Consider the following 57,671-nt stretch of genomic DNA (forward strand, 5'->3'; position numbering starts at 1 on the left):
TTGTCAAAGTGTTTAAGTACACAGGATAAAATATAAAATGAACATGAATTTTCCAGAAATATATTCAGCAACAGGCATGATGGAGCTGATTCAGAAAATCGGCTTCCTCCCCCTCCTCGACAGCGGCATTGAAGGATTCTCTGCCGAAGACATCGTGGCGGAGGATTGCGGTTACGTAAGACTTCCTGAAGGCGGTTGGGACTGGCCATTATGGAAATGGAAGGGCGAGATTGTGCAGGAAATGCCGTGTATGTACGGAAAGTTCTTCAACAAGAAAGCGGGATTCATCAGCCAGGAATGGTGGCCGGACTTCTGTAACTATAGAAGAAGCAAATACCCCCGTCCGGATGAATAATCGATAGAAGGAGCCATTCTCTGCACGCTTCAATCTACCGGCAGTCTCATCACAAGAGAACTTCGCGCAGCCTGCGGTTTCACGGGCAAGGGAATGAGAAGCAAGTTTGACGGTTATCTCACCCGACTGGAAATGGCAACTTACATCGTGACCGAGGATTTCATCTATCCTCGTGACAAGCACAATCACGAATATGGCTGGGGTTGGTCGCTGCTTAATACTCCCGAAGATCTCTATGGCAGGGAGGTTTGCCAATGCAACCGAACTCCCGAAGAGTCTTATCAGAGGATTTTCGAGCATCTGAAAGAAATCCTGCCTGATACCTCGGATAAACAGATCATTAAATTAATAGGATAAAAATAATCAAAATAATTAGGATAAAAATGAGAAAGGAATCAAGAGCAATGGATAGTGGGTGGGCATTGGAAGTAATGCACAAGGCTCCGTATATAACTGTCAGTTTTATTGACGAAGACGGCAATCCTTACGGTTTACCTCTTTCGCTCGCATCTGATGATGATGTGAACTGGTATTTTCATGGTGCCTTGGAAGGCAAGAAATTGGAGGCAATCAAGGCTCATCCCGAGGTCTGCCTTTCAGCCGTAACCCGTTGTGCGCCTACGGTTGGTCCGAAGGACGGCAGTTTCACCCTGCAGTTCAAATCAGCCATTGCATTCGGCAAGGCAGAAATCGTGTCAGATGAAGCAGAGAAGATTCATGGTCTCCGACTAATCTGTGAACGCTTTCTTCCTCAACACATGGATGCTTTCGACCAGAGCATCGCCCGTTCCCTATCACGCACGGCTGTTGTTCGCATCACGCTCACTGAGCCTCCAACCGGAAAGCGCAAACAATATGATAAGGAAGGCGTGGAAATGAAATATGGCAGAATGGAATAAAGAGGCAATTGCTCCTTCTATGTTGCATTATAAAACAAAGAATTTATGACTTCACTTCAAGAAAGACTGTTCGCCATGCAGGATAAGCAGTATGCTGCTTTCCAGGCTAAACTGACACCGGGAGTGCCTATGGAAAGTTTCATAGGCATTCGTGTGCCTGTGCTCCGCAAGTTCGCAAAAGAATTTACAAAGGAGTCAGAATGCAAAGATTTCCTTCATCAGCTTCCTCACGAATACTACGACGAGAACATGCTTCACGGACTCCTCATTTCCGAGGTGAAGGACTACGAGGAATGCATTCGTCTTACAGACAGATTCCTGCCTTTCGTGGACAACTGGGCAGTGTGCGACATCATGTCTCCGAAGGTGTTTGCCAAACACAAGAAGGAGCTGTTAACGAAAATCAAGACTTGGAGTAAATCATCACACGTTTATACTTGTCGCTTTGGAATAGAGGTGCTTATGTCTCATTATCTGGATAAAGACTTCAAGGCAGAATATCTTGAAATTCCTGCATCAGTAAGGAGCGAAGAGTATTACGTAAAAATGATGATAGCCTGGTTCTTCGCCACGGCTCTTGCCAAGCAATGGGACGCAACGATTCCCTACATCGAGCAACGCCGCCTTGCACCCTGGACGCACAACAAGACCATCCAGAAGGCTATCGAGAGCTACAGAATCACGCCCGAGCAGAAGGAATATCTGCGGACATTGAAGATAAAATAATTATGACACAAGATACTTCTACATATTATGTTTGGATAGGTGGTTCATGTGATTATGGCCATAAAGAGCGAGCTGGTGGTGCTGCCGTTGTAATTGAGCATAACGGCAACATCATCAGCCGTGATGTAATCAGCGACCTACACACCACTGAGTTCCGCATGATGCTAACCCTCATGGTGAAGGTAATGCAGGAAATCCCGGAGGGTTCCGACATTCTCTTCCTGACCAATGCTGCCTATATTCAGAACTTTGACAAAGCTCCAACATCAAAGTCTGCCAACCCGGACTTGATCATTCAATGCATCGAGGAAAAGAAAAGGCACAACTCAGTCGGGGTCAAGATTGTGCAATATCACAAGAGTCCATTGCTGATAGAGACCCACGATAGGGCTACGGAAGCAATGGCTAAGACAAGGAAGGAGTTTCATCAGAAAAACAAATAAATGTTTAGGGGCGTTTTCCGGTCATTAAGGTCACGGTCATTAAGGTCATTAAGGATTTCCGGTTATTCAAAATGTCTGACCCCAAATATGGTTTACAGCTTATGAGCGATGATTATATTCTTGAAAATCTCATAGAAGAACTGAGGGAAACTCAATAACACAAAAAGTGAGTGGCTTATGTAAAAAGTTACGGAGATAATTCACATTTTCCATAACTTTTTACATTTTCATCTTATATGTTTTTGGAGCATTTCATTGCGTTAATTTTCTTATATAAGATAAGACAGTACTACTATGACATAATTCAAGCGCCATACTCAACCCCTATTCTTTTGGATCAATGTCAAATGGAAGCAATGGAGTATCATCATCATTTCCACTATTGAATCGGTCGAAATCCGAGATATAGGAACGATCTTGAATAACCTTATATTTCTCATACTCAGAATAAGCCTTTTCTCTGGCTTCTTCTTGCGAAACCTTACCTGCACTACTCTTAGCATCATAGTCCATAGTTTCAAGCAACAGCTTCAGGCGATTCTTCCAATCCTCCATCGTAGTAACAATGTGTCGTCTTGCACGAGATTCTGCGAGATCCAGGAAACTTGTTGTTATTGCGTTGAGCTGAGACAATTCTTCATCAGAAAGATAGTTCTTTGCGACTATCGTATCAGATTTCTGAACTCTTCCATCCGGTGCTTTCTTCCATGTAGTCAAGCCCATGTGAGGCATTTCCGCATCAGCTCGCTCATAGACGATCTCGGCTGCCGTATGATTGGTAACCGCCAGGTGCATCATATTCTGCACCATCTTATAGAAGAGTTTGGTACTTTCAGCCTTTGCATCATAATCTGCACTACACTCTGCATAAATATCAGTTATCTTCTGGTAGTATCTGCGTTCAGAAGTGCGGATTTCACGGATACGTTCCAGCAAATCGTCAAAATAATCCTTGCCGAAGTGCTTACCTTGTTTCAGACGTTCATCATCCAAGACATAACCCTTAATGATGAACTCCTTCAATACAGAAGTTGCCCATATACGGAATTGGGTTGCCTGATAGCTGTTCACTCGATAACCAACAGCGATGATAACATCAAGATTGTAGAACAATGGAGCACGCTCAACATCACGCTCTCCTTCGGTTTGAACTATCCCAATTTTTCGGATAGTTGCCATTTTATCCAATTCTCCAGTCTCGTAAATCTGCCCAATATGATAGCAGATTGTTCTTACGTCAACACCAAACAAAGCAGCCATCTTTTTCTGTGACATCCAAAAAGTTTCGTTGTTGAAAATCACTTCAATGCGAGTTTCACCTTGTGCAGTCTTATACAGTAAGATATTGGATTCCAGCGAGTTCTGCATAAGTTCTGTTGTAGATACGGATTGAGAAAAATAGGCTCTTGCCTGCTTCACCAATAACTTCCTTGAATCAGCATTCTCAGAAATAATCATACAGGCCATACGGGATAGATGGAAAGCTTCGACCTTGCGAAACGATCCACTACCCAGCTTAACCATTTCAACCACGTGGTTGAAATGGTCATCTATATCCATACCTTTTTCACTGGCAACCTTGATTGCCTTGTCTATTACATTCTGGAATTTCCAATATCCCGAATAGCCCATCGCATTACAAAGTTCGCGTGAACTCCAGTATTCTTTCCCGTTATCATCCACTTTCCGAATTTCTTCGAATGTCGGACGCATGTCAGGCTCATTATTCTCATCCATATCTTTTCCGTTTCTTTTGTATTGACGTTCTACAATATTGAATAGCAAAAATACAAAAAAAAGATGAAAATCGCCCCTAATCATTTATAAGAAGTATGATTTTTAATGTTATTTATGCAAAAAGAAAGAAACATATCAGAATATATTAATTTTATCACTTATCAAGACGATGCAATATACCAATGCCCCTTACGTTATTACAGAAGAAGAGGACAACCGCATCCGCAACCGAAGGGAGACCTTCATCAGGGAAACAGGCACCGAGGTACTTATCACGATGATCACCTCCTATGGACTTGCGCCGGGCGGCTGAAAAACGTTATCACTTCACATGGTAGTGTTTATTCGAGAGCTGACATCAGCGCTTTTTGATAACACATTTGTAACAGACATGGATGATTTCTCAATACGTCAAATTCATAACATATTGATTAACAGCTATTTACAAAAAAAAAAGAGTACATAAAAGAGGAATAAGTGATAAAATATATTTAAAAACAAAAAAAGAACAACAGAGATAAGTACCTATGAATAAGCAACTTACTACTATTGTTCTCTCACGCTATTTTGTACAAATAAGTTTCATTTTGCTTATTATAGTGATTCCGTTGGGGTTCGAACCCAAGACCCACAGCTTAGAAGGCTGTTGCTCTAATCCAACTGAGCTACGGAACCAACACTTTTCAAAACGCAAACCAGCTAACCAATAACGCAATCAGCCACTTTTCTTATTTGCGGCTGCAAAGGTACATATATTTTTTGAATACACCAAACTTTTTCTCACTTTTTTCTTTTTTTATGCTTAAATATCGCAAAAAATAACTACCTTTGCATCCGTTAGGAGCAAGAAACAGCATTCTGACCCCGAAAGAGAAGAGATTTTTATAACGCATATTCAAACATAAAACATACGCAAATGAAAAAGTTAATCTTTTCAGTAGCCCTGCTCTCAGCAGCACTCTCTGCCAGCGCAGAAGAACATCCGCTCTGGATGCGCTACCCAGCCATCTCACCCGATGGCACAACCATCGCCTTCGCTTATAAAGGCGACCTCTACAGTGTTTCTGTCAACGGCGGTGAAGCACGACAGCTCACAACCCATGCAGCCTTCGATTCACATCCTGTATGGAGCCCTGACAGCAAGAAAATTGCCTTCCAGTCTAACCGCGAAGGAAGTCTCGACATTTTCGTAATCGATGCAAAAGGCGGTGCTCCTACCCGACTCACCACCAACAGCGGCAGCGAAACACCTATCGCCTTTGCAGACAACGACCATGTACTCTACTCTGCCAGTCTGCAGCCTACAGCCCAGAGCATCATCTTCGGCGACAACACATTTCCACAAGTATATAAGGTAAGCACCAAGGGCGGAAGGCCGGAGCTCTTCTCTACCCTCACCATGGAGGATATCAGCATCGCCAAGAACGGCGACATTCTCTACCACGACAAAAAGGGATACGAAGACCCTTGGCGCAAACACCAGAAATCACCTATCGCTCGCGACATCTGGCTGAAGAGCAACGGTAAGTTTGCCAAGCAGACTACCTTTGCCGGCGAAGACCGCTCGCCAGTATGGACATCAGACGAGAAATCATTCTTCTATCTGAGCGAGCAGGACGGCACATTCAATATCTACCGCCGCAGCCTCAACAGTTCAAGCGACAAGCAGATTACCCACCACAAAGGCAATCCGGTAAGATTCCTCACTGCATCCAGCGCCGACCTGCTCTGCTACGGATATGATGGCGAAATCTACACCGTGAAAGAAGGTGGAGAACCTCAGAAGGTGAACATCTCCATTACAACAGATAATGACGCTCCAAGCCTCGTACGTCAGATTAAAAGCTGGGGAGCAACAGAGATTTCCGTTTCGCCAGACGCCAAGGAAGTGGCTTTCGTGATGCATGGCGACGTATACGTAACTTCTGTAGAATACACCACTACCAAGCGCATTACCGACACACCACAACAGGAGCGCAACCTGAGTTTCTCGCCAGACGGCAGAGCTCTGGTCTATGCAGCCGAGCGCAACGGCGTATGGCAGATTTACCAGTCTAAGATCAAGAACGAGAAAGAAAAGAACTTCACCTACGCTACCGATATCGAGGAAGAGCAGCTGGTGAAAACAGGCATTACATCGCAGTATCCTCAATACTCTCCTGACGGCAAGGAAGTGGCTTTCTTCGAAGACCGCGCTGCACTCCGCATCGTCAATCTGAAATCGAAGGAAATCCGCACCGTGCTCGATGGCAAATACGTCTACTCTTACAGCGATGGAGACATCGCTTTCGAATGGTCACCAGACAGCAAATGGCTCCTTTCAACCTATATCGGCAACGGCGGCTGGAACAACCAGGATATTGCGCTGGTAAAGGCTGACGGCAAGGAGGTTCACAACCTGACCAATTCCGGCTACAGCGACAGCAACGGCAAATGGGTGCTCGACGGCAAGGCTATGCTCTTCCAGAGCGACAGAGCCGGTTACCGCAGTCATGGAAGCTGGGGAGCAGAAGACGATGCCTACATCATGTTCTTCGACCTGGACGCCTACAACCGCTTCAACATGAGCAAGGAAGAGATAGAACTGGCTGACGCCAACAAGGACGAAAAGGAGAAGAAGGAAGACGAGAAGAAGGAAGAGGCTAAAAAGAAGGCTGACGAAAAGCAGAAGAAGACCGGAAAGATAGAGGTGGAAAAGGTAAAGCCACTGGAACTTGACATCGAAAACTGCCGCGACAGAATCGTACGCCTCACCGCAAACTCTTCGCACATGGGTGATGCCGTGCTCTCAAAAGACGGCGACAAGCTCTACTACCAGGCAGCCTTCGAGGATGATTACGACCTCTGGCAGCACGACCTGAAGGACGGCTCTACCAAACTCGTGATGAAGGGCGTAGGCCAGGGCAACCTGCAGACCGACAAGGATGTGAAGAACCTCTTTATCTGCAACGGAAGCAGCATCAAGAAGGTGGATCTGAGCGGATTCAGCACCAAGAACATCAGCTTCGAGGCTAACTTCAACTATAAGCCAGCCGAGGAGCGCCAGTATCTCTTCGACCACGTTTGGCGACAGGTGAAGGACAAGTTCTACGACCCTAAGATTCATGGTGTTGACTGGGAAGGCTACCGCAAGACCTACGAGAAGTTCCTGCCTTACATCAACAACAATTTCGACTTCCAGGAGATGTTGAGCGAAATGCTTGGCGAGCTGAACGCTTCGCATACAGGAGCCCGCTACTACGCTTCGAACAGCGCGCTTACCACCGCCAACCTGGGAGTATTCTTCGACCCTCAGTATCAGGGCGACGGTCTGAAGATTCAGGAGATTATCAAGCGTGGTCCTTTCGATGTGAAGAATACGGGCGTTACAGCCGGCAGCATCATCGAGAGCATCGACGGCGAGGAGATTAAAGCCGGAATGGACTACTTCCCATTGCTAGACGGAAAGGTTGGCAAGAATGTACGCCTTGGCATCAGAAACGCCAAGGGCAAGAAGATGGAGGTTACGGTGAAGGCTATCTCTCAGGGCAAACTCAACAACCTGCTCTACAAGCGATGGGTAGACCGCAACCGCGCTTTCGTTGACAGCATTTCGGGCGGACGCATCGCTTATGTTCACGTTAAGGCGATGGATTCGGAAAGTTTCCGCACCGTTTACAGCGAACTGCTGAGCGACAAGAACCGAAACAGAGACGCTGTAATCGTAGACGAGCGCCATAATGGTGGCGGCTGGTTGCACGATGATCTCTGCACCCTGCTCAACGGCAAGCAATATCAGGAGTTTGTACCTCACGGTAAGGTAGTTGGCCGCGATCCGTTCAACAAATGGGTGAAGCCATCTTGCGTCATGATCTGCGAGAACGATTACAGCAACGGTCATGGTTTCCCATGGGTTTACAAGGAACTCGGAATCGGCAAGCTGATCGGTGCTCCTGTAGCAGGAACCATGACAGCCGTATGGTGGGAAACGCTGATGGACAACACGCTGGTATTCGGTATTCCTCAGGTAGGCTGCCGCGACATGCGTGGCGTGTTCGGCGAGAACACCCAGCTGAACCCAGACATCGAGGTTTACAACAGTCCGGAAGATTTCATCAATGGCCATGATACCCAGCTCGAAAGAGCCGTAAAGGAAATGATGAAGAAATAAACAGAACGCCCTGCAAGGGTCCAGAAGCCAAACCGCTTTTGTCCTTTGCAGGGCGATTTGTTTTTTGTAGCAGACAACATTATTTATTAAACCTTATTAACCCACAATATCGGCGAAAACCCTTCTGTCATGACATAAAACCCTCTAAATCTTTACTTTTTTTCTTGAAAAGGGCGAAAAAGCAAGTGAAAAAGCCATAAAATAAAAAAAAATGAGTATCTTTGCAGAAGATAAAAAACAAGATTATGGGATTATTCGGATTATTCAGCAACAAAAAGAAGGAAACTCTCGATAAGGGACTTGAAAAAACCAAGGAGAGTGTGTTTGGCAAACTGGCGCGCGCCGTTGCCGGAAAGTCTACCGTCGATGATGATGTGCTCGACGATCTCGAAGAGGTACTCATCACCTCAGATGTAGGTGTAGAAACCACGGTCAAGATTATCCGCCGCATCGAAGAACGTGTGGCCCGCGATAAATATGTTTCAACCAGCGAGCTCAACCGCATTCTGCGCGAGGAAATCGCCATTCTCCTCTCCGAGAATCACAGCGATGACCTGGCAGACTGGGATCTCCCTGCCGACCATAAGCCTTACGTTATCCTCGTAGTAGGCGTAAACGGCGTGGGCAAGACAACCACCATCGGCAAACTGGCTTACCAGTTTAAGAAGGCTGGCAAGAAGGTTATGCTGGGAGCTGCCGACACCTTCCGTGCCGCTGCCGTAGAGCAGATTTGCATCTGGGGCGAGCGCGTGGGTGTGCCTGTAGTGAAACAGCAGATGGGAAGCGACCCGGCAAGCGTAGCGTTCGACACCCTGCAGAGCGCCAAGGCAAACGGCGCCGACGTGGTGCTCATCGATACGGCAGGCCGACTGCACAACAAGGTGAACCTGATGAATGAGCTCAAGAAAATAAAGGAAGTGATGAAGAAGGTAATGCCTGAGGCACCAGACGAGGTAATGCTCGTGCTCGACGGAAGTACCGGACAGAATGCATTCGAGCAGGCTAAGCAGTTCTCTGCCGTTACCAACATCTCCTCGCTCGCCATCACCAAGCTCGACGGAACCGCTAAGGGCGGCGTTGTCATCGGCATCAGCGACCAGCTCAAGGTGCCTGTAAAATACATCGGACTGGGCGAAGGTATGGAAGATCTGCAGCTCTTCAACAAGACAGAATTCGTAGACTCGCTCTTTAAAAATTAGAAAATGAAGAAAAATCAGATAGATATTATTACCCTAGGCTGCTCGAAGAATCTCGTAGACAGCGAGTTGCTGATGAAGCAGTTTGAGGCAAACGGCTACCATTGCGTTCACGATCCAAAGCGCCCTCAGGGCGAGATAGCCGTCATCAATACGTGCGGATTCATCGAGGATGCAAAGCAGGAAAGCATCGACACCATCCTGGAGTTTATCCAGGCTAAGGAAGAAGGCCGACTCAGAAAGCTCTACGTAATGGGCTGCCTCTCGCAGCGCTACCAGAAGGAACTGGAAGAAGAAATGCCCGAAGTGGATAAGTTCTACGGCAAATTCAACTACAAGCAGCTTCTGCAGGAACTCGGCAAGGCGGAAGTTTCATCCTGCAACGGCCAGCGCCATCTCACCACTCCGCGTCATTATGCCTACATCAAGATAGCCGAGGGCTGCAACCGCCACTGTGCCTACTGCGCCATTCCTATCATCACCGGCAAGCACGTTTCCCGACCAAAGGAAGAGATTCTGCAGGAGGTGCGCGAACTGGTGGCAGAAGGCGTGAAGGAGTTTCAGATTATCGCTCAGGAACTCACCTACTACGGCGTAGATATTGACGGCAAGCATCATATTACCGAACTCATCAGCGAGATGGCTGATATTCCGGGCGTGAAATGGATTCGCCTGCATTACGCTTATCCGAACCAGTTCCCAATGGATCTTCTGGACGTGATGCGCGAGAAGCCAAACGTATGCAAATATCTCGACATTGCCCTCCAGCACATCAGCGACCACATGCTCACCAGCATGCATCGCCACGTAACGAAGCAGGAAACCATCAATCTGCTGAAGGCCATCCGCGAACGCGTGCCAGGCATTCACATCCGCACTACGCTGATGGTTGGTTTCCCAGGCGAGACAGATGAGGATTTTCACGAGCTCCTCGACTTTGTACGCGAACAGAGATTTGAGCGCATGGGCGCCTTTGCCTACTCTGAGGAAGAAGGAACCTACAGCGCCACCCACTACGAAGATAATGTGCCTGCCGAAGTAAAGCAGCGCCGGCTGGACGAACTGATGATTCTGCAGCAAGACATCAGCTCTGAGATTGAGGCCGATAAAGTGGGCAAAACCATGACCGTTATCATCGACCGCAAGGAAGGCGATTACTACATCGGACGAACAGAGTTCTGCTCTCCGGAAGTAGACCCTGAGGTTCTGATCCGTGCCGATGAGAAGCGTCTGCGCGTGGGTTGTTTCTATCAGGTAGAAATTACTGCAAGCGAGGAATTTGACCTCTATGGCAAGGTGGTGAAATAATCATTCTCTCCCCCATAGCCTGGAGTTTTAGAAATTTTGACTACATATTAAATAAATATGAACAATAAGGAATACATCGCTGAACTGGCTCAGCAAACCGGCTATTCGCAGGAAGACACCCAGAAGTTGGTGCGCAAGGCGATAGACGCTATGATTGCCGAGTTTGAGGATGGAGAAGCTGTCTCTATCCCCAATTTTGGCACCTTCGAAGTGAAGAAGCGCATGGAGCGAGTGGTGGTTAATCCTACTACCAAGAAGCGCCAGCTGGTGCCGCCTAAGTTGGTGTTGGGTTTCCGACCGGTTGCTTCGGTCAAGGAAAAACTAAAGAATGGAGGGGATGAGCAATGAGCAAATTCTGTTTAAATACACTCGGAAAACTGCTTGCTGATAAGAGCGGTCTGAGCCAGGTGGAAGCAGAACTCTTCATCCGGAAGATGTTTGATGTGTGCAACCAGGGACTCGATGCCGACAAGCAGGTGAAGATAAAATGGCTGGGCACCTTTAAGGTACAGGCCACGAAAGACCGTGAAAGCATCAATGTGAACACGGGCGAGCGCTTCACCATTGAAGGCAGAGACAAACTCACCTTCACGCCTGACAACATCCTGAAAGAAATCGTGAACAAGCCATTCGCCCAATTTGAAACGGTGGTGGTAAATGACGGCGTAGATTTCGATGAAATAGATGAGAAGTTTGGAGAAGAACAGACAGAAGATGCTCCTGCACAAGTAATCGATTTTCTGGACGAAGAAAAAACTGCAACTCCAAATCCGGAGGTTGTCGTAAACGGATCTGAAAAGGAAAAGGAAAAAGAAGCCGAAGACGAACTGGCAAAGCAAATTGCTATTGAACAAGCTAAACTGGAAAAATTAAAACAAGCCCAACTGGAGCAGGAAAGAATACAAAAAGAAAAGCAAGAGCAGGAAAGACTGGAGCAAGAAAGACTGGAGCAAGAAAGACTGGAGCAAGAAAGACTGGAGCAAGAAAGACTGGAGCAGGAAAGACTTGAGCAGAAAAGACTTGAGCAGAAAAGACTTGAGCAGGAAAAACTTGAGCAGGAAAGACTGGAGCAAGAGAAGCTTGAATTAGCCCAGCAACAGCAAGCCCAGAAAGCAGTTGTTGAACCTGCAGTACCTGCATCAGATGAATCTGAAGAAGAAGAGGAGGAAGAAGAATCTTCCAATTCTCATCATATTGTTATTCCTCGCTATCTGGTCGTTGCAGTCTGTCTCATCGTAGTAGCTTTGATTGGCGGAATGGGATGGTTTGCCTTCAACTATGGTCAGATGACTGCCCAGCGCGATCATCTAGCCATGCAGCTAAACCAGTATCATCAGGCTCCAGCCAAGAAAGTCCCAGCCAAACCAGCTGCCGCCCCACTCTCTCAGGAACAGAAACTCCGCCAGAAAGCGATGGAAGACAGCATCCGTATGGCTAAAACTGCAGAAGCAGTAAAACTGGCTGAAAATTCGGATGAGGAAAGTGCTAGCGCTGAAAAAGCTAAGCAGACTGAAGCAAAAGCTAAGGCTGAAGCAAAAGAAAAGGCTAAAGATAAAGCCGAAGAAAAGGCTACTTCGAAAATAGCATCATCCCAGTATGATAAGGATGCTCGCGTACGCACGGGAGCTTACCGAATCGTAGGAGTTGCCCAAACCGTTACGGTTGGCGCCGGTCAGACCCTCGAACAGATCAGCACCCGCTATTTAGGTTCGGGCATGGAATGCTACGTAGAAGCCCTGAATGGTACAAGCACCATAAAAGCCGGACAGAAAATCAAGATTCCGAAACTGGAATTGAAGAAGAAAAAGAAATAAAAATACAAACAAAAAAACGCCCTGTAAGAGCAAATGTAATTTTGCACTTACAGGGCGACATTGTTTGATGTTACATTACTTGCCCAACACTTCATCAAGCAAAGTGTAGAAAGCAGGATCCTCGCCAACGATAGTCTTGATTATCTTACCATTAGCATCAATCACAATCTTTGTAGGGAAACCCTGAACAGCGTAGTCGCTGAGAACCTTGCTGTCCTTCGGATTGTAAACATGAATCCATGGCAACTGGTGCTTCTCAACAGCAGCCTTCCACTTAGCCTCTGTATCATTACAATCTACACCAAGAATTTCAAACTTACCCTTGTACTTCTCGTAATACTCCTTCATCTTAGGCATTCCCTTGATGCACCATCCGCACCATGAACCCCAGAAATCGAGAACTACAATCTTACCGCGAAGGCTGGAAAGTTTGAAATCATTTCCCTTAATATCCTTCAGCGTAAAGTCAGGAGCCTCAACACCGGCAGCCTGCACCTTCTTAGCCTTCTCCTCAGCCTCAGCACGCTTCTTAGCCATATCAATCATTGGCTGGTAGAAAGCCTTCATTCTGCCGTTCTTCACATTCTCTGAGAGCAAGCCCAGCAGTTTCTCCATCTTTGCAACATCATCAAACTGCTCGAAGATAGTAGCACAGGCCTCATAATCAGGATGCTGTTTTACGAAATCGAAAATCTTATCGTCCTTTGCCTTTTGCAGGGCAGGAGCCTTCTGCTCATATTCTGCCATGACAGTCTGCTGGGTTTCACCATTCTTGATTCTCTGGTTCAGAGAAGCTTCATAATCTCTCAACTCCTTATTTGCATTCTCCAGCAGGACATCTACTTCATGATACTGCTGATAGAACTTAGAACCCGAAATATCAAAGCGGGTCTTTGCATCGCCCTTAACTTCAGCCTTCTCGCCAGGAACACAAGGCAGATTGAACATAAACTGACCTGCGCCACGATAAGTTTCAGGTGAGAGGAAAACGTATCCGGCAGCCTTATCAAGGTTTGCAGAATAGGTAAACTTGCCATTCTTCACCAAAACCGTATCCATCTTAACATTTCTGCCCTTGTAAACAAGTACAGAATCGGAATTGAAATTCTTCAAATCCACCTTCAACTGAAAGTTGCTCTTCTGAGCCATCGCAACAGTTGATGCAAGCATCAATGCCGCAGATAAAATCGTTGTTTTCATTTTCTTTTATTATATTTATTCTGATTATACCTTATTATATATAGGGAACGAAGAACGCCTGACTCATCTTCAACCTTATTCTTCATACTCAGTAGTATCCTCAATACCCGCCTCGGCCAAAGCCTCCTTGCGCTCTACACAGGTTCCGCATTTGCCACAATGCTTCTCACCGCCTTTATAGCAGCTCCAGGTTTCAGCATAATCAATGCCCAACTTCTTGCCAATCTTCGCAATCTGCCCCTTGGTAATATTCGTATAAGGAGCCACCACGCGTACATCGACGAACGTTCCTGCTTCGGCAGCCTCATCTATCGCCTTGATAAACTCCGGACGGCAGTCTGGGTAAATCGTATGATCGCCACCATGGTTAGCAATGAAAACTTTCTTCAGTTTATTACTCTCTGCAATGCCGATGGCAATGCTCAGCATGATTCCATTACGGAAAGGAACCACCGTACTCTTCATATTATCAGCAGCATAATGACCTTCAGGAATCGCATCAGCACCTTCAAGAAGAGAACTTTTGAAATACTGATGCATAAAACCCAAATCTATCGTAATATGCTTGATTCCCAAACGCTCACAATGCATCTTGGCGAAAGGAATTTCACGCTCGTTATGATTACTTCCATAGTTAAAACTAATGCCGAGTGCAATCTCGTCTTTCTTATCGTAGAGCAGCGTGATGCTATCCATGCCGCCGCTCACAATGATTACTGAATCCTTCATTTTACTTTGAATTTTGAACTGTATGATTACTTTTTACTTCACCCGAACAGGCAGCGGAATGCTTCTTCCACCTTCCTTACGGGATGAATTTCTATCTTATATTTCTTATGGTCGAAACCATGATTGTTGTACTTCGGAATGATGATGTGCTGGAATCCCAGTTTCTCAGCCTCAGCAATACGCTGCTCGATGCGGCTCACCGGACGGACTTCACCGCTCAGACCTACCTCGCCTGCCATACACCAGCCTTGCTCGATAGGTGTGTCAACATTGCTGCTCAATACGGCTGCCAACACACTCAAGTCCATGGCAGGATCGGTTACTCTCAATCCTCCGGCAATATTCAGGAACACGTCCTTCTGCATCAGTTTGAACCCCACACGTTTCTCTAGAACCGCCAGGAGCATGTTCAAACGGCGCTGGTCAAAACCCGTTGCCGAACGCTGCGGAGTTCCATAAGCTGCTGTTGAAACCAAAGCCTGCGTCTCTACCAGGAACGGACGAACACCCTCGATGGCTGCGCTGATGGCAACACCCGAAAGCCCGTCATGATCTTCAGTAAGCAGCAACTCTGAAGGATTGCTCACCTGTCGGAGTCCGCCTTGCATCATCTCGTAGATTCCCAACTCAGAAGTACTTCCGAATCGGTTTTTGATGCTTCTCAAGATGCGGTACATGTAATGCTGGTCGCCCTCAAACTGAATCACCGTATCTACGATGTGCTCCAGAATCTTTGGTCCGGCAAGTGTTCCCTCCTTATTAATATGTCCTATCAGAATAACCGGAATGCCACTCGTCTTGGCAAATCGGAGCAGGGAGGCTGCACACTCGCGAACTTGGGAAACAGAACCCGGCGAACTGTCTACTTCTTCCGTAGCAATAGTTTGTATAGAATCTATAACTATCAACTGTGGAGCCACTTCCTGAATATGGCTGAAGATTTTCTCCAACTGCGTTTCGCAGAGAACCGTAATATGATCAAAGGCTCCTTCTGATGAAAGAGAAGCCGTTTTCTGTGTGTCCGCAGATGAACCCTCTCTGAGCATCGCCTGTCCTTTAGCCAACCGGTCGGCACGGAGTTTAATCTGATGGGCACTCTCCTCTCCGCTCACATACAGGATGCGGCGGTCAGTCATGTTCAGAATGGTCTGCAAGGTGAGCGTACTCTTACCGATTCCCGGTTCACCGCCCAGGAGCGTAATGCTGCCAGGAACCATTCCGCCACCCAGCACACGGTTCAGCTCCTCGTCCCTCATATCGATGCGCGGTTCATCAATCGCAGAAATATCGCGAAGCTTCATCGGCGCAGCGTCATGCTCGCTGTGCTGCCCGCCAAACATCGTGGCAGCCCCACCATGACGCATGGTCATTCCGGCATTCTTCGCAGCCTGCGATCCGGAATCGGCAGCAATACGAATTTCCTTAAATGTATTCCATTGTCCGCAGCTAGGACATTTGCCCATCCATTTGGCACTTTCCTGTCCGCAATTGCTGCACACAAAAGCAATCTTATCTTTCGCCATTTTATCTCATTTATATGTAATAACGCTTTAACTGCGCACAAAGGTACTATTTATTATCGAAAAATCCAAAAAAAAAGTAATTTGTTAAGAATATATTTCATTTCTCTCCATTTTGTTTAACAAATCAGGCAGAAGGAAGCGCAAAACACGAATTTTGCAAACCCGATATAGCAAACAGACGATTTCATCTACTAAAAATCATAAAAACCGCTACTATATTTTGCTGATTCAAATATAATTTGTATCTTTGCCTTCGGTTTTTGAAACCAGCAGAAAGGTTTAGAACAATAAATTAGTACATAAACTAAATAAAATTTAGGTAAAATGAAAATTGAAGATTTTAACTTTGCCGGTCACAAGGCAATCGTGCGCGTTGACTTCAACGTGCCATTGGATGAAAATGGTAATGTAACAGACGACACTCGTATCCGCGGTGCCCTTCCTACATTAAAGAAGGTACTTGCAGACGGCGGTGCGCTCATCATGATGAGCCACATGGGTAAGCCAAAGGGCAAGGTTAAACCAGAGCTTTCTCTCTCTCAGATTGTTAAGAACGTATCAGACGCTCTCGGCGTAGACGTTAAGTTCGCTAAGGACTGCGGTAACGCTGATGCTGAGGCAGCTGCCTTGAAGCCAGGTGAGGCTCTCTTGCTCGAGAACCTCCGCTTCTATCCAGAAGAGGAAGGCAAGCCAGTTGGCGTTGAGAAGGGTACTCCAGAATTCGATGCTGCTAAGGCTGAGATGAAGGAGCGTCAGAAGAAGTTCGCTGCTAAGTTGGCTTCTTACGCTGACGTATACGTAATGGACGCATTCGGTACAGCTCACCGCAAGCACGCTTCTACAGCTGTCATCGCTGATTCTTTCGACAAGGATCACAAGATGCTCGGCTTCTTGATGGAGAAGGAAGTTAAGGCTGTTGACGCAGTTCTCGGCAACATCAAGCGCCCATTCACAGCTATCATGGGTGGTTCTAAGGTTTCTACTAAGATCGGTATCATCGAGAACCTGTTGACTAAGGTTGACAACCTGATTCTCTGCGGTGGTATGACTTATACATTCTCTAAGGCTCTCGGCGGCAAGATCGGTATGTCTATCTGCGAGGATGACAAGCTTGACGTTGCTCTCGACGTAATCAAGAAGGCTAAGGAGAACGGTGTAAACCTCGTACTCGGCACAGACTCTATCTGCGGTGATGACTTCAAGAACGACTGCAATACTCAGGTTTGCCCATCTAACAACATCCCTGACGGTTGGGAGGGTATGGACGCAGGTCCTGAGACTCGCAAGGCTTTCGCAGCTGCCATCAAGGGTGCCAAGACTATCCTCTGGAACGGTCCTGCAGGTGTATTCGAGTTCGACAACTTCGCTGGTGGTTCTAAGGCTATTGCTGACGCAATCGCTGAGGCTACTAAGGAAGGTGCATTCTCACTCATCGGTGGTGGTGACTCTGTAGCTTGTATCAACAAGTTCGGTTTGGCTGATCAGGTATCTTACATCTCTACAGGTGGTGGTGCTCTCCTCGAAGCTATCGAGGGTAAGGTATTGCCAGGTGTAGCAGCTATCGAGAAGTAATCTCATGTCAAAAAGAAAGCCATTTGCAAAAAGGGTTTGATTTTTTACAAGAAAAAATAGGTTGGAGGGCATCCTATGTGATGTCCTCCAATTTTCAGTTTTAATCGAATCCCTAATAATCTACAGATTCTCTCTATAAACAGAACTGTATCTTTCATTTAAAACAAGCAACAGAAAACATAAATTCTAAAATTATTTGGTAAACTACAAGGAATATAATTTTCTGATTTTAAAACGAATACATGGATTGGATTGTTAATCTCTTCACCAATACCGAGTCGGTGGCTCACATCGCCCTACTCTACGCTATCGTGATAGCTATTGGTGTTTACCTCGGAAAGATAAAGATTGGCGGCATTTCGTTAGGTGTCACCTTCGTTCTCTTCGCAGGTATTTTGGCTGGCCACGTTGGCTTCACCGGTCCAAAGGAAATTCTCACTTTCGTGCAAGACTTCGGCTTGATCCTCTTCGTCTTCATGATTGGTCTCCAGGTAGGACCTGGCTTCTTCGAGAGTTTCAAGAAAGGTGGTGTTACGCTCAACATGCTTTCGGCTAGCGCTATTTTACTCAACATCCTCGTGATGTTTGGTTGCTATTATCTCTTCTTTGACACGAGCAACCCTAACAACTTGCCTATGATGGTAGGTACTCTCTATGGTGCGGTTACCAATACTCCGGGTCTTGGTGCTGCCAACGAGGCTTTGCTCAGCGTCTTCCCTAATGGTGCTCCAAGTATTGCCAACGGTTATGCTTGTGCTTATCCTCTTGGTGTGGTAGGCATTATCGGTGCTACTATCCTTATCAAGTACATCTGTAAGATTAATACTGCTGATGAGGAAGAACAGCTTAACGAAGAAGATGCTGCAAACCCACACGCAAAGGCCCACAACATGCACTTACGCGTGGAAAATGCTTATATTACAGGCAGAACGCTGAGAGAAGTTTCTGAGTTCTTGAACCGTGACATTGTATGTTCACGACTGCTCCACAATGGCGAGGTGAGCATTCCTAACAGCAAGACTAAGTTTGAGGTTGGAGACGAATTGCTCGTTGTATGTGCAGAGGCTGATGCTGAAGCCATCAAGGCTTTTATCGGACCAGAGGTTGAAGCTGAATGGGACCGCGAGAAGGATGAAGTACAGCACTTTGTTTCTCGCCGTATCATCGTTACCCGTCCGGAAATGAACGGTAAGACCTTGGGTAAGATGCACTTCTCCAGCGTATACGGCGTTAACGTAACCCGTATTTCCCGTCAGGGAATGGACATTTTTGCAGGCAGAAACCACCACTTCCACGTAGGTGATAAGATTCTGGTTGTAGGTCCTGAAGAGAATGTGAACCGTGTGGCTGAAATCATGGGTAACTCTGTTAAGCGCCTCGATGCGCCTAACATAGCCACTATCTTCGTAGGCATTATGGTAGGTATTATCTTCGGTTCTCTCCCATTTGCCATTCCGGGAATGCCGGTGCCTTTGAAGTTGGGTATTGCCGGAGGTCCGCTTATCATCGCCATCCTCATCGGCCGTTTCGGCTATCGCATGAAGCTGGTAACTTATACGACGACTTCGGCTAATATGATGCTGCGAGAAATAGGACTTGTACTCTTCCTGGCGAGTGTGGGAATCAAGGCTGGAGCCGGATTCTGGGACACAGTAGTACAGGGTGACGGTTTGAAATATGTGGGATGCGGTTTCCTCATCACCGTTATTCCTATCCTCATCATCGGTACGATTGCCCGCCTGAAGTTTAAGTTCAACTACTTCACCATCATGGGTATGCTCGCCGGTACTTACACAGACCCTCCTGCATTGGCTTATGCAAATGCTTCTTGCTCAAAGGAGGCTCCAGCTGTAGGATACTCTACGGTTTATCCATTGAGCATGTTCCTCCGTATCTTTACAGCCCAGATAGTGGTGCTGTTCTTCTGCGGAGCGTAAGACTTACAAAAGTTAACAAAACAACTGGAAATAGTTATAAATTACAAAAGAGGTGCACAAAGATAAAAAATTGTGCACCTTTTTTGTTGTCTTTTCAGAAATTCTTCGTACCTTTGAGCACAAGAAACAAACCTAATGAATCTTCTAGGAACAGCTATCGTTCCTATATGATGCAGATTTTTTCGAAATATGAAACAATAACCCTATAAACGTTAGTAAGCGTATGAAGAAATTGGGATTTCTGATAACCATGCTAGTCATCACGTCCTTGCCCGCTTGGAGTCAAGGAGCCAAAAGTATCCGTATTACGGAGGTGATGACCGACAACCGTACCAATCTTGTAGATGAGTACGGGCAGCACAAACCATGGGTGGAATTGAGCAATTCCTCCTTTACCACGTATAATGTGCGTGGTATGTTCCTAACCACCGACCGAAGGGTTCTCGACAAGAAAATGTCGCCTGAAGCTCGCCGACAGCTGATGTGTCCATTGCCTAACAATGAACCACGAACCACACTGGGAGGCAAGAAGAGCATCGTTATCTTCGACAGCAGTTCCTGGTACCAGGATGGCAGGAACGGACAACATTGGAAGGCAAAGAATTCTTCCAACTCGGGACCTTTTCATCTCAATCTTATTCTACAGGAAAAGATGCCCAACTGGATAGCACTCTATGACGGAAATGCCGTTGACCTGATAGACTCCGTAAACGTGCCAGTGTTGGCTGCCGATGAGAGTTTTGAACTGAGTAAGGACTTCAAGACATGGGAGAAAGCCATTGCCGGATCAGTAACTCCAGGCTATCTGCCTCAAAACACAGGTTTGAGTAAAGCCCAGCAATTGAAGAAAAGCGACCCATACGGAATAGGAATCGCCGTACTTTCAATGGGAATCGTATTTGCCTGCCTTGCTCTCCTCTTCATCGTGTTCTGGGTTTTCGGAGCCTACATGAAACATAAACAGCGCATCGCCCGTGCTACTGAGAAGCACGCCACCTTATTATATAAGACTGGAAAGAAGACCATCGAGGTTACTCAAGACCTCAGTCATAAGACCAACGTGATTCTGAAAGATGGTTTAGAAACCAAGGGTATTGATAAGGAGATTTACATGGCAGTCATCTCCCTTGCACTACAGGAATATCTGGAAGATGTTCACGATGTAGAATCCGGCATTATCACCATCAAGCCAAAACAGACCAGATGGAATGCTCCGAAATTCAACAACAACAATAACAACGTTAAAATATAGAAACTATGGCAAAGTACGAATATAAGGTTAAAGGCGTAGATTACGTCGTTGAAATACAGGATATTGAAGGCAATATCGCCAATGTAACCGTGAATGGAATTCCATTCGAAGTGGAAATGAAACAGCCGGTTAAGAGCAGTAAGCAGAAAGTAAAGTTAACTGATGGACAAAACAACATTTCTGCCAGTTCTGATGCAGGTTCAAGTTCTGCAGCAAGTTCTGATTCTGCTTCATCAAGCAAACAGGCAACTCCTGCTGCAGGCAAACCAGTTGTTGCCCCTCTGCCTGGTACTATCAACGAAATCAAGGTGAAAGTCGGTGACAAGGTGAACACAGGCGATACTGTTGTCGTTCTCGAAGCCATGAAGATGCAGAACAACATCGATGCAGAAACTTCAGGAACCATTACCAGCATCAACGTGAACAAGGGAGACGCAGTAATGGAAGGAGACACGCTTGTTACGATCGCGTAATAAGCTGTTTAGACAAAAGCTAATGATTACTCTTCCAATCAAAAGACTAATCATAAAGTTCAATGTTCAACTTTCAAAGTTCAAAGTAAATTATGGATTTCATCATACAAAACTTCAATGAGTTTCTTACCTTTACGGGCTTTGCCAACGCCTCGGCAGGAAACCTCATCATGATTCTGGTGGGAGCACTCTTTATCTGGCTCGCCATCAAGAAAGATTTTGAGCCGCTGCTCCTGGTTCCTATCGGATTGGGAATCATTCTTGGCAACATTCCATTCCGTGCCGATGCAGGACTCGAAATAGGTTTATACGAAGACAACTCCGTTCTGAACATCTTCTACCAGGGAGTGAAACAGGGCTGGTACCCGCCACTCGTATTCCTGGGCATTGGAGCCATGACCGACTTCTCTGCGCTCATTTCCAACCCGAAGCTCATCCTGATTGGAGCCGCTGCCCAATTTGGAATCTTCGGCGCCTACATGATTGCACTGGCTCTGGGATTCGAACCTAACCAGGCAGCTGGCATTGCCATTATCGGAGGAGCAGACGGACCAACCGCCATCTTCCTGAGCAGCAAACTGAGTCCGAACCTCATGGGAGCCATTGCGGTTTGCGCCTACTCTTACATGGCACTAGTGCCTGTAATCCAGCCACCTTTGATGCGACTGCTTACAACCAAGAAAGAGCGCGTCATCAAGATGAAACCGGCACGTCAGGTTTCACAGACCGAGAAGATTCTCTTCCCTATCATCGGTCTGCTTCTCACCACCTTCATTGTTCCGTCCGGTTTGCCATTATTAGGAATGCTGTTCTTCGGAAATCTTCTGAAAGAGAGTGGAAAGACAACCCGACTCGCCAAGACAGCAAGCAGCAGCTTGAATGATATTGTCGTTATCCTCCTCGGCCTGACCGTAGGCTGTTCTACCCAGGCTTCAGAGTTTCTGACATTGAATACCATCAAGATCTTTGCTCTCGGTGCTCTTGCATTCATCATCGCATCTGCAAGCGGAATCTTATTCGTAAAGCTGATGAATCTCTTCTTGCCAAAAGGCAAGAAACTGAACCCACTTATCGGAAACGCCGGAGTGAGTGCCGTACCAATGAGTGCACGCATCTCCAACAACCTAGGTCTGGAATACGACCGCCACAACTTCCTTCTCATGCACGCCATGGGACCAAACGTTGCGGGAGTCATCGGTTCTGCCGTTGCAGCCGGAGCTTTGCTGGGATTCTTCAATTAAAAATTGAGCCACCAAGCTACCCCTCCAGGATAAGCACATAAAAAAGAATCGCCCTGAAAGGACAAAAGCATCTTACATCCAATGCTTTCCCTTTCAGGGCGACTTTTTTATTTCTTCTTTAGCTCTTAACCCGCATTCTCATTTTTCCTTCAAAGGAAATGATAACCTCAACCTGATAACTCAAACTGCTGTCAGGCATTGCCAGAACAGCAAGATAATGAATGCCAGATTCATCTATCTTATTGAATACGATGTCGCTCAATATAGACTGGTCCAAGAAAGAAGCAGGAACCTGCTTATCGAAATCCTTCTTATGAAAATCACGAGAGAACAGACAGTTGGCACCATGATAAACATGCAAGTTCACAATATTATCATAATAAACATTGTCTACCTCAACACCATCATCATTATAAGAACTCTTGTAGACCTTATAACTTGTTGGGTTAACCTGTACGTAGAGATGATATTTCTCATCGCCCCTTACAACCACCGTATCACGTTTAATCAGCGTATTCTGATTCAGCGCCACGGAAGCATGGTTGTGGATGAACTGCTGCAAATAAGACTTATCTTCCGTCTTCACCAGCTTAACCACATCCCCATTCTGCACCTTAAACTGGAAAATATGCTCAGCCTGTTTTACAATCGGATATTTTGCAATATTAGCACCCTTCATTACAAGCGTATCGCCAGCAATGTAGAAGTAGACAGGCTGACTGGTTGAATCAGGATAATAAATCGTATCGCCTTTTACGCGGAACGCCACATCATCCTCATCGTCATCGTTCAGCCAAATGCCTTGCAACATCTTCTTAGCCGCAGTATCTTCCTTCACTTCCTGTTGCTTTTCGGCCTTATGCCCACAAGCAACAAGAGTCAAGATACAACTGAGCAGCCATAAATTAACTATCTTTTTCATGATGAGTTCTTTAAATAAATTAACCGATAAAAGCTGATGCCAATTCTACTCGAAATAATCAGCCTCTTCGAAAGACTTTGCCTTGGTTCTGTCTTTTTCTGACGTAAGCACCTCAACTCCTTCAATAGGCCATTTTATTCCGATAGTAGGATCATCCCAATGAATACTGGCTTCGTAATCAGGAGCATAAACATTATCTACTTTATAAGTAAAGATGGCTTCGTCACTCAGTACCAGAAAACCATGGGCAAAACCGCGAGGAATGAAAAACTGACGTTTGTTCTCTCCACTCAGTTCAACCATTACATATTTACCGAAAGTCTTACTGCCCTTTCTCAAGTCAACAGCTACATCCAGCACGCGGCCTTTGATGACACGCACCAACTTAGCCTGCGAGAATTCACCTTTCTGATAATGCAAACCTCTGAGCACACCACGAGCCGACATCGATTCATTGTCTTGCACAAACTCCACATGCCCTCCAACGTGAGCATCAAAGTCAGCCTGCTTCCATGCTTCAAAGAAATAGCCGCGAGCATCATCAAATACCCGAGGTTCTATCAGCCAGACTCCTTCAATTTCTGTCTCTGTATATTTCATTGATTTATACCTTATTTATTTTAGGCACAAAGGTAATACTTTTTCCCGAAACGACAAAACAAATTAGACTTTTTATGATTTCATCGAAAATTTTCTCTATTTTCTGTTGGTCATTTCCGAAAAAATCACTACCTTTGCAAACGTGAATAGACTAGAAAGACATATAGAGATCCTACTTTTGAGCAACGATTGCGTGATTGTCCCAGGATTTGGTGGCTTCATGGCTCATCATGTAGATGCGCGTTACGATGGCAGAGACAGCATGTTTTTGCCACCGCTGAGAACTATTGGCTTTAACCCACAGCTCCAGATGAACGATTCTCTCCTTGCACTTTCGTATGTTGAAGCATACGACATCAGCTATCCGGAAGCTTTGAACCGCATTGCTGATGAGGTGACAGAGATGCGTCAGACTCTGGAGAATTCAGGAAAATTTGAACTGAATGATATTGGCACCATCATATTGAACGAAGACGGAAATTATACCTTCGAACCATGCGAGGCGGGCATTCTTACCCCTGAGTTGTATGGTTTGGGCGGCTTAAACATGCTCCCACTCGCGCAGATTTCTGCAGAAGAGGTTCAGAAGGCTGAAGATTCTGCTGCTTCAATCATTGAAATGCCAGCAAAGACAGTAGAAAACAATCGTACAGAAAGCGAAGTCAAGAATCAGGATAGTAACCAGAAGATGGAGAGTGGACTCTCTGTCAACAATTCTGTGTTCGTTAACGAAGAAGAAGAAGAATCAAATGCCGAATTCATCAGCATCAAGAAGAGTTGGTTGCGCAATATTGCAGCAGCCTGCATCGCTCTCATTGCATTCTTCACCTACTCTTCTCCATTGGGAACCCCAACCGTTCAGAAGAGCCAAATCGACACAGGCATGCTGAACCGCATCATGCCTAAGGAGATCAATAAAGTTGCGCAACCTCAAGAACTGGTACTTAGTACAGAATCACAGGCAGAAGAGAGCATTCCTGCCAAGTCTGTCAACATGGCTCAGGACAACGAATTGCAAACAGCTTCTTCTTACTACAGCATCGTTTTGGCAAGTCGTGTTACCAAGCGCAATGCAGCCTGCTATGCTGAACTCCTCCAGAACAAAGGATTCAAGGAAGCTAGGGTGTTGATTACGGATAATAATGTGAAAGTTATATACGGAACATACTCTACCGAGGGCGAAGCTTATACTGCTCTCAACCGTTTACACAACTATGATGCTTTTACTGACGGCTGGATTACGAAAGTGAAAGAATAGTTGACAGTTAAGAGTTTATAGCTAGAACAAAGAGCAAGGAGTATCGGAAACTTCTACAACACATTATTATAATAAAGACAGAAAAGTAAGAAAAAGAATATGAAAAGAGTACGTTGTCCTAAATGCGATAATTTTATCACCTTCGATGAGACCAAGTATCAGGCAGGTCAGAGTCTCGTTTTCGTTTGTCCTAATTGCAATAAGCAGTTTGGCATCCGAATGGGAGTTTCCAAGCTCCGCGAAACTCGCAAGGAGGAAAAACTTGACGAGAATGCCAACGAGAAGGGATACGGTTCTATCGTTGTCATCGAGAACGTATTCGCTTACAAACAGGTCATCCCGCTGCAGTTAGGCGACAACATCATCGGCCGCTACATGAAGAACAGCGGAATCAACTGCCCTATCGAAACCGTAGACCCAAGCGTTGACATGAACCATTGCGTAATCAATGTTAGCCGCGACAAGAAAGGCAAATTGAAATACGTACTCCGTGATGGACCAAGTTATACAGGAACTTTCGTTGACAATGAAATTCTGGGCGACAGAGAACGCCGCGTTATCGAAGACGGAACCCTGTTCACCATCGGAGCAACTTCTATCATTCTCCGCACAGCAGACAGTGAAGAAGAAAACTAAGAAGTTTCGATTATCAAAATAAACACTTCAAAAGGAGCAATTAGATGTTGGTTTACATCCAATTGCTCCTTTTTCACTTAACGAAAACGTAAAATCCCGCCATATTTCTAACTTTCTGAAAGAAATCTACTATATTTCGTAATCTTTTTGCTTTTATTTTCTTTAAATTAAAAGAAAATGTGTACCTTTGCATCGGAATATAAAAAATAGAAATGAATTACGTTAGGTTATGGATGTAGCAATCGTAAAATATAATGCCGGAAATATCTATTCCGTAGTCAACGCCATGAAGCGTTTAGGCATCGAACCTGTACTTACAGATGATGCAGAAATGCTCCAGAAGGCTGACCGCGTTCTCTTCCCAGGACAAGGTCAGGCAAGAGAAGCAATGGAATATCTGAAGGCTCATCAGCTTGATCAAGTAATCAAGAACTTGAAGCAACCCGTCCTGGGCATTTGTGTAGGACAGCAACTCTTGTGCCGCCATTCGGAAGAAGGTGATGTAGATTGCATCGGAATCTTTGATGTAGATGTAAAGCGATTCCAGCCTCAGAAACACGAAGACAAGGTGCCTGCTATGGGCTGGAATGAAATCTATGATTTGAAGACTGACCTTTATAAGGGGTTCGGAAACAGAATGGATTATGACTCAGACAAGTCTACCGCTGATGCGCTGCTTCATCCCTACTCCTATTTCGTACATAGTTATTATGTGCCACTCTGCGAGGAGACCATTGCCAAGGCAGAATACATTCTTCCTTATAGCGCATCGCTCCACAAAGATAATTTCTATACCTGCCAGTTCCATCCGGAAAAGAGCGGAAAAGTGGGAGAACAGATTTTAAAGAACTTTTTAGAGATAAAATAAAAGAGGAAATACTAATATGATAGAATTAATTCCAGCTATCGACTTGATAAATGGCCAGTGTGTTCGTCTTACCAAAGGCGATTACGACCAGAAGAAGGTTTACAATGACAATCCTGCCGAGGTTGCAAAACAGTTTGAGCAGATGGGCTTCAAACGCCTTCATGTAGTAGACCTCGATGGAGCCAAGTCAAAGCACATCGTAAATGATGCGGTGTTGAAGGCCATTACCACAGAAACCTCTCTCGTGGTTGATTTCGGTGGCGGAATCAAGACCGAAGAAGATATAGAGAAAGCTTTTGCTGCGGGAGCAAGCATGGTTACAGTGGGCAGCATTGCCGTCACCAATCCTGAGCTCTTCATGCAATGGCTGGACAAATATGGAGCTGACCGCCTGATTCTGGGAGCCGACGTAAGAAACGGTAAGATTTCTATCAACGGATGGAAAGAAGATTCTTCTGAAGATCTCCTTCCTTTCCTGAAAAAGTACATCGATAAAGGAGTACGCTACGTTCTCTGCACAGAAATCAGCAAAGACGGAACGCTGCAGGGACCTGCCATAGAACTCTACAAAGAAGTAATGGCTGCCTATCCTCAACTGAATCTTATCGCCTCAGGCGGAGTGAGTTGCAACGAAGACATTGAAGCATTGGAAACTGCAGGAATTCCTGCCGTAGTATTTGGAAAAGCTTTCTACGAAGGGAAAATCGATGTTAAGAAACTAGTTAATAGTTAAATAGTTGACAGTCAAAAAGTTTATAGTTAGGAGTTAAGTAATCATAAAGTTCAAAGTTCAATGGTCAAAGTTCAAAGTAACAAAGGATTAGCTAAACGAATCGTTCCTTGTCTTGATGTAAAGAACGGCGAGACGGTAAAGGGAACCAATTTCGTAAACCTTCGCAGCGCTGGTGACCCGGTAGAACTGGGAAAAGCTTATAGCGATGCTGGAGCCGATGAGCTCGTATTCCTCGATATTACAGCGAGTTTCGAAGAGCGCAAAACCTTTACGGATATGGTAACCCGCGTGGCTGCCGAAATCAATATCCCATTTACTGTGGGAGGTGGAATCAATGAACTCAAAGATGTTGACCGCCTGCTCAACGCAGGAGCTGACAAGGTTAGCATCAACAGTGCTGCCATCCGACATCCGGAGCTCATCGATGAAATTGCCAACCATTATGGCTCACAGGTTTGCGTATGCGCCATTGATGCACGTCTCGATTCTGACGGCTGGCACTGTTATGTGAAAGGCGGAAGAGAACGGGTGGAACTAGGATTGTTTGACTGGGCTAAGGAAGTGGCCGACCGGGGTGCCGGTGAAATTCTCTTTACCAGTATGGATCATGACGGTGTGAAACAGGGATTCGCAAACGAGGCCCTCGCCCGTCTAGCTGAAGAAGTAAGCATTCCTATCATCGCCTCAGGTGGTGCTGGAAAGATGGAGCATTTCCGCGATGCGTTCACCCAAGGCAAGGCAGATGCTGCCCTGGCAGCCAGCGTGTTCCACTTTGGCGAGATTGCCATTCCTGACCTCAAGAAATACCTGAGAGAAGAAGGAATCAACGTGAGAATATAGAACACGTAAGGATACTGAGACACGTGAATATAATAATGTAAGAAAATAAAAACAAGATAAAATGGAAATAGATTTCGAAAAATTAGGCGGACTGGTTCCTGCCATCATCCAAGACGCAGTTACAAAGAACGTCTTGATGCTTGGTTTCATGAACCAGGAAGCATACGATAAGACAATAGCAACCAAAAAGGTAACATTCTGGAGCCGTTCACGCAACTGCCTCTGGACAAAAGGTGAAACATCAGGTAACTTCCTGAATCTCGTTAGCATTCAGAACGACTGCGATAACGACACCTTGCTGGTTAAGGTTCACCCTGATGGTCCAACCTGCCACAAAGGTACAGACACCTGCTGGGCAGAAGAGAATACACTCAACCCAATCCTCTTCCTCTCAGAGCTTCAGGACTTCATCAACAAGCGCCACGAAGAAATGCCAGAGGGAAGCTACACTACCAGCCTCTTCAAGAAAGGCGTTAACAAAATGGCACAAAAGGTTGGAGAAGAAGCTGTTGAAACCATTATCGAAGCCACAAACGGCAACAACGAGAAACTCGTTTACGAGAGTTCTGACCTTCTCTATCACCTCATCGTTCTGCTCACAAGCAAGGGCTTGAGAATAGAAGATGTTGTGAAAGAACTTCAGATGCGTCACGACCCGGAATGGGATAAGAAACGCCGCGTTGCCAAGAGTAAGGGCGAAATGAAATAATAAACCAACATTAAGGAGAAAAAAATAGAAGATGTTAATAGATTATCAGAACGTCAGCATATATCAGGCCGACAAGTGCGTGCTCCAAAACATCAATTTCCATATTGACGAAGGAGAATTCGCCTACCTTATTGGAAAAGTCGGCTCTGGTAAAAGTTCGCTATTAAAGACACTTTATTGCGAACTAGACCTTGTAGAAGGCGAAACCGAGAAGGCTGAAATTCTCGGCAGAGACCTCAAAACTATCAGGCGAAAGGAGATTCCGGCTCTGCGTAAGGAATTGGGAATCATCTTTCAGGATTTCCAGCTGCTACACGACCGCACCGTTCGCAAGAACTTTGAATTCGTACTCAAGGCAACAGGCTGGAAAAACAAAAAAGACAGAGAAAAGCGTATTGAAGAGGTGCTCAACGAAGTAGGCATGATTGATAAAATCGACAAGATGCCTCATGAGCTCTCAGGTGGTGAACAGCAGCGTGTAGCCATCGCCCGCGCCATTCTCAATAATCCTAAAATCATCATCGCCGATGAGCCTACAGGCAATCTCGACCCAGAGACAGCCAGCAACATCGTGAGTCTGCTGAAAGACATCACCAAGCAAGGCACAGCTGTTGTGATGACAACCCATAACATCCCGATGCTCGACAAATTCCCAGGCATCGTTTACCGCTGTAAGGAAGGTGTGCTCTACGACGTAACCAACGAGTACAACCACATCGACCTCACAGAGGATGGAGAAGATAATTAAGTGAAATAATTAAATAAAATTACGACTATGAAGGTAATGAAATTCGGAGGTACTTCTGTAGGCTCACCAGAGCGCATGAAGGGAGTAGCCTCTTTGGTTACAGAATCAGGTGAACCAACTTTCATCGTATTGTCTGCGATGAGCGGTACAACAAACTCTCTCGTTGAGATCTCTGACTATCTTTACAAGAAGAATCCAGAGGGCGCCAACGAGGTAATCAACAACTTGGAGAAGAAATACATGCAGCATGTAGAAGAACTCTACTCTACCGAGGAGATGAAAAATACGACTCGTGAGTTCTTGCAGGGCGAATTCAACTATCTCCGCTCATTCACCAAAGACCTCTTCACTTCTTTCGAGGAGAAGAGCATCGTGGCTCAGGGCGAGATGATGAGCACCAACATGGTTGTAAACTACTTGAAGGAACAGGGTGTAAAGGCTGTATTGCTCAGCGCATTAGACTTTATGCGCACTGACAAGAACGCAGAACCAGATCCTCAGTACATCAAGGAGAAGTTGGCTGCTATCATGGAGCAGAACCAGGGCTATCAGATTTACATCACTCAGGGATTCATCTGCCGCAACGCATACGGCGAGGTTGACAATCTGCAGCGTGGCGGTAGCGACTACACCGCATCTCTTATCGGTGCAGCTCTCCCAGCTGACGAAATTCAGATCTGGACCGATATCGATGGAATGCACAACAACGACCCTCGTGTCGTAGAGCACACTGAAGCTGTCCGCCAGTTGAACTTCGAGGAGGCTGCTGAGTTGGCTTACTTCGGTGCCAAGATCCTCCACCCTACCTGTGTTCAGCCAGCTAAGTATGCAGGCATCCCTGTACGCTTGAAGAACACCATGGATCCTAAGGCCGACGGTACAATCATCGACAATGTCATCGTACGCGGCAAGATCAAGGCTGTTGCTGCCAAGGACAACATCACAGCCATTAAGATCAAGAGTAGCCGCATGTTACTCGCTACAGGTTTCCTACGCAAGGTATTCGAAATCTTCGAGAGCTATCAGACTCCAATTGATATGATTGCCACTTCTGAGGTGGGTGTCAGCATGAGTATTGATAATGATTCTCATCTTAACGACATCGTAAACGAACTGAAGAAATATGGTACAGTAACTGTAGATTCTGATATGTGCATCATCTGCGTTGTAGGTGATTTGGACTGGAGCAACGTTGGCTTCGAGACCATCGCTACCGATGCGATGAAGAACATTCCTGTACGCATGATTTCTTATGGTGGTTCTAACTACAACATCTCATTCCTCATCAGAGAGAAAGATAAGAAGCAGGCATTGCAGAACTTGAGCAACGTATTGTTCGAGAAGAAGTAATGCAAATGAAAACGAAGAGTGAAAAGTGAAGAATTCGTATGTAATGCTTCCTATCCACTCTTCGTTGGATATTCTGATTTACAATAAATTGGATATTCTGATTTAACTATAATAAGGTATTAATTTAAGATTAAGCGAAATGAAAGGTACATTTCCGATAGATAAGTTTCAGGAGATACAGACTCCGTTCTACTATTACGACACCAATGTGTTGCGCCAGACATTGAAAACCATCAATGAAGAGGCTGGCAAGCACGAGGGATTTGAAGTGCACTATGCCGTAAAGGCAAATGCCAACCCTAAGGTGCTCAATATCATCTGTCAGGCTGGTTTAGGAGCCGACTGTGTGAGCGGAGGAGAAATTCAGGCAGCCATCAAAGCCGGTTTCCCTGCCAGTAAGATTGTTTACGCTGGTGTAGGCAAAAGCGATTGGGAAATCAACCTCGGATTGGAGAAAGACATTTTCTGCTTCAATGTAGAAAGCATTCCGGAGTTGGAAATCATCAACGAGCTGGCTGAAAAACAGAATAAGATTGCGCAGGTTTGTTTCCGCATCAATCCGGATGTCGGCGCCCATACGCACGCTAACATCACAACAGGTCTGGCAGAAAACAAGTTCGGAATTGCCATGCGCGACATGGAAGCCGTAATCGAAGAGGCTGCCAAGATGAAGAACATCCAGTTCCTCGGACTGCACTTCCACATCGGAAGCCAGATTCTCGATATGGGTGATTTCGAGGCACTCTGCAACCGTATCAACGAACTTCAGAACCAGCTTGAAGCGCATCATATCGTTGTGAAGAACATCAATGTGGGCGGCGGATTGGGCATTGACTATAATCATCCAAACCGCCAGCCAATCCCTAATTTCAAGGATTATTTCGATACATACGCAAAGAAACTGAAGTTGCGCGATGGTCAGAAGCTTCACTTCGAGTTGGGTCGCGCTGTAGTGGGTCAGATGGGTTCTCTCATCACCAAGACACTCTACATCAAGCAGGGCACAGCCAAGCAGTTTGCCATTGTGGATGCAGGAATGACCGACCTCATCCGTCCAGCACTCTATCAGGCTTACCATAAGATTGAGAACATCTCAAGCGATGAACCTGTAGAAACTTACGACGTAGTAGGTCCTATCTGCGAATCAAGCGATGTCTTCGGCAAGGCTGTCGACATCAACAAAGCCCATCGCGGCGACCTCATCGCCCTCCGCTCAGCCGGAGCCTATGGTGAGATTATGGCGAGCCAGTATAACTGTCGCCAGTTGCCAAAGGGGTATATTACAGAAGACTTTTAATATAGTTGAAAGTTAAAAGTTAAGAGTTTATAGGATTCTCCTTTCTCTAGCTTTCTATATTACGAGAAAAAGAATATGATGATCATTAGTACAACTACTATAATAGCAGGCGCAGTGGTGGTTTTATTGGCGGTTCTCGGATCGCTGATAAATCCATTTCTGCGCTCGTTGCGCTTTCAAAAAACAGAAACGGCAGAGAATCAACCTCCTGTCAGTATACTCATTACCGCACACGATAATCTTGCTGAATTGGAGAGGAATCTCCCTATGTTCCTGCGCCAGCAGTATGCTGCCGACTATCAGGTAATTGTAGTCTGCCAGAGTACAGATGGCGAGACGCAGGATTTTCTGAAGCGAACAGCAGCCGAGAACCCTCATCTTTATTATACTTACATTCCTGAGAGTTCACGCTACATGAGCCGCAAGAAATTGCAGATTACACTGGGTGTGAAGGCAGCCAAACATGAATGGATTATTTTGACAGAACCTAATTGCCGCCCAAGCAACGACAAGTGGCTGCAAACCATGGCCCGTCAATGTCAGGACCCAAACCATCTGGTATTGGGATATGTAGCCCTTGATGAGGAAACCAAGAGCGTACGCCGTTTCGACAGCATCCGCAAGGCTTACTATGTTTTGCGCCGTGCCCAACAGACCTACGGCTATCGCAGTCACATGCCAAACGTAGCGTTCCGCAAGAGCGACTTCATGAAGGAACAGGGCTATCAGGGCAACCTGGAATATGTTCGCGGCGAATACGATTTTCTCGTCAACAAGTATGCCCATTATGGCGAAACTGCTACAGAACTGGATTGCGATGCATGGCTCATCCGTGAAGCACCATCGAACAAGAGCTGGCACAATGCCCACCTCTATCTGCAGGCTTCACGCAAGAGTCTGGAAAGAGCAGGTTCCATGCGAACCCTCATGTTCTTCGACCATCTCATGCCACATCTCAGCCTGATAGCAACACTGGCCGTTGCAGCCTACTCTATCCTCATGAAGAATTGGATTCTTACAGGATGCGCAGGTTTCAGTTTCCTTCTGCTGTTCATCGTGAGAATGCTGATAGCCAACAAGGCCATCAAACACTTTGATGACGGAATAGCGATGTTCAAACTGCCATTCTTCGAATATGGAATTATCTGGAGAAATCTGGCTACCAAATTGCGATATTGGCGGGCTGACAAAAACGATTTCACTTCTCATAAACTCTAAACAGGGTAAAAAGGAAGTAACAGTCTATCAGAATAATAACAGTTAAAAATAACCGACAGAACGATGAAAGTATATTTGTTCATTTCCAACCAAAAGAAGTTGCTGAAGATGTATCTTCCATACATCGAAGCCTTGAATAAGCAGCTCGACATCACCAACAGTCTGGTTGATGCCGACATTGTGTTGATTATAGGAGCATGGACATGGCAGGGAGCCCAGATAGCCAAGAAAGCAAAGCAGATGGACATTCCCTACATCGTTTGTCCACTAGGTGATATTTCTGAGAGAAACTGCAAGAACCCTTACTTGAAGCGTTCACTGCAACAGTCTATGTATCAGAAAGCCATGTACGCCAAAGCCAACCTCATAGTAGCTACTACCCCTATGGAGAAAAACTATCTGGAAAAGAAAGGTTGGAACAAGCGCATCGCCCTGATTCGCTATGCAGGCTACAGTCATCTTACCAACACTGAAGCCATGATGCAAAACTGGCAGGAGACGGATGAGGAGACGCTGGCAGTCTTCGAGCAGCAAAAGGCAGAAGCCATCGCTGCCCAAACCAAACAGGCAATCATCGCACAGATTATGCAGATAAAAAGCCGCATGCCGCATCAGAATATTCCGCAAAAATATCTTGACGATTTACACACTCTCCTCTATGCTGATGATTATGATGAGGATGCTATCAAGCAAGAACTGGCAGAGAAGAAACTCTCTTCCTATGCCGCCTCCGTTTTCCAGACCATGACAGATAAAACAGGACTCACAGAAGGCTTCATGCCGATTCCTGCCAAAAAGGGCAGAAAGAGTAAAGAGATTCTGAAATTTGTGAAATAAAAAAGATTCTGAAGTTTGCGAAATAAGAAGAAATGAACTTAGATAGAATAGAACAGCAGGCTGGTCATCTGCCAGCTTACCAGATAGCCGACTCTGTCAATGAAGCATTGATGGAGTCGGCTAACCTTGTTATTACAGCTCCTCCTGGAGCCGGTAAATCTACCCTTCTCCCGCTCACCATTCTGCGAGGCATGAGTGATCAGGCATTGGAAGGCTTCATCCATAATCATCTTAAAAGTCAGGGTAAGATTCTGATGCTCGAACCGCGCCGTCTGGCTGCTCGCCAGATTGCCGAACGGATGGCGCAGATTCTGGGAGAACCCGTGGGCAAAACCATCGGCTATCGGGTAAGATTCGAAAGCAAGGTTTCGGATGAAACACGCATCGAAGTCCTTACCGAGGGCATTCTCACCCGAATGCTGGTCAATGATGCAACACTCGAAGGCGTTTCGTGCCTCATCTTTGATGAGTTTCATGAGCGCAGCATCAATTCCGATCTGGCGTTAGCGCTGGCCCGGCAAACACAGGAAATCATCCGCCCCGACCTGAAGCTCATTATCATGTCAGCAACAATCGATGCTTCTATCATCTGCCAGGCACTTCAGGCTCCGCTTATCGAGAGTAAAGGCAGAATGTTTCCGATAGAAACCATTTATGCAGACCACGACATAGACAGATATCAGGTAGCGCAGGAAATGGCAGCCACTATCTGTCAGGCTTTCAGAAACCAGAAAGGTGACATTCTTGCCTTTCTGCCGGGACAGGGAGAAATCATGAAATGCGAAGAACTGCTTCGTTCTGCCTTATCTTCAACGGAAATCTATCCACTCTACGGCAACCTTTCGCCTGAAAAGCAGCGGCTCGCAATCGCTCCTTCCCAACCGGGCGAACGAAAAATCGTATTGGCCACTCCTATCGCCGAAACTTCTCTCACCATCGAAGGGGTACGAATCGTTGTGGATTCCGGACTATGCCGAAAACTGGTTTATGATGCCCGTACAGGCTTGAGTCATCTCGAAACCGTTCGTATCAGTCAGGACATGGCTACGCAGCGAAGGGGACGTGCGGGCAGAATAACATCAGGCGTATGTTACCGGCTTTGGACACAGACCTCGGAACATCTGATGCCAGAACAACGGCTGCCCGAAATACTGGATGCAGATCTCTCTTCGCTGGTTCTCGACATTGCAGCTTTCGGCGAAAACAAACCGGAACTGCTGCCTTGGCTCACCCTTCCTCCCAAGGGCAACCTCGTATTGGCACAGCAACTTCTTATGTCGCTCAACGCCCTCACTCCTGATCATGATGCTCACGCTCTCAGTGGCAGCATCACCGCAGAAGGCAACAGAATGGCTCAACTTCCTTGTCATCCGCGTATTGCCAAGATGATGATCAGCAGCGATTCTCCGGCGAGCCAAGCCCTTGCCTGCGACATTGCAGCTCTGCTGGAAGAGAAAGACCCGATGGGCGAAAATGAGGATTCAGACATGACGCTCCGCCTTTCTATCCTCCGTTCCGCACGCTGCAAGAAGAATCTGGGACGTTGGAACCGTATCGTTCAGATTGCACAGGAATACAGGAAGATGCTGCGTATCAAAGAAGACAACGAGCCAATTGATGCTGAGGAAGTGGGCCATCTCATCGCCCTAGCCTATCCTGAGCGCATCGCCCATGCCACCGACCATGCGGGCAACTTCAAGATGTCGAATGGCAACACGATTTTCATCGACCCGATCGACAGCATGGCAGCAAACGAATGGCTTGCCATCGCATCACTCAACCTCGCTTCAACCTCATCATCCAATTCTGGGCAGGGACGGAAAGGAAGGGTATTTCTCTCAGCCCCCGTCAACTGGAAGAACTTGCCGGCACAAACCTGCGAGAATATTTCATGGGACAGCAAAGCGCTGGCAGTAAAGATGCAACAGGAAACACGGATAGGAGCACTCGTCATAGACAGCAAGCCGATACAAAATGCCAGCCGAGAGACTGTTTCTAATATTATCTGCGAAGCTGCCAGAAAAGACGGACTCAGCATGTTCGACTGGAACGAATCGGTTCATCGTCTGCAACAGCGCGTGGCGCAAGTAGCTGAATGGCATCCGGAACTGGAGATTCCTGACCTATCTACGGAGCATCTCCTGTCAACAGCCCAAGCGTGGCTCCCTTTCTATCTCGAAGAAGGTGGTAAGATGAAGACTTCTGTTACAGAGCTGAAGAAACTCAACCTGTGCGAAATCCTTTGGAACATCCTTCCTTACGACCTTCAGCAGGAGATAGACCGCCTTGCTCCCACTCACATCCGTGTACCATCGGGCAGCAACATCCGCATCGATTATCGCCTGGGAGCAGAAGCCCCGGTTCTGAGTGTGCGGCTTCAGGAGTGTTTCGGAATGACATCAACACCCACTGTCGATGCTGGCAGACAGCCCCTTCTGCTTGAGTTGTTATCTCCCGGCTTCAAGCCCGTTCAGCTTACTCAGGATCTCGCAAGTTTTTGGCAAGGCACTTATTTCGAAGTCCGCAAGGAACTGAAGCGCCGATACCCTAAGCATTTCTGGCCGGAGAATCCGTTAGAGAGCCAAGCCGTGAAAGGTGTCAAACGATGATAAGAAGAAGCAAACGCTAAGAAGATTCGTAAGAGACGATGAAAGAAGCTTCAAGTAGTATTGTAAAAGGCCAAAAGCAGTTTTCTTGACCTTAGAAAAGAAAAAGAAAAAAAAGGTCGCTCCCCTATCTGGGTAGCGACCTTTATCTTTATATTTGAATTTTGATGTAATCTTAATTCAACGATGCATCATCTGCAAGGAAATTAATCCTTGAAGAAATCCTTAACAGCCTCGTTTGGTACCATCTTCTCATCGAAAACGTATGCACCAGTCTTAGGGCTCTTAACCATCTTGATAACCTTTGTATATGCGCGACCATCCATGTTACCTTCGTGGAGGGTAGCGACCGCTTTCTTTGCCATAGTCTATTTAAATTGATAAAATTATTAAACTTGTAAGCTAAGCTTACTTAATCTCCTTGTGAAGAGTCATCTTCTTAAGGATTGGGTTGTACTTCATCAACTCAAGACGCTCAGGAGTGTTCTTACGATTCTTTGTAGTCACGTAACGGCTTGTACCTGGCATACCACTGTTCTTGTGTTCAGTGCACTCGAGGATAACCTGTACTCTATTACCTTTTGCTTTCTTTGCCATGATATTTATTCTCCTATAACTTTAATGTCCTTCCAATCTACGTAGCCCTTCTTTACTGCCTGATTCAAAGCAGCATCGAGACCTACCTTATTAATAAGACGAAGACCAGCAGCACTGATCTTGAGGCTGATCCAGCAACCCTCTTCTACATAGTAGAATTTCTTGCTGAAGAGGTTAACATCAAAGCTTCTCTTTGTACGGTGCTTTGAGTGAGACACATTGCAACCTAACTGTGCCTTCTTACCTGTAATTTGACAAATCTTAGACATTTCTATCTTTAATTTTGTAATTCGTTAATTGATACCTATTCCAAACAGAGTGCAAAATTACAAAATAATTTGGTAATAACAAAATAATCCCTAAAAGAACGCTGTCTTTTAAGGATTATTAATATTTGATAGCCTTAAATTAGCAATTAAGCCTCTTTTTTAAGTTCTTCAGCATGTTCTTTCAAAAATTCGAGCATGCCTTTAAGCGCTGTATTTGTGGCAATTGCAAGGTTGATGTCGCGTCCGAAATCTTCGGTGAGTTTTACTACGCGAACATCGTTCTTATCGCCATAACCTACATAGATTGTGCCCACAGGAATGGCTGGAGTTCCACCCGTTGGACCAGCCACACCCGTTGCTGAAATGGCGAAGTCTACATTCAGGGTCTTGATTGTGCCGAGCACCATCTCCCTAGCCACTTCTTCGCAAACGGCAGTCTGCTCCTCCAGAACCTCATGGCTCACGCCCAAAAGATTCTCCTTTACCTCGTTGGTGTAGCTTACTACACCACCCTTGAAGTAATTGCTGGCACCTGGCAAAGAAATCAGCGCCTCGGCGATACGACCACCTGTGCAGCTCTCTGCTGTGCCTACTGTCTTGTCACTATTGTAGAGCATCTCCTGGATGCCCTTGCTCAATATCTTTGTTTCAAATTCCATATTTCTTACTTAAATGTTACTTTACTATAGGCTGGCAAGTCGATGGTTGCAAACTCACCATCACGATACTTGAAGGTTCCCACGCAGCCTATCATCGCCGCATTATCGGTAGTATAGCTGAACTTAGGGATGTAGATAGTCCAGCCGAAGCGCTTGGCATGATCGCGGAAAGCGTTGCGCAAACCATTATTAGCGCTCACACCTCCAGCTACAGCCACATGCTTGATACCGGTCTGCTTGACAGCCATGCGGAGTTTCTTCATCAGAATATCAACGATGGTAAACTCTATGCTGGCAGCCAGATCGTACTTGTTCTTCTCAACAAAATCAGGATCAGCAGCCACCCATTTGCGCAAACTGTAGAGGAAACTTGTCTTGAAGCCTGAGAAACTGTAGTTCAAACCCGGAATATGAGGCTCAGAGAAACTGAAAGCCTTCGGATTGCCCTGACGTGCATACTTATCTACGACAGGACCACCAGGATACCCCCACTCCAGTACCTTGGCACACTTGTCAATAGCCTCGCCAGCCGCATCGTCGATGGTCTGTCCCAGTACTTCCATATCGTTGTAGGCATTCACCTTTACAATCTGCGAATTTCCACCGCTCACGAGAAGACAGATGAACGGGAATGGAGGTGCACTCTGGTCATCATCGCTCTCCTTGATGAAATGAGCCATCACATGACCCTGCAGATGGTTTACGTCAATCATCGGAATATTGAGCGAACGGGCGAATCCCTTGGCAAAGCTTACACCCACAAGGAGCGAACCCATCAGACCCGGACCACGGGTGAAGGCTACGGCAGAAAGATCTTCCTTCTTGATGCCGGCACGCGCGATGGCCTGGTCAACGACTGGAACCACATTCTGCTGGTGGGCACGGGAAGCCAACTCCGGAACAACACCGCCGTAAGCTTTGTGAACCTCCTGAGAGGCGGTAACATTGCTCAGCAGCACACCATTCTTGAGCACTGCGGCAGAGGTATCATCGCAGCTGCTCTCTATACCTAATATATATATATCCTTCATTTCTTAACATTTAACGTTAATATGTCAAAATCTCCACACCTGTCTCTGTCATCACAAGCGTGTGCTCCCACTGCGCAGATGGCTTCTCATCACCAGTGATTACTTCCCATCCGTATGGATCGTCGGCATCGAGGAATACCTGCCAGGTTCCCATGTTAATCATTGGCTCGATGGTGAATACCATGCCCGGAACGAGCAGCATGCCAGTGCCTCTATGACCATAGTGAAGAACCTCAGGCTCTTCATGGAACTGGCAACCTACGCCATGACCGCAAAGATCGCGAACCACACCATAACCATACTTCTTGCAATGCTTCTCGATGGCATGACCGATATCACCTACGAACGAGTATGGCTTGGCAACCTCCATACCGATTTCCAGACATTCCTTGGCTACGCGAACCAGCTGCTCCTTTTCAGGAGTAGTCTTGCCGCCAACGATGAACATACGGCTGGCGTCAGCGTAATAGCCATCTACGATGGTTGTCATGTCCACATTGATGATATCGCCCTCTTCGAGCACATCCTCTTCCTTAGGAATACCATGGCAAACCACTTCGTTGATAGAGGTACAAACGCTCTTAGGATAGCCTTCGTAATTGAGACACGCAGGAATGGCATTATGATCCTTGCAATACTGCATGCAGAGATCATCAATCTCCTGGGTGTTGATTCCCGGACGGATCATCTCGGCTACCGCATCAAGACAACCGGTGTTTACGACACCACTCTTGCGGATGCCTTCTATCTGTTCTGGAGTTTTAATCAAGTCACGGGTTGGAACAAGTTTACCCTTGTTTTCCCAAAACATTACCTGCTTGTCGAGCTCTGTAAGAGGCTGACCTGGCAAGCAATGCCATCTTTTCTTCTTAATCATTGTATTATGTATTTAATATTTGCGACTGCAAAAGTACATTTTTTATTGCAGAGCACAAAATAAAATGGCAATTATTTGCATTTTAGTGCAAATAATCACCACAAATAATTACTTCAAATGCTCGTAAATCTTATCGCACCAGTCTTCTCCATTCTGCGGACAATAAGTAAACAGTCCCAGTTCAGAGGCTGCACAGCAGTTACGGGGACCATCATCAATAAACAGACACTCCTCTGGCATAATCTTCTCCTGAGAAAGGACATAACGGAAGAAATTCTCATCCGGCTTCATATACTTTACTTCATAAGAACGGTACATCGCATCGAAATAATCGCCGATAGGATGACCGTCGCCGGAGAACGCCTCGCTGTCTACCCAGGCTGATACATAAGGGTTGGTATTGCTGAGCAAGATTACACGGTAGCCCTGCTTCTTAAGATTGCGGAGAGTAACCAGATTGCGTTCTGGAATTTCCTTCATGTAGCCCAGCCAGCAATGCTGCAGTTCCTCGAAGGTTACCTCGCGGCCAATCTTCTTGCACACTTCCCGACGGTATTCCTCCTCGGAAATCTTGCCCTCTTCCAGCTGACCGTTTAAGCCAACCTGTTTATAAGGGTCCATCTTCTCCGCAAACTCCTTCATACCCAACTCAATGAAACGTTTGCCTGCCTCATTCTCGTCGAGGGTGATGATGACACCACCCATATCAAAAATTACAGTTTTAATCATATAATTATCCTAAAAACGTTGTATTCTTTATCTTGTCAGAACAGCTCCAGTTTGTTCTTTCTAGCCTCTGAGAGCGAAGCTATCTTAGCCTGCTCTTCGTGATAGTCCTGGCGAAGTTTCTCGTAGCGTTCCTTCAGTTCCGCCTCAAACTTAGGACATTCAGCCTCGTTGAGGAAGCGGGCACAGATTCCGGCATTGAGCGATGCGTCCTTCACCCAGATGACCGGTCCGTCATATTCAGGCGCAATCTTCAGAGCCACATGCAGTTCGCTCGTCGTTGCCCCACCTACCATGATAGGAATGCGCAAACCAGCTTTCTGCATTTCCCGGGCCACATGAACCATTTCTTCAAGCGAAGGGGTGATAAGTCCGCTCAAACCGATTGCATCTACCTTTTCATCGATAGCTTTCTGTACAATCTGTTCGGCTGGAACCATCACACCTAAGTCGATGATTTCGTAATTGTTACATGACATAACCACGCAGACGATGTTCTTTCCGATATCATGAACATCGCCCTTCACGGTTGCCATCAGAATCTTGCCGGCAGTTGTTGCTCCACCCTGTTTTTCTGCCTCGATATGAGGCTGAAGGATAGAAACTGCCGATTTCATCGTGCGAGCCGTCTTGACAACCTGCGGCAAGAACATTTCGCCTTTTCCAAAAAGTTCACCTACCAGGTTCATGCCGTCCATCAGAGGACCCTCAATTACGTTTACGGCATGAGGATATTTGGCAAGTGCTTCATCAATATCCTGCTGCAGGAAATCGGTGATTCCCTTGCGCAGCGCATACTTCAGACGTTCTTCCACACTCTCCTTTCGCCATTCAGGAGCAGCCGGTTTCTTGGGAGCAACACCGCCTGCCTTAGCTGCAGCCTTGGCAGCATCAGCCTGGGCTTTTATCTCTGCCGCAAGCTCGATGAGTTCATCAGCTGCACCTTTTCTCCTATTCAGTACCACATCCTCTATGAGATGAAGCTGTTCTTCAGGAATTTTATTGTAATCCATTCTGGCTTTGGCATTTACAATACCAAAGTCCATACCTACCTGCTGGGCATGATGCAGGAAAACACAATGGATAGCCTCACGGATATAAGTATTGCCACGGAATGAGAACGAGAGGTTACTGACACCTCCGCTGACATGTGCACCAGGCAGATTCTGATGAATCCACTCCGTTGCACGGATGAACTCAACGGCATAATTATCATGCTCCTCCATACCGGTAGCTATGGCTAGTACGTTCGGGTCGAAGATGATATCGAGCGGATTCATGCCCAACTTGTCTACCAGAAGATGATAAGCTCGTTCTGCTATCTCGATGCGGCGCTCGAAAGTGGTAGCCTGTCCTACTTCATCAAAACACATCACAACAACGGCTGCACCATAGCGCAACACATCGCGGGCATGAGAAAGGAATACTTCCTCACCCTCCTTCAAACTGATGGAATTGACAATGCACTTGCCCTGGCAGCACTTCAAGCCAGCCACGATGACGTCCCATTTGGAAGAGTCGATCATCACCGGAACCTTCGCAATATCAGGCTCAGCAGCAATCATATTCAGGAAATTAACCATCTCGGCTTTCGCATCGAGCAAACCATCGTCCATATTCACGTCAACGACAGCTGCTCCATCAGCCACTTGCTTTCTGGCAATACCGATGGCTTCTTCATAATTCTTTTCGTTAATCAAACGCAGGAACTTCCTGCTACCAGCCACGTTACAGCGTTCGCCCACATTGACAAACCGACTGGCGTCAACCGGCAAATGTACGGAATCATCGACCTGCAGAAGGTCTAATCCCGAGAGCCACATATACTTAGGTTTCTCCACCACTTGATGCGGCTTCTTACCCTCAGCTATACGGGCGTAATGTGCGATGAATTCAGGACTTGTACCGCAGCATCCGCCTATGATGTTCACGATGCCTTCATCGATGAATTCGGCTATTTGCGGAGCCATCGATTCGGCTGTCTCGTCATATTCGCCCATTTCGTTAGGCAAACCGGCATTAGGATGCGCACTAATATAATAAGGTGCAACCTGCGCCATGTGCTCGATGAAAGGTTTCATCTGAGGAGCACCAAAGGCACAGTTCATGCCGACAGAGAAGATAGGATAAGGAGAAAGCGAAGCAAGGAAAGCATCTACAGTCTGACCACTGAGCGTTCTGCCCGCCAGATCACTCACCGTAAGACTGATCATAACAGGCAACTCTACTCCATGTTTCTTCATCATGGTGAGCGCTGCATCTATCATCGCCTTGCAGTTGAGTGTATCAAAGATGGTTTCGATGAGAATCACGTCAGCACCGCCTTCAATAAGTCCGTCCACCTGTTCGCATACATCGGTGAAAAGCTCATCGTAGGTAATCTCGCGGGCGGCAGGATTGCTGACGTCCGGACTCATGGAACATGTCTTGTTGGTTGGTCCCACATCTCCTGCAACGAAGCGTGGTTTATCAGGCGTAGAAAACTTATCGCATTCGATACGTGCCAGACGTGCACCCTCGAATGCCATTTCGCGGGCGCAGTTCTCCAGGTGATAATCAGCCTGCGAAATGCGCTGGCACGAAAAAGTATTCGCGGTAATAATATCGGCGCCAGCCTCCAGGTAGCGTCGGTAAATATCAGATATCACATCAGGACGAGTAATGTTGAGCATGTCGTTGTTGCCTTTCATCATACCCGGCAAATCGCGGAACCGCTCACCTCTGAAGTCTTCTTCTGTAAGATTATACTTCTGAATCTCAGTACCCATGGCACCATCAAGAATCAGAATTTTCTCCTTTACAATCTCTCTTAAATTCTTCATTGTCTAAAAGTGCTTGATTGCTCTATCCATCTCCCTTCTGTCTTCCTTTTCTTTCAGAGTCTGGCGCTTGTCATACTCCTTCTTTCCCTTACAGAGGGCAATATCCACCTTGGCTCTACCGTGATTATCGATAAAGATGAGGGTTGGAACAATGGTGAAACCAGGCTGCTTGCTGTCCTCTTCAAGACGGCGCAATTCGCGCTTGGTGAGAAGAAGCTTGCGGTCGCGGCGAGCCTCATGATTGCTGAAAGAACCATAAAAATAAGGAGAGATGTTCATTCCCTTGACCCAAAGTTCGCCCTGATAGAAATCGCAATAACAATCTACCAGCGAAGCCTTTCCGCCACGGATTGACTTTATCTCTGTACCCGTAAGCACAATGCCTGCGGTATAAGTATCAACGAAGAAGTACTCGAACGAAGCCTTCTTGTTGCGTATCTGTATCGGACTCTTCTTACGGAGTTCCTGTTCTTGCTTGTTCATATATATATAATAATGTATTATAAGTTTATAGTTTGACAATTTCGCAGAAATTGTCGATATGATCATCGATGTAGAAGGCAACCTTGCTGGTCCACTCTTCTTCGTTCTCAACGAACTCATCGTCAAAATCATCAAACTCAGGAAATTTTTCGTAGAGCGCCATAAACTCCTCATCGGTCAGATCGCGCTCAATCTCCTCATGGTTTGTCTTATACAGGAAATGACTCTTCTTGATGAGTTTGGCGAGTTCTGTCAATCCCCAGTTTTTAAACGCCTTGTCGGTAGGGTTCTTCCAGAGGAAAGCACCGTAACCGTTATGTATGAGCTGAACCATTCCGCCATCCATCATCTCCTCATGCAGGATATCCCAAGCCAGAAGAGTAATCTGGTCGCTGTTGAGCTGCGCCATGGTTTCGGCAGTCAGTTCACCACCAATCGCTTCGCGGATAGCGTCCACGAAAGCCTTTACAAATTCATCCATGCCCGCCTCGGCAGCATGCTGAAGCTTGGCATCGTTTATCTTTACTTCGATCATAATCTACAAAATTGCAATTTTCAGTTTGCAAAGATACATGAAATTGTGCATAAACCCAAGAAAAAATCTAAATATTAGGTTAAAGAGTTAAAAAGAATACCCAATTTTAGGTATTTTCCGGATTTTTTTTGTACTTTTGTGCTCGGAATTGAGGTGATGGCACCGATGTTTCAGCAAAACAATATGAATTAAGTACAGAACTTTATACTTATAATATTCATTAATATAAAATTTAGCGAATATGATCTATTCTAAAGAAGTAGACAACATGTGCGTTGTCGCTAAGGGTCCTAACCACGGACCAGCTCCAATTCCTGAAGAGGGAAAATGGATTCAGGCAAAAGAGATCAAAGACATCTCTGGTTATACTCACGGTGTGGGTTGGTGTGCTCCTCAGCAGGGTGCTTGCAAGCTCTCTTTGAACATCAAGGAAGGCGTTATTCAGGAGGCTCTTGTTGAGACTATCGGTTGTACTGGTATGACTCACTCAGCTGCTATGGCTTCTGAGATTCTCCCAGGCAAGACTATTCTTGAGGCTTTGAACACTGACCTCGTATGCGATGCTATCAATACAGCTATGCGCGAGCTCTTCCTCCAGATTGTTTACGGTCGTAGCCAGAGCGCTTTCTCTGAGGGCGGTCTCGTTATCGGTGCAGGTCTTGAGGACTTGGGTAAGGGTCTTCGTTCACAGACTGGTACTCTCTATGGTACTGTAGCTAAGGGTACACGTTACCTCGAGTTGACAGAGGGTTACATCACAAAGCAGTTCCTCGATAAGGACAGCCAGGTTTGTGGTTATGAGTATGTTCACCTCGGCAAGATGATGGAAGCTATCAAGAACGGTATGGACGCTAACGAGGCTGTCAAGAAGTTCACAGGTAGCTACGGTCGTACAACTGCTGAGCAGGGTGTTGTTAAAGCTATTGATCCACGTAAAGAATAATAAGGAGATACAGATATGATTAGAAAAGTAAGTTACGAAAGTCAGGAACGTCGCGAGAAGCAGGTTCTTGCTGCTCTTAATGCTAACGGTATCAAGAGCTTGGAAGAGGCTAATCAAATCTGCGAGGACGCAGGTGTTGACCCTTATCAGATGTGTGAAGATACTCAGCGTATCTGCTTCGAGAACGCTAAGTGGGCGTATGTAGCTGGTGCTGCTATCGCTATCAAGAAAGGTGTTAAGACTGCTGCTGATGCAGCTGAGGCTATCGGTATCGGTTTGCAGGCTTTCTGCATCCCAGGTTCTGTAGCTGACGACCGTAAGGTTGGTCTTGGTCACGGTAACTTGGCTGCTCGTTTGCTCCGTGAGGAGACTCAGTGCTTCGCTTTCTTGGCTGGTCACGAGTCTTTCGCTGCTGCTGAGGGTGCTATCAAGATTGCTGAGATGGCAAACAAGGTTCGCAAGAACCCATTGCGCGTTATCTTGAACGGTCTTGGTAAGGATGCTGCTCAGATCATCAGCCGCATCAACGGTTTCACATACGTACAGACAAAGTTCGACTACTATACAGGTGAGTTGAAGGTTGTTAACCGCATCGCTTACAGCGATGGTCCACGTGCTAAGGTTAACTGCTATGGCGCTGACGACGTTCGCGAGGGTGTTGCTATCAACTGGAGCGAGGATGTAGATGTATCTATCACTGGTAACTCTACAAACCCTACACGTTTCCAGCACCCAGTAGCTGGTACATACAAGAAGGAGCGTATTGCTGCTGGTAAGCCATACTTCTCAGTAGCTTCTGGTGGTGGTACAGGTCGTACTTTGCACCCAGATAACATGGCTGCTGGTCCTGCTTCTTACGGTATGACTGATACTATGGGTCGTATGCACTCAGACGCTCAGTTCGCAGGTTCTTCTTCAGTTCCTGCTCACGTAGAGATGATGGGCTTCCTCGGTATGGGTAACAACCCTATGGTAGGTGCTACTGTTGCTATTGCCGTAGCTATCGACCTCGCTATCAACAAGAAGTAATTTCTTTGAGATACAAAACATATAAAAGCCTTGAGAATCAGCTGATTCTCAAGGCTTTTTCTTAATTTATCCTACTGGAATAATCTTATATCTTACTGGAATAAAAAATTATCTCTCGGAGATATTTTTTTATCTTTCGGAGATATTCTTCTATCTTTCGGAGAAAATAATTTATCCTACAGTATTTCTATTCTTATCTAACCAGTTTTCTAATTTTCCTAAAACTAAACGATGTACTCATGAGTACAATGATTACGCCAATCAGCCAGTAAAGCCAATCACGATAACTGATCATGAAAACCAGGAACAACACCAGGAGCAGAATCAGAAGCTGAAAGATACAGAATCTGAAACCAAGAGCGGATAAACGATAACCATAAACGGCCCTGCTGAAAATCAAGACGGCAATGGTCTCTATGGCATAAGCCACAGCAATACCCCCTCCTACTCCTCTCAATCCATCTAACTGATAACCAGCTATTTCACAGATTATCAGCAAGATAACACAAAAACTTTCCTGAATGAGAAATAGCCTGGAATCGCCTCTTGACAACGGGAGATATTCTATCGGAAGATAAACGGCCTTGAACAACATGGCAACAGCAGCAAGCTGAGTCATCTGAAGCATCCCCATAAACTGGGCATTGTATAATATCGGAATAATGAGAGGCAGACCTAAAATGATAGCTGCAACGATAGGCCCCAGCAACAGGACATTCATTTCAAGTTGGCGGTTCACACAGAGATTGCGCTCTTTAACAGACTCCTCGTTTTTTCTGGAACCCGAAATGCCGGAGAGACGGGGATAAAAATCCTGATCCATGACCGAGAACACCATTCCCGCATAAACAAAGACAATCGTTATACCGGCATTGAAAAGTCCGACAACTTCCAGATCGCCTTGTTGGTTCAAAAAGGCACGAATCAGAAATTCGCATCCGCTATTCATCAAACCCGAAAGTACAAATGCCCCGCCAAGTCGCAAAAGTGGGAAACCTGCAACTAGCGTCATTTTTCGCATATTTACGCCCCACCCTACAACTCGTCGGGAATATCGAAAATTCAGAGCCCATTGCATAAATGCCAAAATGAACAGAACGGGCAGAATACCTCTCTCACCAAATATCCAATAAACCGGAACCGAAACCAAAAGCAGAAGAATAGCCAGAAGACTTGCCTGCATCGCCAACGCACGCAACTGTCCGGTAGCTTTCAGAATGGCAGTTTCACCTCCAGCCAGAATCGTGAAGAAAATGGTTGGTGCCAGGAGAATGAAATGTAGCGTATGATTGCCCCAGGAAAAAGTAAACCCATTGAGTAACGGACCCAGAAGAACACAGACGATGGCTCCGAAAAATGCAGCAAGCAGACTATAGGTGCGGACAAGAAGAACCGCCCCGGCGATATCAGCCTTTTCGGACTGCGATTCATCTGCAGTATGTTCCTTTTCTGAAATAAATTTAACACCACTTGTAGGAATGCCGAAATTACACGCAGAACTGAGAACAGATATCGTTGAGCTGAAAAGAGACAGCAGTCCCATTCCAGAAGGTCCGAGGAAGAGCGCCGTAAATTTATTGCGCAAAACTCCTACAAGAATTCCCAATCCTTGCACACTGCCAAACAATCCTGTATATTTCAGAATATGCGAATAACTGTTTTCCTTTTTATCACCCATAATCAAAAGAAACAAAAAAAAGGTTGGATTTCCCGAAAGAGAAATTCAACCTTTATACTTTAAAATCTCAAAAGAAGATTCTGTCGAAGATTAAGCCTCAGCTGGAGCCTCCTCTGCAGGAGCTTCCTCAGCAGCCTTAGCCTCTGCCTCAGCAGCAGCTGCAGCAGCCTTCTTATCAGCTACCTTCTTAGCGATTGCTTCGTTCATCTTCTTCTCAGCCTCGAGCTCCTTAGCAGCAGCTTCCTTCTTTGCCTTAGCATCGCCCTCGCGAACAGCAGAAATCTTAGCGTCCTTGCTATTCTTCCAAGCGTCGAAACGCTTCTGAGCCTCAGCATCGTCGAATGCGCCCTTCTTAACGCCACCCTTGAGGTGCTTCATCAAGTAAACGCCCTCGCCCTTGAGGATGTTGCGAACTGTGTCTGTTGGCTGTGCACCAGTCTCTACCCAGTAGAGTGCGCGCTCGAAATTCAAATCTACAGTAGCTGGATTGGTATTAGGGTTGAAAGTACCAATCTTCTCAGTAAATTTACCATCACGTGGTGCTCTAACGTCAGCGATTACGATGCTGTAGAAAGCATAGCTTTTACGACCGCCGCGCTGCAATCTGATTTTTGTTGCCATTTTTAAATCTTAATTTTAATTTAATTTATAATGAGGTTTGAATTTTATGCTGCCATCTCGTGACAGCGGGTGCAAAATTACTACTTTTATTTGAATTGAGCAAACTTTTATCGATATTCAAATGCTTTTTTAGCATTTTTTATCTGATTCGGTCTGCTGCTCTCAAGAGTTTGATGTCATCGTTCACACCTTTCATTGCCATCCATTCGAATATGATTGCTACCAAAGGAAGGCAAGCGGCAAACTGAAACTTCATCGTTCCTTCTGCTTCAGGAACAGGAATCAAGCCCATGAACATCACGATATAATCTACATACCATAAACCTGCAAAAAGCATGGCAAGTGAACAGAGTGATTTCTGAAGCTTCAGATTCTTGTACAAAAAGATGTTTACCAATGCTATGATGGCTGAAACGGCGAGCAGAAGGAACAGAGGAACGCAAGTAGTTGAAATCTGCATTCCTGCCTCCCCTACCACTCCGAGGTTATAAACCATAGTGTCTCCTCCCATCGTCTTAGCTGCGATGCTGGCGATAGGAAGGAAAAGACAGATAGCAATAGCGATGACAGCAAAGAGCAGAAATAATGTCTGTTTACGCTGTATCATATAGCTCTGGAATATTAAATTTCGCTCTCGTGAACCATTGGTGCAGATGTCTTGGTAGGATCGCGCCAATAAATATTATTCTCAATAAACTCTTCTGTAGCGAGCAAAGTTGGCTTTGGCAACTTCTCGTAGTAGCGAGAGATTTCAATCTGTTCGCGGTTCTCAAAAACTTCCTCCAAAGAATCGTTATAAGAAGCAAACTCCTGAAGTTTCTTGCTCAACTCCTGCTTGATTTCGATAGAAATCTGATTAGCGCGCTTTGCAATGATAGCTACGCTCTCGTAGATATTATGGGTATCATCGCAGAGATCCATAATGTTGCGAGTTACTGTGTTTACTGGTGCCTTTGATTTTTTGAAATCCATAATTATAGTACTATTATTATTATATTGTTTTTACCTTATTATATATATGCTTTTTTTAATTGGCATTATTGCCAAGCTGGTCGAGAGCTGACTCCGGATGCTCTTTCTCGTACTGCTTGCACTTCTCGATATACTTCTCGGCAAGTGCACGGTCCTTTGAATCAGGATATTCGTTGATAAAGCCATAACACTCATCCTCAGCATCCTGATAGCGCTCCAGCTGCTTTTTCTCGACACTCATCTTTGCCAGTTCGTATTTACCTTTCATGATGAGCGATGCAAACTCCTCGCGTCGGTTGCTGTAAGGATAATCCTTAAGCGCATTCTGTGCAGTTACGATACAAGCCTCATAATTATTGCCTCCGCTGGTACAGTTGCCGAAATAGGTACCCATATCAAAATAGAGCTTGGCACTCTTATACTCCTTCTCAACCAAGAGGTCCTGAAGAGCAAAAAGGCGGTTTGTAGCCTGCTGCTTGAGTCGGGCATCTGGATAAAGATCCAGGAACTCCTGGAAGGCTGCGATGGCTGTAATCGTGGTACTCTGGTCAAGACGAGGCTCTGGAGCATTCTGATACAGACTCTCTCCAACAAAGTACTTTGCATTTTCAGCAAACTTACCTTTAGGATAAGAAGAGTAATACTTCTTGAAATACTCTGCAGCAGTCTCATAATCCTTCATACCATACTCGGCCATAGCCAGCATGTACAAACATTCCTCACCCTCGGTAGAACCTTTCTTCATCGTTACCAGTTCCTGCAGAAGAGGAATGGCACGGGAATACTTGCCCTGGGCATAGCTCTGCTTGGCGTACTCATACTTATAAGTATAATCGCCTGATTTCAATACCTGGTTATATTCGTGGGCACAGCTCGACAAGAGCAATGCAACACACGATGCAATAAGAGTCAATTTTTTCATAATTCTCATTTTGAACTGCAAAGTTACTCATAATTTACTTATTATCAAAAGAAAAGATACATTTTTTCGTAAAAAATTAATCTTTATAACGATTAATGGCGTTTTTTTTGTAATTTTGCACCTTGAAACAGAACTTTTGAGAAGAAATCAGGAAGAAAATGGATTTTAAGATTACATCAAAATATAAGCCGACTGGCGACCAGCCGCAAGCCATCAGGCAACTCACAGAGGGGGTGCTTGAAGGAGACCCTGCACAGGTGTTGTTGGGTGTAACCGGCTCGGGTAAAACCTTTACGGTGGCAAACGTGATTGCCAACGTGGGGAAGCCTACGCTCATCTTGAGCCACAACAAGACTCTTGCCGCCCAACTGTATCAGGAGATGAAGGGTTTCTTCCCTGAGAACGCTGTAGAATATTATGTTTCATACTACGACTATTATCAGCCGGAAGCTTATCTGCCTACAACAGATACATATATAGAAAAAGACCTCGCCATCAATGATGAAATAGACAAGTTGCGACTCGGTGCTGTTTCTGCCCTTCTCTCGGGCAGAAAGGATGTCATCGTTGTCTCATCCGTATCGTGCATCTATGGTATGGGCGGACCTATGGCGATGCAGGAGAACATCATCAAGATTCATCGCGGGCAGCGACTCGACAGAAATGAATTTCTGAGGAAACTCGTTGAAGCACTTTACGTTAGAAATGATATAGAACTGCAACGTGGCAACTTTAGAGTGAAAGGCGAAACGGTTGATATCTTTATGGCTTACAGCGATCATGTTTTGCGAGTAACATGGTGGGACGATGAGATTGACAGTATCGAAGAAGTGGATTCGCTCACTTATCACCGCCTTGCCTCGTTCGAAGATTACGAGATTTATCCTGCCAACCTTTTCGTAACAACAAAAGAACAGCAGGAAAGTGCCATTCGCAGAATTCAGGACGACCTGGTTAAACAGGTAGAATTCTTCAAGAGTATTGGAGATGGAATCAAGGCACAGCGCATCAAGGAACGTGTAGAATATGATATGGAAATGATCAAGGAATTAGGCCACTGTTCGGGCATCGAGAACTATTCCCGCTATTTTGATGGCAGACACGAAGGCGAACGCCCGTATTGCCTGCTCGATTTCTTCCCTAAAGATTTCCTGCTTGTGGTTGACGAGAGCCATGTGAGCATCCCACAGATTGGCGCCATGTATGGAGGCGACCGGGCACGAAAGAAGAACCTGGTAGAATATGGTTTCCGTTTGCCCGCAGCCTTCGATAACCGTCCGCTGAAATTCGAGGAATTTCACGATCTCATTCCGCAGGCCATCTATGTAAGCGCAACTCCGGCAGACTATGAATTGAGAGAAGCCGAAGGCGTGGTTGTAGAACAGCTGATTCGTCCTACAGGACTCCTGGACCCGGAAATCGAAGTCCGTCCAAGTGAGAATCAGATAGATGATCTTCTGGACGAAATATTAACAAGAACACACCGCAACGAGCGAGTTCTGATTACGACTCTTACAAAGCGCATGGCAGAAGAACTCACCGAGTTCCTGCTCAACCACAACGTAAAGGCTGCCTATATCCACAGTGATGTGGCAACCTTAGACCGAGTAAAGATCATGAACGATCTCCGTGCAGGAGTATACGATGTACTGGTGGGTGTCAACCTGTTACGAGAAGGACTCGACTTGCCGGAAGTTTCGCTCGTAGCTATTCTCGATGCAGACAAGGAAGGCTTCCTTCGCAGTCACCGTTCTCTGACCCAGACGGCAGGCCGTGCAGCCCGAAATGTGAACGGCAAAGTAATCATGTATGCAGACAACATCACAGACAGCATGCAGAAAACGATAGATGAAACAGCCCGCCGCCGAAGCATCCAGTTGAAATACAATGCAGACCATGGCATTACACCAAAACAGATTGTGAAGGCAATAACCTCAGCTCTGCCTACTAGCAAGGAAGAAGGAGCAAAGATTGTTCCGATGGGAGCCGAGGGTTCCAAGCCTCGCGTTTACGTGGAACCGGAAAGTGCAGCCTTCGTTGCCGACCCTATTGTTCGCAGTATGAGCAAGGAAGAATTGGAGAAGAGCATTGCCAATACTACGGCATTGATGAAGCAAGCTGCCAAAGACCTCGACTTCATGCAAGCTGCCCAATATCGCGATGAAATCATCCGATTGCAGAAGGAATTGGAAGAAAAGGGATAAATTCAAAAGAAATAACCATCAAAAAGAGGGTGTATCATAAATTAATGATTCACCCTCTTTTTGTTGGAATATTACTGATATGTTGTTGGAATATTACTGATATGTTGTTGAAATATTACTGATATGTTATCCTGCTTACAACACACCCTCTTTTTATTTACCCAGCAGTTATTCATCTGTCTGTCAGCTATCTGCTATTCAAACGACAGCTTTTTCAGACGGGAACGTAACTGCTCAGCCTCGCTCTTTCTGATAGAGAGTTTGATGCTGCAAGTATTATCGAAAGTCTGATCCAAGATACGCGGATTCATATCTTTGACAATCCTCATCACATCATTCATCATCGGATAAGTAAAATCATAGGTTACTATTTCCTCTATCTGTTGCGTAACCTCCTCACAATGAGCCAAAGCATCAATGGCAGCTTCACGATAAGCAACAATGAGTCCGCTGGTTCCCAATTTCACTCCTCCGAAATATCGGATGACGACAATTAAAATATCCGTCAATTCTGATTTCGTGATTTGGCCGAGGATTGGTTTTCCTGCCGTAGAAGAAGGTTCGCCATCATCATTGGCACGGAACTCTGTCCGTTCTGGACCTAGCATATATGCATAACAACAATGTCGGGCATCGTAATATTTCTTACGGTACCCGGCAACAATTTCCTTCACCTCGTCAACAGTTGTAACATGGTGAGCAAAGGCGAGAAACTTACTCCTTTTCTCGGTGTAATATCCCTCGCCTATCGTATCTGATATAGTCTTAAATTCGTCTATCATTAATCCAACTTGTGAATAATCAACCCGCTGCGCAACTTAGGTTCAAACCATGTTGCCTTAGGTGGCATAATCTTACCACTGTCAGCGATGTCCATAATCTGCTGCATAGTAACCGGATGCAAAGCAAGTGCCATCTTCATCTCGCCGCTATCCACACGACGTTTCAACTCACCGAGACCGCGAAGACCGCCCACAAAATCGATGCGCTTATCAGAACGTAAATCCTTGATACCCAGAATTTCATCAAGAATCAGGCGAGATGAAATATCCACATCGAGCACGCCGATTGGATCAGCATCATCATAGGTACCCGGCTTGGCAAACAAACCGTACCATTTACCATCCAGATAGAGGAGGAAAGAATGGAGAGCAGCTGGTTTCAGAATATCCAAGCCAAACTGGCTGATAGCATCATCAATAGCCATCTTTTCATAGCAAGGTATGCCCTCTTCATCACCAGATACATTCACATTGATTGCATCAATATCTATCACCTCGAAATTCTTTGTCAAAGCATCGAGGAACTGATCAGAAGTCAGACCATTCAAATCCTTCACAACTCGGTTATAATCGAGAATGGTAAGCTGACTTGCCTGGAAACAAACTGCCATAAAGTAGTTATATTCCTCCTTACCTGTATGATTAGGATTCTGCTTAGCTTTTTCTGCACCTACCAGAGCTGCTGCTGCACTACGGTGATGACCGTCAGCAATATAAAGGCTAGGCATCTTGGCAAATTCCGCTGTAATTGTGGCAATATCCTGATCATCGCTTACAACCCAGAACTGATGACGGAAACCATCTATTGGAGCAATGAAATCATACTCCGGCGTTGTTGCTGCATAACGCATCAGAAGTTCGTTAAGCACCTCATTATCAGGATAAGCGAAGAATACTGGTTCGATATTGGCATTGCATACACGCACATGCTTCATACGGTCTTCTTCCTTATCGCGGCGTGTCAGTTCATGTTTCTTGATGACACCCGTCATATAGTCGTTTACATACGCACCTACAACAAGACCATACTGAGTCTTGCCATTCATAGTCTGTGCATAGATATAATACTGTTCCTTATCATCCTGTTTCAACCAGCCATTCTCCTGGAACTTTCTGAAGTTCTCTGCAGCGCTTTCATACACTCGTGGATCGTACTCAGAAGTTCCTGGTTCGAAATTGATTTCAGGTTTAATAATATGATAAAGGCTCTTCTCGTTATCGCCTGCCTCGGCACGTGCTTCCTCAGAATTGAGAACATCGTAAGGACGAGACTCAACTTGCTCAACTAAATCTTTTGGGGGACGAATACCCTTAAATGGTTTAACTATAGCCATAATGTTTATTGATTTTAATGAATAAAAGCCCACAAAGGGCAAGTCTATCATGAAGTCTGTAAAGATAAAAAGCCCATAAAGGGCACTAGCTAAAGCACCCTCTATGAGCTTTTTTATATCCTAATTTTTATTTATTTACTTGATATTTTGTGCAACCATCAGCAAAGAACGCATTAATCTGCTTAGCTGCAGCAATACCGGCATTGATATTTGCTTCTGCAGTCTGTGCACCCATCTTCTTAGGAGTTGAGAAGTAGCGACCCTCGAACTTGGCAAAGTCTGCATCAGCATCAGGCTTGATATCAGTGATGAACTTCAAGTCCTCACGCTCAGCAAGAAGTTTCAGGAGCTCAGGCTCATTGATAACCTCCTTACGCGCTGTATTGATGAGGATGCCACCCTTAGGCAACTGGTTTACGGTCTTGTAGTCGATGCTCTTGATAGTCTCTGGAGTAGCAGGGACATGAAGAGAAACGATGTCACAAGTCTGGAACAACTCATCCTGTGACTTTACAGCATGAACACCGGCAGCCTCGATAACATCAGCTGGGCAGAATGCATCGTAAGCAGCTACTTCCATGCCAAATCCCTTGGCGATGCGAGCCACATTTCGACCAACATTACCGAAAGCAAGAATACCCAGTTTCTTACCCTTCAACTCGCTGCCAGCCTTGCCGTTGTAGAAATTACGAACGGTGAAAACCAGCAGACCGAATACCAACTCAGCTACTGCGTTAGAGTTCTGACCAGGAGTATTCTCAGCCACTACATTATGAGCAGTAGCAGCAGCAAGGTCAATGTTATCATAACCCGCACCGGCACGAACGATAATCTTCAGGTTCTTTGCTGCATCGAGCACCTCGGCATCAGCCTTGTCAGAGCGGATAATCATCGCGTCCACATCCATCACTGCATCGAGAAGCTGAGCTTTCTCTGTATATTTTTCGAGCAGCACCAATTCGTTGCCTGCTCCCTCTATTTCTTTCTTAATGCCTTCCACAGCAGCCGCTGCGAATGGCTTTTCTGTTGCAACTAATACTTTCATACAAATTCAAAAATTAATGTTGTGCTTCAAAATCCTGCATGGCCTTGACGAGTGCCTGAACACCCTCCATGGTCTGTGCATTGTAGCAGCTGGCACGGAAACCACCCACTGAGCGGTGACCCTTGATACCTACCATGCCACGCTCTGTAGCGAAGTCGAGGAATGGCTTCTCCAACTCCTTGTACTCATCGTTCATCACGAAGCAGATGTTCATCAATGAGCGTGAAGACTCTTCCACTGTACCCTTGAAGAGTTTGTTGCGGTCGATTTCAGCATAAAGAACTTCTGCACGTTCGTGAGCTCGCTTATCAGCAGCCTCAACACCACCATTAGCCTTCAACCAGCGGAGATTCTCCATCAAGGTATAGATAGGAACAACAGGAGGAGTATTGAACATACTGCCCTTCTCAACGTGAGTACGATAATCGAGCATTGTAGGAAGCTCGCGAGGAGCCTTGCCAAGCATATCATCCTTAACGATGATAACGGTAACACCTGCCATAGAAAGATTCTTCTGAGCACCTGCATAGATGGCAGTATACTTAGAAACATCTACTGGACGGCTCATGATATCTGAAGACATATCAGAAATCAATGGTACGTTTACATCTGGATCTACACGGAGTTCAGTACCATATATAGTATTGTTGCTTGTCAAATGCAAGTAATCACAATCGGCTGGTACAGTGTTAGGAACCTGTGGATAGAAAGTGAAATTGGCGTCGGACGATGATGCGATCTCCACGACCTCACCAAAATGCTTTGCCTCTTTCATTGCCTTCTTAGCCCAAGTGCCAGAATTAATGTAGGCAGCCTTCTTGATGAGGAAGTTTGCTGGAATCTGCATAAACTGCAATGACGCACCACCACCAAGGAAGATTACGGAATAACCCTCAGGAATGTCAAGAAGCTCCTTGAATAAGGAGACTGCCTCATCAACTACTGGCTGGAAATCCTTAGCACGG

The 57,671-nt window shown here is 45.8% G+C and carries 53 protein-coding genes, 1 tRNA gene and 1 pseudogene (1 of these 55 only partly in view); 29 read left to right on the plus strand and 26 right to left on the minus strand.

Annotation, left to right across the window (positions count from 1 at the left end):
* The first annotated feature begins 43 nt into the window (after positions 1-43).
* From ONT18_RS17395 to ONT18_RS05225, 4 genes and pseudogenes are all read left to right on the plus strand, one after another.
* Positions 44-712 (plus strand): annotated as a pseudogene (locus ONT18_RS17395) (AlkZ-related protein).
* Between the two features lie 26 nt (positions 713-738).
* Positions 739-1,254, plus strand: coding sequence for a pyridoxamine 5'-phosphate oxidase family protein (locus tag ONT18_RS05215; RefSeq protein WP_264904422.1), 516 nt, complete (start codon positions 739-741; stop codon positions 1,252-1,254).
* A 45-nt stretch (positions 1,255-1,299) separates the two neighbouring features.
* Complete coding sequence (locus tag ONT18_RS05220) at positions 1,300-1,980, plus strand: DNA alkylation repair protein (RefSeq protein ID WP_264904423.1); 681 nt, start codon at positions 1,300-1,302, stop codon at positions 1,978-1,980.
* Positions 1,981-1,982: 2 nt separating this feature from the next.
* Positions 1,983-2,423, plus strand: coding sequence for a ribonuclease H (locus tag ONT18_RS05225; RefSeq protein ID WP_264904424.1), 441 nt, complete (start codon positions 1,983-1,985; stop codon positions 2,421-2,423).
* A 324-nt stretch (positions 2,424-2,747) separates the two neighbouring features.
* Here ONT18_RS05225 and rhuM read toward each other — a convergent pair whose 3' ends face one another.
* Positions 2,748-4,160 carry a RhuM family protein gene (gene rhuM, locus ONT18_RS05230; RefSeq protein WP_264904425.1) on the minus strand — a complete coding sequence of 471 codons (1,413 nt, stop codon included), beginning with the start codon at positions 4,158-4,160 and terminating at the stop codon, positions 2,748-2,750.
* A 600-nt stretch (positions 4,161-4,760) separates the two neighbouring features.
* Positions 4,761-4,835: transfer RNA gene (locus ONT18_RS05235), tRNA-Arg, on the minus strand.
* Positions 4,836-5,076: 241 nt separating this feature from the next.
* Here ONT18_RS05235 and ONT18_RS05240 point away from each other — a divergent pair.
* The 5 genes from ONT18_RS05240 to ONT18_RS05260 all read left to right on the plus strand — a co-directional run bounded on the left by ONT18_RS05240 (position 5,077) and on the right by ONT18_RS05260 (position 12,628).
* Positions 5,077-8,310, plus strand: a complete 3,234-nt coding sequence (locus ONT18_RS05240; protein ID WP_264904426.1) for a S41 family peptidase — start codon at positions 5,077-5,079, stop codon at positions 8,308-8,310.
* Positions 8,311-8,555: 245 nt separating this feature from the next.
* Entirely contained in the window at positions 8,556-9,509 is a 954-nt protein-coding gene (gene ftsY / locus ONT18_RS05245) for a signal recognition particle-docking protein FtsY (RefSeq protein WP_117586349.1), read from the plus strand.
* A gap of 3 nt (positions 9,510-9,512) precedes the next feature.
* Positions 9,513-10,814 (plus strand): 30S ribosomal protein S12 methylthiotransferase RimO, encoded by a 1,302-nt coding sequence (gene rimO, locus ONT18_RS05250; RefSeq protein WP_218459059.1) that lies wholly within the window; start codon positions 9,513-9,515, stop codon positions 10,812-10,814.
* Between the two features lie 57 nt (positions 10,815-10,871).
* Positions 10,872-11,162, plus strand: coding sequence for an HU family DNA-binding protein (locus ONT18_RS05255; protein ID WP_006846479.1), 291 nt, complete (start codon positions 10,872-10,874; stop codon positions 11,160-11,162).
* On the plus strand, positions 11,159-12,628 hold the full coding sequence (locus tag ONT18_RS05260; RefSeq protein WP_264904427.1) for an HU family DNA-binding protein: 1,470 nt from the start codon (positions 11,159-11,161) through the stop codon (positions 12,626-12,628). The genes ONT18_RS05255 and ONT18_RS05260 overlap by 4 nt, the downstream gene beginning before the upstream one ends.
* Before the next feature lie 75 nt (positions 12,629-12,703).
* Here the strand turns inward: ONT18_RS05260 and ONT18_RS05265 are convergent, their stop codons facing one another.
* The 3 genes from ONT18_RS05265 to radA all read right to left on the minus strand — a co-directional run bounded on the left by ONT18_RS05265 (position 12,704) and on the right by radA (position 16,080).
* Positions 12,704-13,828 carry a redoxin domain-containing protein gene (locus ONT18_RS05265; protein ID WP_264904428.1) on the minus strand — a complete coding sequence of 375 codons (1,125 nt, stop codon included), beginning with the start codon at positions 13,826-13,828 and terminating at the stop codon, positions 12,704-12,706.
* 75 nt (positions 13,829-13,903) lie between these two features.
* Positions 13,904-14,557 carry a 7-cyano-7-deazaguanine synthase QueC gene (gene queC / locus ONT18_RS05270; protein WP_117728348.1) on the minus strand — a complete coding sequence of 218 codons (654 nt, stop codon included), beginning with the start codon at positions 14,555-14,557 and terminating at the stop codon, positions 13,904-13,906.
* 38 nt (positions 14,558-14,595) lie between these two features.
* Complete coding sequence (radA, locus tag ONT18_RS05275) at positions 14,596-16,080, minus strand: DNA repair protein RadA (protein WP_118080753.1); 1,485 nt, start codon at positions 16,078-16,080, stop codon at positions 14,596-14,598.
* A gap of 324 nt (positions 16,081-16,404) precedes the next feature.
* On the opposite strand from radA, the gene ONT18_RS05280 reads away from it, so the two are divergent.
* From ONT18_RS05280 to ONT18_RS05300, 5 genes are all read left to right on the plus strand, one after another.
* Entirely contained in the window at positions 16,405-17,652 is a 1,248-nt protein-coding gene (locus ONT18_RS05280; protein ID WP_022121786.1) for a phosphoglycerate kinase, read from the plus strand.
* A 242-nt stretch (positions 17,653-17,894) separates the two neighbouring features.
* Entirely contained in the window at positions 17,895-19,589 is a 1,695-nt protein-coding gene (locus ONT18_RS05285) for a putative transporter (RefSeq protein ID WP_117693730.1), read from the plus strand.
* Between the two features lie 223 nt (positions 19,590-19,812).
* Positions 19,813-20,841, plus strand: a complete 1,029-nt coding sequence (locus ONT18_RS05290) for an OadG family protein (RefSeq protein WP_264904429.1) — start codon at positions 19,813-19,815, stop codon at positions 20,839-20,841.
* A gap of 5 nt (positions 20,842-20,846) precedes the next feature.
* The gene (locus ONT18_RS05295) at positions 20,847-21,314 is read left to right on the plus strand and encodes a biotin/lipoyl-containing protein (protein ID WP_264904430.1); all 468 of its coding nucleotides are present in this window, start codon (positions 20,847-20,849) and stop codon (positions 21,312-21,314) included.
* Positions 21,315-21,406: 92 nt separating this feature from the next.
* A complete protein-coding gene (locus tag ONT18_RS05300; protein WP_022121790.1) occupies positions 21,407-22,555 on the plus strand; it encodes a sodium ion-translocating decarboxylase subunit beta in 1,149 nt (382 codons plus the stop codon).
* Between the two features lie 118 nt (positions 22,556-22,673).
* On the opposite strand, the gene ONT18_RS05305 is transcribed toward ONT18_RS05300, so the two are convergent.
* Positions 22,674-23,477, minus strand: a complete 804-nt coding sequence (locus ONT18_RS05305) for a DUF4738 domain-containing protein (RefSeq protein ID WP_153084423.1) — start codon at positions 23,475-23,477, stop codon at positions 22,674-22,676.
* Positions 23,478-23,522: 45 nt separating this feature from the next.
* On the minus strand, positions 23,523-24,077 hold the full coding sequence (gene rfbC / locus ONT18_RS05310; protein ID WP_022121792.1) for a dTDP-4-dehydrorhamnose 3,5-epimerase: 555 nt from the start codon (positions 24,075-24,077) through the stop codon (positions 23,523-23,525).
* Positions 24,078-24,255: 178 nt separating this feature from the next.
* Here rfbC and ONT18_RS05315 point away from each other — a divergent pair, with 178 nt between their 5' ends.
* The 12 genes from ONT18_RS05315 (at position 24,256) to hrpB (ending at position 37,180) form a co-directional block, all read left to right on the plus strand.
* Positions 24,256-25,335 (plus strand): SPOR domain-containing protein, encoded by a 1,080-nt coding sequence (locus ONT18_RS05315; protein WP_437181680.1) that lies wholly within the window; start codon positions 24,256-24,258, stop codon positions 25,333-25,335.
* Positions 25,336-25,434: 99 nt separating this feature from the next.
* Entirely contained in the window at positions 25,435-25,971 is a 537-nt protein-coding gene (locus tag ONT18_RS05320; RefSeq protein ID WP_006846465.1) for an FHA domain-containing protein, read from the plus strand.
* 229 nt (positions 25,972-26,200) lie between these two features.
* A complete protein-coding gene (hisH, locus tag ONT18_RS05325; protein ID WP_234564499.1) occupies positions 26,201-26,839 on the plus strand; it encodes an imidazole glycerol phosphate synthase subunit HisH in 639 nt (212 codons plus the stop codon).
* 16 nt (positions 26,840-26,855) lie between these two features.
* The gene (hisA, locus tag ONT18_RS05330) at positions 26,856-27,572 is read left to right on the plus strand and encodes a 1-(5-phosphoribosyl)-5-[(5-phosphoribosylamino)methylideneamino]imidazole-4-carboxamide isomerase (protein ID WP_264904431.1); all 717 of its coding nucleotides are present in this window, start codon (positions 26,856-26,858) and stop codon (positions 27,570-27,572) included.
* 60 nt (positions 27,573-27,632) lie between these two features.
* Positions 27,633-28,412 carry an imidazole glycerol phosphate synthase subunit HisF gene (gene hisF / locus ONT18_RS05335; RefSeq protein ID WP_118140298.1) on the plus strand — a complete coding sequence of 260 codons (780 nt, stop codon included), beginning with the start codon at positions 27,633-27,635 and terminating at the stop codon, positions 28,410-28,412.
* Between the two features lie 61 nt (positions 28,413-28,473).
* A complete protein-coding gene (gene hisIE, locus ONT18_RS05340; RefSeq protein WP_117728361.1) occupies positions 28,474-29,121 on the plus strand; it encodes a bifunctional phosphoribosyl-AMP cyclohydrolase/phosphoribosyl-ATP diphosphatase HisIE in 648 nt (215 codons plus the stop codon).
* 31 nt (positions 29,122-29,152) lie between these two features.
* Positions 29,153-29,869, plus strand: coding sequence for a cell division ATP-binding protein FtsE (locus tag ONT18_RS05345; protein WP_022121797.1), 717 nt, complete (start codon positions 29,153-29,155; stop codon positions 29,867-29,869).
* Between the two features lie 27 nt (positions 29,870-29,896).
* Positions 29,897-31,219 (plus strand): aspartate kinase, encoded by a 1,323-nt coding sequence (locus tag ONT18_RS05350; RefSeq protein WP_117586361.1) that lies wholly within the window; start codon positions 29,897-29,899, stop codon positions 31,217-31,219.
* Between the two features lie 139 nt (positions 31,220-31,358).
* Positions 31,359-32,516 carry a diaminopimelate decarboxylase gene (lysA, locus tag ONT18_RS05355; protein WP_234564495.1) on the plus strand — a complete coding sequence of 386 codons (1,158 nt, stop codon included), beginning with the start codon at positions 31,359-31,361 and terminating at the stop codon, positions 32,514-32,516.
* A gap of 75 nt (positions 32,517-32,591) precedes the next feature.
* Positions 32,592-33,734 carry a glycosyltransferase gene (locus ONT18_RS05360; RefSeq protein WP_118080773.1) on the plus strand — a complete coding sequence of 381 codons (1,143 nt, stop codon included), beginning with the start codon at positions 32,592-32,594 and terminating at the stop codon, positions 33,732-33,734.
* Positions 33,735-33,797: 63 nt separating this feature from the next.
* A complete protein-coding gene (locus ONT18_RS05365; RefSeq protein WP_264904432.1) occupies positions 33,798-34,571 on the plus strand; it encodes a hypothetical protein in 774 nt (257 codons plus the stop codon).
* Between the two features lie 32 nt (positions 34,572-34,603).
* Entirely contained in the window at positions 34,604-37,180 is a 2,577-nt protein-coding gene (gene hrpB, locus ONT18_RS05370) for an ATP-dependent helicase HrpB (protein ID WP_264904433.1), read from the plus strand.
* A 203-nt stretch (positions 37,181-37,383) separates the two neighbouring features.
* Here hrpB and ONT18_RS05375 read toward each other — a convergent pair whose 3' ends face one another.
* From ONT18_RS05375 to ONT18_RS05420, 10 genes are all read right to left on the minus strand, one after another.
* Positions 37,384-37,542, minus strand: a complete 159-nt coding sequence (locus tag ONT18_RS05375) for a DUF4295 domain-containing protein (RefSeq protein ID WP_006849046.1) — start codon at positions 37,540-37,542, stop codon at positions 37,384-37,386.
* Between the two features lie 43 nt (positions 37,543-37,585).
* Positions 37,586-37,774 (minus strand): 50S ribosomal protein L33, encoded by a 189-nt coding sequence (gene rpmG, locus ONT18_RS05380; protein ID WP_006849045.1) that lies wholly within the window; start codon positions 37,772-37,774, stop codon positions 37,586-37,588.
* Positions 37,775-37,779: 5 nt separating this feature from the next.
* On the minus strand, positions 37,780-38,043 hold the full coding sequence (rpmB, locus tag ONT18_RS05385) for a 50S ribosomal protein L28 (RefSeq protein ID WP_006849044.1): 264 nt from the start codon (positions 38,041-38,043) through the stop codon (positions 37,780-37,782).
* Between the two features lie 146 nt (positions 38,044-38,189).
* Positions 38,190-38,702: a CinA family protein gene (locus ONT18_RS05390; RefSeq protein WP_022121811.1), complete on the minus strand. Its 513-nt coding sequence runs from the start codon at positions 38,700-38,702 to the stop codon at positions 38,190-38,192.
* A 5-nt stretch (positions 38,703-38,707) separates the two neighbouring features.
* On the minus strand, positions 38,708-39,733 hold the full coding sequence (tsaD, locus tag ONT18_RS05395) for a tRNA (adenosine(37)-N6)-threonylcarbamoyltransferase complex transferase subunit TsaD (RefSeq protein ID WP_117693676.1): 1,026 nt from the start codon (positions 39,731-39,733) through the stop codon (positions 38,708-38,710).
* 16 nt (positions 39,734-39,749) lie between these two features.
* Entirely contained in the window at positions 39,750-40,610 is an 861-nt protein-coding gene (gene map / locus ONT18_RS05400; protein WP_153073550.1) for a type I methionyl aminopeptidase, read from the minus strand.
* Between the two features lie 108 nt (positions 40,611-40,718).
* Positions 40,719-41,339, minus strand: a complete 621-nt coding sequence (locus tag ONT18_RS05405; RefSeq protein ID WP_264904434.1) for an HAD family hydrolase — start codon at positions 41,337-41,339, stop codon at positions 40,719-40,721.
* Between the two features lie 35 nt (positions 41,340-41,374).
* The gene (gene metH, locus ONT18_RS05410; protein WP_264904435.1) at positions 41,375-44,158 is read right to left on the minus strand and encodes a methionine synthase; all 2,784 of its coding nucleotides are present in this window, start codon (positions 44,156-44,158) and stop codon (positions 41,375-41,377) included.
* Between the two features lie 3 nt (positions 44,159-44,161).
* Positions 44,162-44,641: an SsrA-binding protein SmpB gene (gene smpB, locus ONT18_RS05415; protein ID WP_006849038.1), complete on the minus strand. Its 480-nt coding sequence runs from the start codon at positions 44,639-44,641 to the stop codon at positions 44,162-44,164.
* Positions 44,642-44,666: 25 nt separating this feature from the next.
* Positions 44,667-45,176, minus strand: coding sequence for a DMP19 family protein (locus tag ONT18_RS05420; RefSeq protein WP_022121815.1), 510 nt, complete (start codon positions 45,174-45,176; stop codon positions 44,667-44,669).
* Between the two features lie 241 nt (positions 45,177-45,417).
* Between ONT18_RS05420 and ONT18_RS05425 the strand changes: the two genes are divergently transcribed.
* Positions 45,418-46,119 carry an iron-sulfur cluster assembly scaffold protein gene (locus ONT18_RS05425; RefSeq protein ID WP_006849036.1) on the plus strand — a complete coding sequence of 234 codons (702 nt, stop codon included), beginning with the start codon at positions 45,418-45,420 and terminating at the stop codon, positions 46,117-46,119.
* 15 nt (positions 46,120-46,134) lie between these two features.
* On the plus strand, positions 46,135-47,148 hold the full coding sequence (locus tag ONT18_RS05430; RefSeq protein ID WP_022121816.1) for a GGGtGRT protein: 1,014 nt from the start codon (positions 46,135-46,137) through the stop codon (positions 47,146-47,148).
* A 193-nt stretch (positions 47,149-47,341) separates the two neighbouring features.
* Here the strand turns inward: ONT18_RS05430 and ONT18_RS05435 are convergent, their stop codons facing one another.
* From ONT18_RS05435 to ONT18_RS05455, 5 genes are all read right to left on the minus strand, one after another.
* Positions 47,342-48,826, minus strand: coding sequence for a hypothetical protein (locus ONT18_RS05435; RefSeq protein WP_264904436.1), 1,485 nt, complete (start codon positions 48,824-48,826; stop codon positions 47,342-47,344).
* Positions 48,827-48,916: 90 nt separating this feature from the next.
* Positions 48,917-49,447, minus strand: coding sequence for a 30S ribosomal protein S16 (locus tag ONT18_RS05440; RefSeq protein WP_022121818.1), 531 nt, complete (start codon positions 49,445-49,447; stop codon positions 48,917-48,919).
* A gap of 139 nt (positions 49,448-49,586) precedes the next feature.
* Positions 49,587-50,054, minus strand: a complete 468-nt coding sequence (locus tag ONT18_RS05445) for a DUF4293 domain-containing protein (RefSeq protein WP_006849032.1) — start codon at positions 50,052-50,054, stop codon at positions 49,587-49,589.
* Positions 50,055-50,068: 14 nt separating this feature from the next.
* Positions 50,069-50,419 (minus strand): DNA-directed RNA polymerase subunit omega, encoded by a 351-nt coding sequence (locus ONT18_RS05450; protein WP_006849031.1) that lies wholly within the window; start codon positions 50,417-50,419, stop codon positions 50,069-50,071.
* 55 nt (positions 50,420-50,474) lie between these two features.
* Positions 50,475-51,341 carry an outer membrane protein assembly factor BamD gene (locus ONT18_RS05455; RefSeq protein WP_118253384.1) on the minus strand — a complete coding sequence of 289 codons (867 nt, stop codon included), beginning with the start codon at positions 51,339-51,341 and terminating at the stop codon, positions 50,475-50,477.
* A 158-nt stretch (positions 51,342-51,499) separates the two neighbouring features.
* Here ONT18_RS05455 and uvrB point away from each other — a divergent pair, with 158 nt between their 5' ends.
* Positions 51,500-53,545 (plus strand): excinuclease ABC subunit UvrB, encoded by a 2,046-nt coding sequence (gene uvrB, locus ONT18_RS05460; protein ID WP_264904437.1) that lies wholly within the window; start codon positions 51,500-51,502, stop codon positions 53,543-53,545.
* A 194-nt stretch (positions 53,546-53,739) separates the two neighbouring features.
* On the opposite strand, the gene ONT18_RS05465 is transcribed toward uvrB, so the two are convergent.
* The 4 genes from ONT18_RS05465 to serC all read right to left on the minus strand — a co-directional run.
* Positions 53,740-54,327 carry an IMPACT family protein gene (locus ONT18_RS05465; protein WP_006849028.1) on the minus strand — a complete coding sequence of 196 codons (588 nt, stop codon included), beginning with the start codon at positions 54,325-54,327 and terminating at the stop codon, positions 53,740-53,742.
* Positions 54,327-55,661: a DUF1015 domain-containing protein gene (locus tag ONT18_RS05470; protein WP_118200442.1), complete on the minus strand. Its 1,335-nt coding sequence runs from the start codon at positions 55,659-55,661 to the stop codon at positions 54,327-54,329. The genes ONT18_RS05465 and ONT18_RS05470 overlap by 1 nt, the downstream gene beginning before the upstream one ends.
* Positions 55,662-55,788: 127 nt before the next feature.
* Positions 55,789-56,706: an NAD(P)-dependent oxidoreductase gene (locus ONT18_RS05475; protein ID WP_264904438.1), complete on the minus strand. Its 918-nt coding sequence runs from the start codon at positions 56,704-56,706 to the stop codon at positions 55,789-55,791.
* A 13-nt stretch (positions 56,707-56,719) separates the two neighbouring features.
* Positions 56,720-57,671, minus strand: partial view of a 3-phosphoserine/phosphohydroxythreonine transaminase gene (serC, locus tag ONT18_RS05480; RefSeq protein ID WP_264904439.1) — the 3' portion only. 119 nt of this gene lie beyond the right edge of the window; 952 of the gene's 1,071 nt are visible here — the last part of the coding sequence; its start codon lies off the right edge, out of view; the stop codon is at positions 56,720-56,722.

The organism is Segatella copri, assembly GCF_026015295.1.
In the GTDB taxonomy this organism is placed as follows: domain Bacteria; phylum Bacteroidota; class Bacteroidia; order Bacteroidales; family Bacteroidaceae; genus Prevotella; species Prevotella copri_C.

Bases quoted from the DNA above. Each gene is read 5' to 3' on its own strand.
- ONT18_RS05215 (WP_264904422.1), top strand. From the start codon at position 739: ATGAGAAAGGAATCAAGAGCAATGGATAGTGGGTGGGCATTGGAAGTA.
- ONT18_RS05220 (WP_264904423.1), top strand. From the start codon at position 1,300: ATGACTTCACTTCAAGAAAGACTGTTCGCCATGCAGGATAAGCAGTAT.
- ONT18_RS05225 (WP_264904424.1), top strand. From the start codon at position 1,983: ATGACACAAGATACTTCTACATATTATGTTTGGATAGGTGGTTCATGT.
- rhuM (WP_264904425.1), bottom strand. From the start codon at position 4,160: ATGGATGAGAATAATGAGCCTGACATGCGTCCGACATTCGAAGAAATT.
- ONT18_RS05240 (WP_264904426.1), top strand. From the start codon at position 5,077: ATGAAAAAGTTAATCTTTTCAGTAGCCCTGCTCTCAGCAGCACTCTCT.
- ftsY (WP_117586349.1), top strand. From the start codon at position 8,556: ATGGGATTATTCGGATTATTCAGCAACAAAAAGAAGGAAACTCTCGAT.
- rimO (WP_218459059.1), top strand. From the start codon at position 9,513: ATGAAGAAAAATCAGATAGATATTATTACCCTAGGCTGCTCGAAGAAT.
- ONT18_RS05255 (WP_006846479.1), top strand. From the start codon at position 10,872: ATGAACAATAAGGAATACATCGCTGAACTGGCTCAGCAAACCGGCTAT.
- ONT18_RS05260 (WP_264904427.1), top strand. From the start codon at position 11,159: ATGAGCAAATTCTGTTTAAATACACTCGGAAAACTGCTTGCTGATAAG.
- ONT18_RS05265 (WP_264904428.1), bottom strand. From the start codon at position 13,828: ATGAAAACAACGATTTTATCTGCGGCATTGATGCTTGCATCAACTGTT.
- queC (WP_117728348.1), bottom strand. From the start codon at position 14,557: ATGAAGGATTCAGTAATCATTGTGAGCGGCGGCATGGATAGCATCACG.
- radA (WP_118080753.1), bottom strand. From the start codon at position 16,080: ATGGCGAAAGATAAGATTGCTTTTGTGTGCAGCAATTGCGGACAGGAA.
- ONT18_RS05280 (WP_022121786.1), top strand. From the start codon at position 16,405: ATGAAAATTGAAGATTTTAACTTTGCCGGTCACAAGGCAATCGTGCGC.
- ONT18_RS05285 (WP_117693730.1), top strand. From the start codon at position 17,895: ATGGATTGGATTGTTAATCTCTTCACCAATACCGAGTCGGTGGCTCAC.
- ONT18_RS05290 (WP_264904429.1), top strand. From the start codon at position 19,813: ATGAAGAAATTGGGATTTCTGATAACCATGCTAGTCATCACGTCCTTG.
- ONT18_RS05295 (WP_264904430.1), top strand. From the start codon at position 20,847: ATGGCAAAGTACGAATATAAGGTTAAAGGCGTAGATTACGTCGTTGAA.
- ONT18_RS05300 (WP_022121790.1), top strand. From the start codon at position 21,407: ATGGATTTCATCATACAAAACTTCAATGAGTTTCTTACCTTTACGGGC.
- ONT18_RS05305 (WP_153084423.1), bottom strand. From the start codon at position 23,477: ATGAAAAAGATAGTTAATTTATGGCTGCTCAGTTGTATCTTGACTCTT.
- rfbC (WP_022121792.1), bottom strand. From the start codon at position 24,077: ATGAAATATACAGAGACAGAAATTGAAGGAGTCTGGCTGATAGAACCT.
- ONT18_RS05320 (WP_006846465.1), top strand. From the start codon at position 25,435: ATGAAAAGAGTACGTTGTCCTAAATGCGATAATTTTATCACCTTCGAT.
- hisH (WP_234564499.1), top strand. From the start codon at position 26,201: ATGGATGTAGCAATCGTAAAATATAATGCCGGAAATATCTATTCCGTA.
- hisA (WP_264904431.1), top strand. From the start codon at position 26,856: ATGATAGAATTAATTCCAGCTATCGACTTGATAAATGGCCAGTGTGTT.
- hisF (WP_118140298.1), top strand. From the start codon at position 27,633: ATGGTCAAAGTTCAAAGTAACAAAGGATTAGCTAAACGAATCGTTCCT.
- hisIE (WP_117728361.1), top strand. From the start codon at position 28,474: ATGGAAATAGATTTCGAAAAATTAGGCGGACTGGTTCCTGCCATCATC.
- ONT18_RS05345 (WP_022121797.1), top strand. From the start codon at position 29,153: ATGTTAATAGATTATCAGAACGTCAGCATATATCAGGCCGACAAGTGC.
- ONT18_RS05350 (WP_117586361.1), top strand. From the start codon at position 29,897: ATGAAGGTAATGAAATTCGGAGGTACTTCTGTAGGCTCACCAGAGCGC.
- lysA (WP_234564495.1), top strand. From the start codon at position 31,359: ATGAAAGGTACATTTCCGATAGATAAGTTTCAGGAGATACAGACTCCG.
- ONT18_RS05360 (WP_118080773.1), top strand. From the start codon at position 32,592: ATGATGATCATTAGTACAACTACTATAATAGCAGGCGCAGTGGTGGTT.
- ONT18_RS05365 (WP_264904432.1), top strand. From the start codon at position 33,798: ATGAAAGTATATTTGTTCATTTCCAACCAAAAGAAGTTGCTGAAGATG.
- hrpB (WP_264904433.1), top strand. From the start codon at position 34,604: ATGAACTTAGATAGAATAGAACAGCAGGCTGGTCATCTGCCAGCTTAC.
- ONT18_RS05375 (WP_006849046.1), bottom strand. From the start codon at position 37,542: ATGGCAAAGAAAGCGGTCGCTACCCTCCACGAAGGTAACATGGATGGT.
- rpmG (WP_006849045.1), bottom strand. From the start codon at position 37,774: ATGGCAAAGAAAGCAAAAGGTAATAGAGTACAGGTTATCCTCGAGTGC.
- rpmB (WP_006849044.1), bottom strand. From the start codon at position 38,043: ATGTCTAAGATTTGTCAAATTACAGGTAAGAAGGCACAGTTAGGTTGC.
- ONT18_RS05390 (WP_022121811.1), bottom strand. From the start codon at position 38,702: ATGGAATTTGAAACAAAGATATTGAGCAAGGGCATCCAGGAGATGCTC.
- tsaD (WP_117693676.1), bottom strand. From the start codon at position 39,733: ATGAAGGATATATATATATTAGGTATAGAGAGCAGCTGCGATGATACC.
- map (WP_153073550.1), bottom strand. From the start codon at position 40,610: ATGATTAAGAAGAAAAGATGGCATTGCTTGCCAGGTCAGCCTCTTACA.
- ONT18_RS05405 (WP_264904434.1), bottom strand. From the start codon at position 41,339: ATGATTAAAACTGTAATTTTTGATATGGGTGGTGTCATCATCACCCTC.
- metH (WP_264904435.1), bottom strand. From the start codon at position 44,158: ATGAAGAATTTAAGAGAGATTGTAAAGGAGAAAATTCTGATTCTTGAT.
- smpB (WP_006849038.1), bottom strand. From the start codon at position 44,641: ATGAACAAGCAAGAACAGGAACTCCGTAAGAAGAGTCCGATACAGATA.
- ONT18_RS05420 (WP_022121815.1), bottom strand. From the start codon at position 45,176: ATGATCGAAGTAAAGATAAACGATGCCAAGCTTCAGCATGCTGCCGAG.
- ONT18_RS05425 (WP_006849036.1), top strand. From the start codon at position 45,418: ATGATCTATTCTAAAGAAGTAGACAACATGTGCGTTGTCGCTAAGGGT.
- ONT18_RS05430 (WP_022121816.1), top strand. From the start codon at position 46,135: ATGATTAGAAAAGTAAGTTACGAAAGTCAGGAACGTCGCGAGAAGCAG.
- ONT18_RS05435 (WP_264904436.1), bottom strand. From the start codon at position 48,826: ATGGGTGATAAAAAGGAAAACAGTTATTCGCATATTCTGAAATATACA.
- ONT18_RS05440 (WP_022121818.1), bottom strand. From the start codon at position 49,447: ATGGCAACAAAAATCAGATTGCAGCGCGGCGGTCGTAAAAGCTATGCT.
- ONT18_RS05445 (WP_006849032.1), bottom strand. From the start codon at position 50,054: ATGATACAGCGTAAACAGACATTATTTCTGCTCTTTGCTGTCATCGCT.
- ONT18_RS05450 (WP_006849031.1), bottom strand. From the start codon at position 50,419: ATGGATTTCAAAAAATCAAAGGCACCAGTAAACACAGTAACTCGCAAC.
- ONT18_RS05455 (WP_118253384.1), bottom strand. From the start codon at position 51,341: ATGAAAAAATTGACTCTTATTGCATCGTGTGTTGCATTGCTCTTGTCG.
- uvrB (WP_264904437.1), top strand. From the start codon at position 51,500: ATGGATTTTAAGATTACATCAAAATATAAGCCGACTGGCGACCAGCCG.
- ONT18_RS05465 (WP_006849028.1), bottom strand. From the start codon at position 54,327: ATGATAGACGAATTTAAGACTATATCAGATACGATAGGCGAGGGATAT.
- ONT18_RS05470 (WP_118200442.1), bottom strand. From the start codon at position 55,661: ATGGCTATAGTTAAACCATTTAAGGGTATTCGTCCCCCAAAAGATTTA.
- ONT18_RS05475 (WP_264904438.1), bottom strand. From the start codon at position 56,706: ATGAAAGTATTAGTTGCAACAGAAAAGCCATTCGCAGCGGCTGCTGTG.